We start from the raw sequence: 55,223 nt of genomic DNA on the forward strand, positions 1-55,223 counted from the left end.
TGTGGCAGAGCACGTACGAATGGGTGCTGAGCCGGGCCGGCTGAACGCGGCGGGGCCCGGCCCGAGGCAGGCCGGGCCCCGCGGGCCGCGTGGCGGCATTCTCACGCCCAGACGGATCGTTGACGTCGGGCCGTTCATACCGCTCAGCTCAGGCCGGCCTTGTCCAGGCCGAAGGCCTTGTCGGCCGAGCCGGGTTCGTTGCGGAACGCCACGTTGATGCGGTTCCAGGCATTGATGGCCATGACCAGGTAGGTGAGGTCGGTGATTTCTTTTTCCGAGAACTCGCTGCGCGCGTGTTCATAAATGGCGTCGGGCACGCCGCCGTCGGGCAGGCGGGTCAGCACTTCGGCCCAGGCCAGCGCGGCGCGTTCGCGCGCGCTGAAAAGGGGCGACTCGCGCCAGATGGCGATGTGGTGCAGCCGCAATTCGCCTTCACCGTGGATCTTGGCCTGCTTGATGTGCATGTCCAGGCAGAAGGCGCAGCCGTTCATCTGCGAGATGCGGATCTGGATCAGGTCGTCGATTTTCTGTTCGATGGTGCCGCCGTGCAGGGCGGTGCTGAACTGCACGAATTTCTTGAAGAACTCGGGGGACTGCTCGGTATAGTCCAAACGCTGGCTCATTTCTCGCTCCTTAATTAAGGATATTTATTATCCTTAAGGACGAATAATATCCGTAAAAGGCGCGCACTTCAATACTTTCTTTGCCGGCCCGGGTACGGCGATTGCTGGCTGCCGGCGACGCGGCGCATTCGCGCCGCGTTGGCAGGCGGCTCGGCAATTCCAGGGAAAACTCACATGAACATCGCCACAGGTGTCTTGCTGAACGGGTACAGGGTGTATTGCGACGTTATTGTGTCCGCCGAGGGCGGCTTCGCCATCCGGGTGGCGACCCGCCGCGAAGAGCCGGAGCCGGCCGAGACTGAACGGGTGTGGCAGGTGCCGCAATCGCGCGCCTACAGCGAACAGGACGACGCCGAGCGCGAGGCGTACCGCATCCTGCGCCGCATCAAGCGGGTGTCGCAGAGCGGCGAGCCCTTGTTTGTGTAGCCGCCTGTGCGGCAGCCGCTATCGCGGACAGGCGCCGTGCTTCATCACAGGGCGCCCTGCAGCCAGCGCCGCAGGTTGTCCACGAAAATCCGCCGCACCCGCGCGGCATTGCCGTCCGAGAAGCCGGCGCTGTGGGGCGACACGATGACGTTGTCCAGGTCCCACAGCGGCGAGGCGGCCGGCAGGGGTTCGTGGTGGAAGACGTCCAGGAACGCGCCGCCCAGCCGGCCGTCCTGCAGGGCGCGGATCAGCGCGGGCTCGTCGACCACGTGGCCGCGCGCCACATTGATCAGGCAGGCGTGCGGCGGCAGGGCCGCCAGCATGCCGGCGCCGACCAGGCCGCGCGTGGCGTCCGTCAGCGGGCAAGCCAGCACCAGCCACGAGGCGCCGGGCAACAGCTCGCCCAGGGCGTCATAGCGCACGGTGCGGATGTCCGCGCCCGCCGGCTCGCCGCCGTGGCGCGCCACCGCGACTTCCAGGCCCAGCGCCTGCAGCAGCTGCCCGATGCGCTGGCCGATGCCGCCCCAGCCCACCACCACGGCCCGCTGGCCTTCCAGGTCGCGCGGCATGCGTTCATCCAGCAGCGGTTCCCAGGCGTGCCGCCGCTGGGCCCGCATCAGCTGCGGCAGATGCCGCGCCAGCGCCAGCAGCCCGGTAATGGCCATCTGCGCCACCACCGCGTCCGACGCGCCTTGCGACGCGGTTACCCGCGCGCCGCGCTGGCGGATTTCCTGGTAGACATCGCGGTCCAGGCCGGCCGAGTGCACATGCAGCCACTGCAGGCCGCGGGCGGCCCGCAGCGCGGCATAGAAGCGCTCGGTGTCGGGCAGGATCTCGAACTTGGTCGAGCGCCCGGTGATATCGCGCGAAATGAACGCCACATCCGCCTGCAGCGCCTGCGGGTCGCCCGGATGGCACAGCAGGACTTCGCGCCCCAGGGATTCCAGGCAGGGCGCGAGCCTGGGCGCTTCCTGCGCGGAACACAGGATGCGCAGCGGCGGCGCGGCGCTCATTGGGCTTTGACGTTGGCCTGTTCCACGATCTTTTTCCATTTGTCGTGTTCGATGTGGGTGAATTTGCCGAACGCCTCGGGCGTGCCGCCCACCGGGTTGGCGCCTTCATTGATCAGCTGCTGGTGCAGGCCCGGCAGCGCGGCGTTGACGCCCTTGTTGATGACGGCGATCACTTCGGGCGGGGTGCCCTTGGGGGCGAAGAACCCGAACCACGAGCCGGCGTCGAAATCCTTGAAGCCCGATTCCGCCACCGTGGGCAGGTCGGGCAGCGAGGGCGAGCGCGTGTCGGTGCTGACCGCCAGCGCGCGCAGCTTGCCGGCGCGGATCTGCCCCATCACCGAGGGCGCGGTGGCGAACATGAAGTCCAGCCGGCCGGCGATCAGATCGTTGATGGCGTCGGCCCCTTTGTAGGGCACGTGCGTGGCATCCTTGGCGCCGATTTCCTGCATCAGCAGGAAACTGGACAGGTGCGAAGACGTGCCCACGCCGGTCGAGCCGTAGTTCAGGCTTTTCTTGGACTTGGCGTATTTCAGGAAGTCGGCGAAGTTCTTGATGGGCAGCTCGGGCGGCACGACCAGCACATTGGGCACCGTGGCGATCTGCACCACGGGCACCAGGTCGGTCAGCGGGTCGTAGCTCAGCTTGTTCAGCGACGGGTTAACCGCGATCGGGCCCACCGAATCGACGATCAGCGTATAACCGTCGGGGTCCGAGCGCACCACGTATTCGGTGCCGATGTTGCCGCCCGCGCCGGGCCGGTTTTCAACCACGAACGACTGCGACAGCTGGTGCGCCAGTTGTTCGCTGACGGCGCGGGTCAGTTTGTCGGTGGTGCCGCCCGCGGTGAACGCCACCACTACCTTGACCGGCCGGTCGGGGTAGGCGGCCTGGGCGGGCAGGGCCGCGGCCAGGCCCAGGACGCCCGCCGCCACGATGGAAATGCAGCTTGCCTTCATGAGTGTCTCTCCTCTCTTTATCGTTATGCAGGGGAACTGCGACCGGCGGGCACGGCCGCCGGCCGTTGCCCGCCGGCCGCATGGACTGCTTGCGGCGGCGGCCCGCGCCGGGCGCGGGAGGCGCTTGATGCTTTATTCGCGGTAGCTGCTGTCCAGGCGGTCGAGCTTGCGCAGCAGCGCCGGCCATTCCATGACGCCGTACGGGCGCCGCGTGCCGGGCTGGTAGTTGTTCCAGGTTTCTTCCAGCACCTGCGGCGCCACCTGCTGCAGCGGCTGCTGCGTGGCCTGGGCCGCCAGCTGCGTGCGGCAGGCCAGTTCCAGGCGATGCATCCAGTTGAATGCCTCGCCCACCGTGCGGCCCACGGTCAGGGCGCCATGGTTGCGCAGGATCAGGGCCTCGCCATTGCCCAGGTCTTCGATCAGCGAGGCCTGCTCTTTGGTGTCCAGCACCACGCCCTGGTAATCGTGGTAGCCGATCTTCAGGAACCGCATCGCCGTCTGGGTGCTGGGCACCAGCCCGCAGGCCAGCGAAGACACGGCCATCGAGGCCCAGCTGTGGGTGTGGATGACGCAATCGACGTCGTGGCGGGCGGCATGCACGGCGCTGTGTATGACGTAGCCGGCCTTGTTGATGCCATAGCCCAGTTCGCCGAAATCGGGCTTGGCCAGGATGTTGCCGGCCAGGTCGACCTTGATCAGGCTGGACGCGGTGATCTCTTCGTACATCATGCCGTAGGCATTGATGAGAAAGGCGTTTTCTTCGTCGGGCACCCGCATCGAGATGTGGTTGGCCATCATGTCGGCCATGCCGTACAGCTCGACCAGCCGGTAACAGGCGGCGAGGTCGACGCGGGCCTTCCATTCGGCTTCTGAACATTGGCCCCGCATCGACGGAATCTGCAATACGCCGCTCTTGGTCATGACCTTCCCTTGTATGAATGAGTGATATGGGCCCTGCGGGGGCGCCATCGGGAACCATTCAATTTAAGAGCGATGGCGGCGCGGCGGTAGTCCTCATTCGTAAAGAGGCCTTCACGGTTCGTGAAGTGCCGCGGCGCGCCGCCATCCGGCCGGTTCCGGGCCGGGTTCGCCGCGGCCGGCGCGCGCTGCGCCGGCGCTGCATTCGCAGTACGCTTGCAGATTCTTCCTTCTTCTACCAGATCAGGACTTCATGCCATGAAATACCGTCGTCTCGGTGCCAGCAATCTGCGTGTTTCCCCGTTGTGCCTGGGCACCATGATGTTCGGCGAGCAAACCCCGAACGACGAGGCCGCCAGCATCGTCGCGTCGGCGCGCGAAGCCGGGTTGAATTTCATCGATACGGCCGACGTCTATAACCAGGGCCGTTCGGAAGAGGTGGTGGGCAAGCTGCTGGCCGGCCAGCGCCACGATTGGGTGCTGGCCACCAAGATCGGCAACGCCGTGGCCCGCGCGCCCAACCGGTCGCATTATTCGCGCCAGTGGATCATGCAGGGCGTCGACGCCAGCCTGGCGCGGCTGGACACCGACTACATCGATATTCTCTACCTGCATCGCGACTTCCATGAAGAAAACCTGGAAGAGGCCATGCGCGCCATGGGCGACCTGATCCGCGCCGGCAAGCTGCGCAGCTTCGGGCTGTCGAACTTCCGCGGCTGGCGCATCGCCGAAGTCATGCGGCTGTGCCGCGAGCTGGGCGTGCCCCAGCCGGTGGTGTGCCAGCCTTACTACAACATGCTGAACCGCGGCCCCGAGGTCGAAATCCTGCCGGCCTGCGGCCATTATGGCCTGGGCGTGGTGCCGTACAGCCCCATCGCGCGCGGTGTGCTTACCGGCAAGTATGCGCCCGGGCAGCCGCCGGCGGCCGACACCCGCGCCGGCCGTGGCGACAAGCGCATCCTGGACACCGAGTTCCGCGAAGAGTCGCTGCAGATCGCCGCCGAGCTTGCGGCCTACTGCGAAGGGCGCGGCGTGCGGCCCGGCCATTTCGCCACCGCATGGGTGCTGGCCAACCCGCTGGTCACCGCCGTGATCGCCGGGCCCCGCACGCTGGCGCAGATGCAGGACTACTACGCCGCGCTCGATCTGCAGATCACGCCGCAGGAAGAAGCCATGGTCAATGCCTGGGTCACGCCGGGCCATGCGTCCACGCCGGGCTACAACGATCCCAGCTACCCGTTCTACGGCCGCCCGGTCGAAGTGGCGCAGGCATAGCCTGGCCAGGTGTCAGGCTCCCGCAGGGGTGCCTGACACCGATGTGTGCAGAGCCTGTTCAATCGTACGGTATCTGGCACCCTGCGGGAGCCAGATACCTGGAATCGGCGGTTGCACTTGCCGCGCGCCGCGCGCATCATGGCTGTACAGGCTGGCCCGGCGCTTGCTGCGCGGGCCGGCGCGGCGGCGCAGCCGGCGGCTTGCCCGCCACCTGTCCGCGTGGCTTGAAATACGCCGACTCGCCGCCAGATACGAACTATGGCCAAGAGGGCAAGTTCATGAGATCGCGCGATTTTTCATCCTGGATCTGGGGCGACGCGCTGTCGCTGCTGGAACACGCCGAGCGCCTGCATCGCCAGTTGCTGCGCGCCGGCCCCGCCGATGCGCCCCACTGGGAGCCGCCGGTGGACGTCATCGAAACCCCGGCCGCCGTCATGGTCTATGTGGCCCTGCCCGGCGTGCCGTCGGACAGCCTGGTGGTGGCCTTCGATCCGGGCGGCATCACCGTCTCGGGCGTGCGCCCGATGCCCTGCACGGCCAACGCCCGCATCCACCGCTTCGAAATTCCCTACGGCCGCTTTCGCCGCCGCATTCCGCTGCCCCTGCATGCGCTCGAGCCCGAGTCGTCCGAATTGGTGGACGGCTGCCTGGTCTTGACCCTGAATAAACTGAGGGAGGCTCCATGAGCGATACCCGCATTCTGCCCGACGACGCGCGCATCATCATCCCGCTGCGCGACGCGGTGCTGTTTCCCGGCGTGCTGTCACCCGTTACGGTGCGGCGCGAATCTTCGGTGGCGGCCGCCCAGGAAGCCGTCAAGAACGAGCGCCCGGTGGGCTTTCTGCTGCAGCGCGACCCGTCCAAAGACGCCGTCGGCCCCGACGACCTGCGCTGGGTGGGCACCGAAGGGCCGATCGCACGCTACATCACCGGGCAGGACGGCGCGCATCATTTGCTGGTGCAGGGGCAGTCGCGTTTTCGTGTGCTGGAGTTCCTGAGCGGCTGGCCATTCATGGTGGCGCGCGTGGCCGAGATCCCGGCGGCCGAAGACCACGACAGCCAGACCGAGGCGCGCTTCCTGCAGCTCAAAGAGCAGGCCATCGACGCCATCACGCTGCTGCCGAACGTGCCCGACGAACTCATCGGCGTGGTGCGCGGCATCGAATCGCCCGGCTTGCTGGCCGACATGGTCACGCACATGATCGACATCAAGCCCGAGCAGAAGCAGGACATCCTTGAAACCTTCGACCTGTCGCGCCGGCTGGACCAGGTGATTGAACTGCTGGCCGGACGCGTCGAGGTGCTGCGCCTGTCGAAAGAAATCGGCGACCGCACGCGCGCGCAGTTCGACGAGCGCCAGCGCGAAACCGTGCTGCGCGAGCAGCTGCGCCAGATCCAGAAAGAGCTGGGCGACGTCGACGACAGCGCGGCCGAGGTGGCGCGCCTGAAAGAAGCCATCGACGCGGCCGGCATGCCCGACGAAGTGCTCAGCCACGCCCGCAAAGAGCTGGGCCGGCTGCAGCGCATGGGCGAGGCCAGCGGCGAATCGGCCATGCTGCGCACCTACCTGGAATGGCTGACCGAACTGCCCTGGAAGCAGCAGCCGCAGCCGCCCATCGACCTGGCCGAGGCGCGCAAGGTGCTGGACGAAGACCACTTCGGCCTGGACAAGATCAAGCGGCGCATCCTGGAATACCTGGCGGTGCGCAAGCTCAATCCGCAGGGCCGCAGCCCCATCCTGTGTTTTGCCGGCCCGCCGGGGGTGGGCAAGACCTCGCTGGGCCAGTCCATCGCCCGCGCGACCGGGCGCGCCTTCCAGCGCGTGGCGCTGGGCGGGGTGCACGACGAGGCCGAGATCCGCGGCCACCGCCGCACCTACCTGGGCGCGCTGCCCGGCAACATCATCCAGGCGATGCGGCGCGCCGGCACCAACAACGCGGTGGTGATGCTCGACGAAATCGACAAGCTGGGCGCCGGCGGCTTCCATGGCGACCCGGGCAGCGCGCTGCTCGAGGTGCTGGACCCCGAACAGAACCATAAATTCCGCGACAACTACCTGGGCGTGGACTTCGACCTGTCGCACGTGATGTTCATCTGCACGGCGAACATGCTGGAAACCATTCCCGGGCCGCTGCGCGACCGCATGGAAATCATCCAGCTGCCGGGGTACACCGAAGAAGAAAAAATCCAGATCGCGCGCCGGTACCTGGTGCGGCGCCAGCTCGAGGCCAACGGCCTGACGGCCGAGCAGGCCGAGCTGTCCGATGCGGCGCTGTCATCGATCGTGGGCGACTACACCCGCGAGGCCGGCGTGCGCCAGCTCGAGCGCGAGATCGGCGCCACGCTGCGCCACGCCGCCATGCAGATCGCCGAAGGCAAGACCACCCACGTGGTCATCGATGCGCCCGACCTGCCGGCCATCCTGGGCGCGCAGCGCTTCGAAAACGAGGTGGCGCTGCGCACCGGGGTGCCCGGCGTGGCCACCGGCCTGGCCTGGACGCCGGTGGGCGGCGACATCCTCTTCATCGAAGCCAGCAAGACGCCCGGCAGCGGGCGCCTGATCCTGACCGGCCAGCTGGGCGACGTCATGAAAGAGTCGGCCCAGGCCGCGCTGACGCTGGCCAAGATCTGGAGCGGCGATGCGCTGGAAAAGACCGACGTGCACATCCACGTGCCGGCCGGCGCCACACCCAAAGACGGCCCCAGCGCCGGGGTGGCCATGTTCCTGGCGCTGGCGTCGCTGCTGTCGGGGCGGCCGGTGCGCTCGGACGTGGCCATGACCGGCGAAGTCAGCCTGCGCGGCCTGGTGCTGCCCATCGGCGGCGTCAAGGAAAAGACCCTGGCCGCGCTGCGCGCCGGCATCACCACGGTAATGATCCCGCGCCGCAATGAAAAAGACCTGGACGACGTACCGGCCGAAGCGCGCGCCAAGCTGAAGTTCGTGCTGCTCGACCGCATCGAAGACGCGATTCGCTACGCGATTGACGGGCAGGATGTGGCCGCTAGCGAGGCGGTGGGAGTGTCCGAGGTTTGATCGGGAATTTTTTGAGTGCCGATGGCGTCGGCGGCGGGGGCGTGAACGCCTTGGCCAGGTGTCAGGCTCCCGCAGGGTGCCTGACACCGTTGTGGGCAGATCGTCTTGCCAATTCGGTGTCTGACACCCTGCGGGAGTCAGACACCTGAACACCTGAACACCTAAGCGACCTGAAGCGCCACGCCAGCCACCACCCGAACGCTCATCCGCGCCGCGCAGGGCGGCGCGGATGAGCGGCCCTGCACTTTCTTCCCAGAGTCCAAAATCGCGGCCCAAGCAGGCAAGAACCGAAAACGCCCCAGCGATGCGGCAGTTCAGATTCGATGCGAGTCGTGGCGGGGGGCGTGAGCGCCGCGGCGCCTCGGAGCCGGGCCGGGCGCGCTGGGCGCCCGACGGCTCCGTGAAGCCAAGGCGTNTCCATCGACGCCTTGTCCGACTCCACCGTGATCAGGCTTTGCTCCGGCTTGATGGTGTCGCCCTCCGACACCAGCACCTCGATCACTTCCACTTCCTTGAAGTCGCCTATGTCCGGAACCTTGATTTCCACGAGTTTGCTCATAAGGCCCCCGGTTACAGCGCGATGCGGCGGAAGTCGGCCAGCAGCTGGCCCAGGTACGCGTTGAAGCGCGCGGCGGCGGCGCCGTCGATGACGCGGTGGTCATACGACAGCGACAGCGGCACCATCAGGCGCGGCACGAACTGCTTGCCGTCCCACACGGGCTGCTGGGCCGACCGCGACACGCCCAGAATGGCCACTTCGGGCGCGTTGATGATGGGCGTGAAGTGCGTGCCGCCGATACCGCCCAGCGACGAAATCGAGAAGCAGCCGCCCTGCATTTCGGCGGGCGAGATCTTGCCTTCGCGGGCCTTCTTCGACAGCTCGCCCATTTCCTTGGCGATGTCCAGGATGCCCTTCTTGTCGGCGTCGCGGATCACCGGCACCACCAGTCCGTTGGGCGTGTCGGCCGCGAAGCCGATGTGGTAGTACTGCTTGTAGACCAGCTGGTCGCCGTCGAGCGATGCATTGAACTCGGGGAACTTCTTCAGCGCCGCCACCACCGCCTTGATCAGGAAGGCCAGCATGGTGACCTTGACGCCGGCCTTCTCGTTCTCTTTGTTCAGCGTGACGCGCAGCGCCTCCAGGTCGGTGATGTCCGCTACGTCGTTGTTGGTGACGTGCGGGATCATGACCCAGTTGCGGTGCAGGTTGGCGCCCGAGATCTTCTTGATGCGCGACAGCGGCTTGGCCTCGACCGGCCCGAACTTGGTGAAATCGATCTTGGGCCACGGCAGCAGGCCCAGCGCGGCGCCGTCGGCGCCGCCCGCTCCGGCGGCAGCCGGGGCCGCCAGCGCCTGCTTCACGAACGCGCGCACATCGTCGGCGGTAATGCGGTCTTTGGGACCCGAGCCCTTGACCTTGCTCAGGTTCACGCCCAGCTCGCGCGCGAACTTGCGCACCGAAGGCGAGGCATGCGGCAGCTGGCCGGGCTTCAGGCCCGGGTCTTCCAGCGCGGCGGCGGGAGCCGGCTTGGCGGCGCCGGCAGCGGCGTTGCCAGAGGTGTCGGACACCTGCCGTTCCTGCGGCTGGGCAGGCGCTTCAGCTTGCTTGGCCGGAGCCGGCGCCTGGGCCGGCGCCGGGGCCGCGCCCCGGCCTTCCACCACGACGATGGCGCTGCCCTTGGCGACCTTGTCGCCCACCTTGACCTTCACTTCCTTGACCACCCCGCCGGACGAAGCCGGGATCTCCATCGAGGCCTTGTCGGACTCGACCGTGATCAGGCTTTGCTCGGGCTTGATGGTGTCGCCCACCGCGACCATGACTTCGATGACTTCCACTTCCTTGAAGTCGCCGATGTCGGGCACGGTGATTTCCGAAGTGCCGCCACCGGACGCGGCCGCCGGGGCTTTCTCGGCCGGGGCTTTCTCTTTACCGACGGTGTCTGACACCCGTTGGGAGTCAGACTCCTGGGAGGCGGCCGGCGCGGCTGGCGCCGGCTTGGCTTCCTTGGCGTCGGCAGCCGCTTCGCCGGCCTCGACCTCCAGGATCACCTTGCCTTCGGCGACCTTGTCGCCCACCTTCACCTTCACCGACTTCACCACACCGCCCGCCGACGCCGGAATCTCCATCGACGCCTTGTCCGACTCCACCGTGATCAGGCTTTGCTCCGGCTTGATGGTGTCGCCCTCCGACACCAGCACCTCGATCACTTCCACTTCCTTGAAGTCGCCTATGTCCGGAACCTTGATTTCCACGAGTTTGCTCATGNCGACGCACCACTGGGGCGGCTGGGGTTCTTGCCTTCGTGGGGGATTGCACCTTGAAAAGAGAAAAATCGTGCGGGGCCGGCCATCGGCGCCGCCCTGCGCGGCGCCGATGGCCATTCGTGCACTGCGCATTGCGCCGCCCGAATGCGATATCGGGCCGCGCTGGGCGGCCTGATATCGCGGCCCCGCAAAATTTTTCCCTTCCCAGAAGCATGAGCCAAACAGGCAAGAACCCCACCCGCCCCGGCGATGTCCGGGCTTGAGGCCAATGCGAGTCGGTTGGGCGTTGGCGGTGCGGGCGGGGCGCCTCGGGGCCGAGCGAGGGAAACCGAAGGAGCGCAGCGACGAGGTTGACAACGCGATGTCTGGCGCGAAGGCGCCAGACCGGCCCCGTGAAGCGCCGCCCGCACCGCCAACACCCAACCGACGCCTTAGTAGGCATCCAACCCCGCAAAACCCCCGGCTAGGTTTTTTCCCCTCGATGCCGCGAAATGCTCATCAATATCCCGCAGGCAATCCCCATGGTGAATAGCGCCGTCCCCCCGTAGCTCATGAAGGGCAGCGGCACGCCCACTACGGGCAGGACGCCTGTCACCATGCCGACGTTGACGAACACGTAGATGAACACCATCATCGTCAACGCGCCCGCCAGCAGGCGGCCGAATTGGGATGAGGCGCGCATGGCGATGGTCAGGCCGCGTGCGATCAGCAGGGCGTACAGCACCAGCATGGCCACGCCGCCGTACAGGCCGAACTCTTCGGCGTACACGGCGAAAATGAAGTCAGTGGTGCGCTCGGGGATGAAATCCAGGTGCGTCTGCGTGCCCTTCATGTAACCCTTGCCGTACAGCCCGCCCGACCCCACCGCGATCATCGACTGGATGGTGTGGAAGCCTTTGCCCAGCGGGTCGGAACTGGGATTGAGCAGCGTGCAGACGCGCTGCTTTTGATAATCGTGCAGCACCACCCAGTCGACGCCGGGCTGGCACAGGGTGTCTTCGTAGTAGATCAGGATGCCGACGCTCAACACGCCGATCACGGCCAGCGGCGCCAGCAGCTTGAATGACAGGCCGGCGAAATAGATGACGCAGAAGCCGGCGCCGAACACCAGCAGCGCGGTGCCCAGGTCGGGCTGCAGCACGATCAGGGTGAACGGGGCCGCCAGCATCGCCGCCGCCACCAGGAAGTCGCGGATGCGCACCTCGCCTTCGTGGCGCTGGAAATACCAGGCCAGCATCAGCGGCACCGCGATCTTCAGCATTTCTGACGGCTGGATGCGGGTGATGCCCAGGTCCAGCCAGCGGGTCGCGCCCTTGCTGGTTTCGCCGAAGAACTCCACGCCCAGCAGCAGCACCACGCCCAGCACGTAGAACGGCAGCGCCAGCCGCATCAGCATCTTGGGCGGCACCAGCGCCACCGCCCACATGGCGCAGAAGGCGATCAGGAAATTGCGCGACTGCTCGGCAAAGCGCCAGTCGGTACTGCCCACGGCCGAATGCATGACGGTCAGGCCCAGCGCGGCGAACAGCATCAAGATGACCAGCAGCGGCCAGTCGAAGGCAAGGAACACGCGTGCCAACAGGGCGCCCAGACGCTTCATGGCTTGTCTCCGGTGGCGGGCGACTCGAACAGGTCGGTCAGGTCGGACAGCGCCGGCGCCGTCGAGGGCGCGCGCCGCGCGGGCGCGGCCGGCGGCTTGGGCGCCGCGGTGGCCCGGGGCGCCGGCCGGGGCCTGGGGGCCGGCGCGGGCGCGGGCGCCGCGGCAGCCGGCTGGGGCGCGGCCGGCGCCGCCGCTTCGGCGGGCGGGGCGGCGGCCGGCGGGATGGGCGCCGCCGGCGCGGTCTTGGCCAGCCAGAAATCGAACACCTTGCGCGCGATGGGGGCCGCCACGCTGGCGCCCCAGCCGGCGTTCTCGACCAGCAGCGCCACCGCGATGCGCGGCCGGTCGTAAGGCGCGAACCCCATGAACAGCGCGTGGTCGCGCAGACGCTCGTCGAGTTCGCTGGCCCGGTATTGCGAGCCGCGCAGGCTGAACACCTGGGCGGTGCCGGTCTTGCCGGCGGCCTGGTACGGCGCGCCCACGAACGCGCGCCGCGCCGTGCCCTGGCGCACCACGTCGGCCATGGCGGACTTGATGATGTCGACGTTCTGCTGCTTGAGCGGAATGCGGTATTGCGGGGTCGACGGCGTCACGGTGGTCTTGCCGCTGCGGGTGTCGCGCACCGCGTGCACCAGGTGGGGCCGCCGGAAGGCGCCGTTGTCGGCCAGGGTAGAAGTGGCCTGCGCCAGCTGCAGCAGGGTGAACGAGTTGTAGCCCTGCCCCACCGCCACCGAAATGGTTTCGCCGGCGTACCAGCGCTGCCGCTCGCGCCCCTTGTACGCCTTGCGCTTCCACTCGGTGGACGGCAGCACGCCGGCGCGCTCGCCGTCCAGGTCGATGCCGGTGATCTGGCCGAAGCCGAACTGCTTGGAAAAATCATGCAGCGCGTTCACGCCGATTTCCGGGCCGAGCGAATAAAAATAAGTATCCGACGACACCACGATGGCGCGGTGCATGTCGGTCATGCCGTAAGCGGCGCCGCCGGCATTGCGGAACCGCTGGCCGCCGAATTCGTAATAGCCGGGATCGGCAATGCGCTCGGTGGCGCTGCGCACGCCCAGTTCGAGCGCCGCCAGGGCCACGAAGGGCTTGTAGGTCGAGCCGATGGGATACGTGCCGTACAGCGGCCGGTTGATCAGCGGATGGTCGGGCGATTCGTTCAGCAGGCGCCAGTTCTCGACGTCGATGCCGTCGATGAACAGGTTGGGGTCGAACGACGGCTGCGACACGAAAGCCAGCACCTCGCCGGTGTTGGGATCCAGGGCCACCAGGGCGCCGCGCTGGTCGCCGAACGCTTCTTCGGCGATGCGCTGCAGGTCCAGGTCGATGGACAGCATGATGTCGGAGCCCGGCACCGGGTCGCGGCGGCGCAGGGTGCGCACCGGACGGCCGCTGGCGGTGACTTCGACTTCTTCGACGCCGGTCTGGCCGTGCAGCTGCTCTTCCCAGCTTTTCTCGATGCCCTTCTTGCCGATGACGTCGGTGCCGCGGTAATTGCCCAGCTGGCCGGCGTTTTCCAGGGCTTCGATGTCATTGTCGGAAATACGGCCGATGTAGCCCACCACATGGCCGGCCGTGGCGCCCTGGGGATATTCGCGCACCCAGCGGGCCCGCAGCTCCACGCCGGGGAATTCGTAGGCGTGGGCCGCGAACCAGGCGGCTTCGGTTTCGTTCAGGTTGTTGCGCAGCACCAGGCTGGCGTAGCGGCTGGATTCGACCACGCGGCGCTTGAAGCGGCGCAGGTCGCCCGGGCTGATATAGACGATGGGGGTCAGGCGGTCGAGCAGCGTGTCGATGTCGCCGGCCTGGGCGGGCACCACCTCAAGCGTATAGGTGCGGTAGTTGCGCGCCAGCACGTGGCCGTTGCGGTCCAGGATCTCGCCGCGGCGCGGGGCGATCGGCACCACCGCGATGCGGTTGCGGTCGGCGCGCTCGGACAGGCCTTCGTAGCGGTCGACCTGCAGGTACCAGAACCGGCCCACCAGCACGCCGAAGCAGATCAGCGCGAACAGGCCGCCCACCCAGGCGCGCAGCCTGAAGCGCTGCTTCTGCTGCTGACCGGTTTTCTTGAATTCGAACATGGCGGGCGCGTGGAAAACCCGGCCTCAGACTGAGGAGGACTCGACATCGTCGGTGCCGCGCTGCGGCAGGTGCAGCACCCAGCCGGCCAGCGGCCAGATGGCCACGGTGAGCAATACGCCCAGAGTCCATTCCCAGCCCGGCCATTTGCCGGCCAGCCAGGCCAGCACCATCTGCTGCACCAGCCGCGCCAGGAAAAACACCGGCAGCATGTGCATGGCCTGGCTCCAGAGATCGAAGCGCTGCAGGCGGCGATGCAGCGCCACCGCGCCGTAGGCCATCAGGGTGTACGACAGCGCGTGCCCGCCCAGCACGCTGGCATCGTGCACGTCCATCAGCACGCCGAAGCAGAATGCCGCCACCAGGCCGATCCGGCGCGGCTCGTGCACGCACCAGAACGCCAGCACCAGCGCCAGGATGTCGGGCGCGCCTTCCCAGACCCGCCAGGGCAGCAGCGACAGCAGCCACGCCAGCAGCAGCGTGCCCCAGACGAACGCGCCGTGCGCCGGCCGCGCCAGGCGCTCGGGGCGCACATTGCTGGGCGTGCCCAGGCGGCGCGCCGGCTGGGGGTTATTGCGATCCACCGGTATCGGCCTCTTGAAGATCGGACTGGGCGCGCGCCACGTCGACTTGCAGCACCAGGAAATGGCGGTAGCGCTCGGGGTGGGCCAGCGGTTCGCAGATGGCGCGCGCGAACCCGGACGCGGTGTCGCGCTCGACCGTCAGCACCCTGGCCACCGGCAGGCCGGCGGGGAACAGGCCGCCGACGCCGCTGGTGACGATGGTATCGCCTTCTTTGATGTCGGCGTTGGCGGCCAGGTAGCGCACTTCGATGCGGCCCGGCGTGTTCGAGCCGAAGGCGATCAGGCGCAGTCCGTTGCGCAGCACCTGCACCGGCACCGACACGCGCTCATCGGTAACCAGCGCGGCTTCGGCCGCCATGGGCGTGACCCGCACGATCTGGCCCACCACGCCGCCTTCGTCGATGACCGGCATGCCCGGCGCCAGGCCGGCCTGGCTGCCCTTGTTGAACACCAGGCGCTGCTGGAAGGTGTTGGCCGGCTCGTACAGCACTTCGACCACCACGGCCGCCTGCTCGACGGTGTCGGTGACCCCCAGCAGGCGGCGCAGCTGGGCGTTCTCGGCCGCCAGCTGCGCGGCGTGGGTGGCCACCTGCGACAGTTCGATGCGCTGGCGCTGCAGCGCCTCGTTTTCGGTGCGGATGCGATTGGCGGCGTTGAACCACTCGTTGAACTGCTGTACCAGGTCGCGCGGCGCCATGACGGCGCGCTGGAAGGGGTACAGGCCCACGGCGACGGCGCGCCGCAGCGGTTCGAGCACGTGGAATTGCGAATCGAGGACCAGCAGCGCCAGCGACAGGGCGACCATGACGAGCAACCGGACTTCTGCCGGCGGGCCGCGCCTGAACAGCGGTGGAGTCCCTTGTCGTTGCATGAATACCGAACCCGGGCGTCAGCCCGCGACCGCTGCGCCGGGCAGCGCCGGCGAAGCGGCGCCGGCCGGCGGGACGGGCTTAATCGTTGATGAAGATGGCGCCCAGTTTCTCAAGGTGTTCGAGCGCTTCGCCGCAGCCGCGCACCACGCAGGTCAGGGGGTCTTCGGCCACCACCACGGGCAGGCCGGTTTCTTCCTGGAGCAGGCGGTCGAGGTCGCGCAGCAGCGCGCCGCCGCCGGTCAGGGCGATGCCCTTGTCGGTGATGTCGGCGCCCAGCTCGGGCGGGGTCTGTTCCAGGGCGATCTTGACTGCCGAGACGATCTGGTTGAGAGGGTCGGTGAGCGATTCCAGGATTTCGTTGGACGACACCGTGAAGCTGCGCGGCACGCCTTCGGCCAGGTTGCGGCCCTTGACCTCGATTTCGCGGACTTCGGAACCCGGGAACGCCGAACCGATTTCTTTCTTGATGAGCTCGGCGGTGGGTTCGCCGATGAGCATGCCGTAGTTGCGGCGGATGTAGTTGACGATGGCCTCGTCGAACTTGTCGCCGCCGACCCTGACCGAACCCTTGTACACCATGCCGCCCAGCGAAATGACGGCGACTTCGGTGGTGCCCCCGCCGATGTCGACCACCATCGAGCCGCTGGCGTCGGACACCGCCAGGCCGGCGCCGATGGCCGCGGCCATGGGCTCTTCGATGAGGTAGACGTGCGAGGCGCCCGCCCCCAGGGCGGATTCGCGGATGGCCCGGCGCTCGACCTGGGTGGAGCCGCAGGGCACGCACACGATGATGCGCGGGCTGGGCGCCAGCATGTTGCGCGGATGGACCATGCGGATGAACTGCTTGAGCATCTGCTCGGTGACCGTGAAGTCGGCGATGACGCCGTCTTTCATGGGGCGGATGGCTTCGATGTTGCCCGGGACGCGCCCCAGCATCTGCTTGGCCTCGTGGCCGACGGCCTGGATGATTTTCTTGCCGTTGGGGCCGCCTTCGTGGCGGATGGCGACCACCGATGGCTCGTCGAGCACGATGCCCTTGCCCCGGACGTAGATCAGCGTGTTGGCGGTACCGAGGTCGATCGCCATATCGCTGGAAAAGTAACTGCGCAGGAATCCGAACATGGGAGCTCAGCGAATTCAGGAATTAGGGTCGCACTGCTGGCGGCAGGCCGCAAAGCAGGCCCGCCGATCGAGTGCAGCGATTAAACCGTGAATGATAACTTATAATTTCCCCGGAAATAGCGCATAAATGCGGGCTATTTATGGTTTGTCACAGCGCCGAACGATGTAAAACCCAGGCCTTGCAACCGGCGGCCCGCCCCCCTTCGATTTTTCTCAGCTTCCCCTCATGGCGCTCAACGAACAAGACGTGGCCCGCATTGCCCGGCTGGCCAGAATTGAATTGACCCCCGACCAGCGCAGCCGCGCCCAGGACGAACTCAACGGCATCCTCCACCTGATCGAGCGGCTGCAGGCGGCCGACACCCAGGGCGTCGAGCCGCTGGCCCACCCCCTGTCGGCCCACCAGGACATCGCCCTGCGCCTGCGCCCCGACGCCGTCACCGAAACGGCCTCGGAAGACCGCCGCGCCGAGCTGCTGGCCAATGCGCCGGACGCCCGCGACGGCCTGTTCCTGGTTCCCAAGGTCATCGAGTAAGCCATGACGACTTCCGCCCTGCATACCCAATTCGGCGGCATCGCCGAACTGCGCGCCGCCCTGGCCGGCCGCCAGGTCAGCGCCCGCGAGCTGGCGCAGAGCGCCCTGGACGCCGCCCAGGCCGCCAGCGCCCTGAATACCTTCCTGCACCTCGACCCCGACCTGACCCTGGCCCAGGCCGACGCGGCCGACGCCGCCCTGGCCGCCGGCACGGCCGGCCCCTTGGCGGGCGTGCCCATTGCCCATAAAGACGCTTTTGTTACAAGGGGCTGGCGCACCACCGCCGGCAGCAAGATGCTGCAGAGCTACGCCAGCCCGTTCGATGCCACCGTGGTGCAGCGCCTGCAGGCCGCGGGCGCCGTGTCGGTGGGCAAGCTCAACTGCGACGAGTTCGCCATGGGTTCGGCCAACGAAAACTCGGCCTACGGCCCGGTGCGCAACCCCTGGGACCACGACGCCGTGCCCGGCGGCTCGTCGGGCGGCTCGGCCGCCGCGGTGGCGGCCCGCCTGGTGGCCGCCGCCACCGGCACCGACACCGGCGGCTCGGTGCGCCAGCCGGCCGCCCTGTGCGGCGTCAGCGGCATCAAGCCCACCTACGGCACCGTGTCGCGCTTCGGCATCGTGGCCTTCGGCTCCAGCCTTGATCAGGCCGGCCCGCTGGCGCCCAGCAGCCGCGACCTGCTCGAACTGCTCGACCCCATGAGCGGGTTCGACCCCCATGACGCCACCAGCCTGGAAACCTGCGACGGCGCGCCCAACGCGCCGGGCCGCATCCGCGCCGCCTACGACGCCGCCCAGGCCGGCTGCGACGCCGCCGGCAGCCAGCCCCTGAAGGGCCTGCGCATCGGCGTGCCGCAAGAATATTTCGGCGCCGGGCTGGCCCCTGACGTGGCCGCCGCGGTCGAGGCCGCGCTGGCGCAGTTCGAGGCCCTGGGCGCGCAGCGCGTGGCGATTTCGCTGCCGCGCACCGAACTGGCCATCCCCGCCTACTACGTGATCGCGCCGGCCGAGGCGTCCAGCAACCTGGCGCGCTACGACGGCGTGCGCTACGGCCACCGCGCGGCCGAATATGCCGACCTGAACCAGATGATCGCGCGCTCGCGCGCCGAGGGTTTCGGCGACGAGGTCAAGCGCCGCATCCTGATCGGCACCTACGTGCTGTCGCACGGCTACTACGACGCCTATTACCTGCAGGCCCAGCGCGTGCGCCGCCTGATCGCGCAAGACTTCCAGCACGCCTACGCCGGCCAGTGCGACGTCATCATGGGGCCGGTGGCGCCCACCGTGGCCAAGAACATCGGCGACAACCGCGACGACCCCACCGCCGACTGGCTGGCCGACGTCTACACGCTGGGCGTCAGCCTGGCGGGCCTGCCGGCCATGTCCGTTCCTTGCGGCTTCGGCCAGGGCGGCCGCCCCGTCGGCCTGCAGATCATCGGCAACTATTTCGACGAAGGCCGCCTGCTGGCCATCGCCGACCGTTATCAACAAATTACCGACTGGCACCGCCGCGTGCCCGGCCGGCAAGGCACCGAGCAATGAACTGGGAAATCGTCATCGGCCTGGAAACGCACACCCAGCTTTCCACCGACGCCAAGATCTTTTCGGGCAGCAGCACCCGTTTCGGCGCCGCGCCCAACACGCAGGCCAATGTGGTCGACCTGGCGCTGCCCGGCAGCCTGCCGGTCATGAACCGCGGCGCGGCCGAACGCGCCATCCGCTTCGGCCTGGCGGTGGGCGGCAGCGTGGCGCCGCGCTCGGTGTTCGCGCGCAAGAACTACTTCTACCCCGACCTGCCCAAGGGCTACCAGATCAGCCAGTACGAGCTGCCGGTGGTACAGGGCGGCTCGCTGTCGTTCTTCGTGGGCGAAGAAGAAAAAACCGTCAACCTGACGCGCGCCCACCTGGAAGAAGACGCCGGCAAGTCGCTGCACGACGACTTCGCCCTGGCCAGCGGCGCGCCGGCCAGCGGCATCGACCTCAACCGCGCCGGCACGCCGCTGCTGGAAATCGTTACCGAGCCCGAAATGCGCTCGGCCGCCGAGGCCGTTGCCTATGCGCGCGCGCTGCACAGCCTGGTGGTGTGGCTGGGCATCTGCGACGGCAACATGCAGGAAGGCTCGTTCCGCTGCGACGCCAACGTGTCGGTGCGCCCGGTGGGGCAGAAAGAATTCGGCACCCGCACCGAAATCAAGAACGTCAACTCGTTCCGCTTCCTGGAACGGGCCATTCTGTTCGAAGCGCGCCGCCAGATCGAACTGATCGAAGACGGCGGCACGGTGGTGCAGGAAACCCGCCTGTACGACGCCGACCGCGACGAAACGCGCAGCATGCGCAGCAAGGAAGACGCGCACGACTACCGCTACTTCCCCGATCCCGACCTGCCGCCGCTGGTCATCTCGCCCGAATGGGTCGAGCAGGTGCGGGCCCAGATGCCCGAACTGCCGGCCGCCCTGCGCGAGCGTTTCGAGCGCGACTACGGCCTGTCGGCCTATGACGCGGCCCAGCTGTCGGCCAGCCGCGGCCTGGCGGCATACTTCGAAGAAGTGGCGCGCGCCCTGCCGGCCGGCCAGGCCAAGCAGGCCGCCAACTGGATCATGGGCGAAGTGGCCGCCACCCTGAACCGCGAAGAAAAAGACATTGCCGACGTGCCGGTGCAGGCGCCCGCCCTGGCCGCCCTGATCGGCCGCATCGTCGACGGCACCATTTCCAACAAGATCGCGCGCGACGTGTTCTCGGCCATGTGGGCCGGCGAACACGGCGGCCAGCCCGACGCCATCATCGAGGCGCGCGGCCTGAAGCAGATCAGCGACACCGGCGCCATCGGCGCCATGATCGACGAGGTGCTGGCGGCCAACCCGGCCATCGTGGCCGAATACCGGGCCGGCAAGCAGAAAGCCTTCAACTCGCTGGTAGGCCAGATCATGAAAGCCGCCAAAGGGAAGGCGAATCCGCAGCAAGTCAATGAGGTATTGAAGCAGAAACTTGAAGGGTGATTGCCTCCCTCTCTGTTGTTGGGGGAGGTGTTTCTATTGGCGTCGTGGGGTCTGTTTTAGAAAAGAAAAACATCTTGCGGGGCCGCCAGGTAAGGCCGCCCAGCGCGGCTTTACCTGGCATTCGGCTGGATCTGGGCACTGCTCGGTTTTTCGGGTGTCTGACTCCGAAGGTGTCAGACACCGCAGCGAGCCGAGGCTGTCTCAGTCGTACGGTGTCAGGCACCCTGGCGGGAGCCTGACACCTGGAACAGCCAGGAGATCATGCCATGGGTGCCAAACACCAGGCAGGCAAGCCTACGCCAATGCTCATCAGGCCCGCGCCACCCCGCGACGTCCAGAAGAAAGCCCCACGCCCCCGGGGATCACAGTACCCCGTATTTGGCCCGATAGGCCAGCACCGCCTGCTGGTTGCCCGCGAACTGCGAATCGCCCTGCAGCAAGGCCAGGATGTCGGCCAGCGATGCGATGCTGACCACCGGCATCCCGTAGGTCTTGGCCACGTCCTGCACGGCGGAATGGGGCGACAGGGCATCGTCGGGGCCGGCGCGTTCCTGGCGGTCCAGGGCGATCAGCACGGCGGCGGGTTCGGCGCCGGCGGCGCGGATGATCTCGACCGACTCGCGCACCGAGGTGCCGGCGGTGATCACGTCGTCGATGATCACCACCCTGCCCTGCAGCGGAGCCCCCACCAGCGTGCCGCCTTCGCCGTGGTCTTTGGCTTCTTTGCGGTTGAACGCGAACGGCACGTCGCGCCCCTGCATGGCCGGATGGCCGGCCAGCGCCACGGCCGTGGCCGTGGCCAGGGGGATGCCCTTGTAGGCGGGCCCGAACAGCATGTCGAAGGCAATGCCGGAATCGACCAGCGCCTGCGCATAGAACTGCGCCAGCCGGCCCACCGAGGCGCCGCTGTTGAACAGGCCCGCGTTGAAGAAATACGGGCTGGTGCGGCCCGACTTGACCTTGAAGCTGCCAAAGCGCAGCACGCTCTCATCGAGGGCAAAACGGACGAAGTCGGTAGAAGTGGCGGTAGCGGCGGCCATGCGGCGGGGTTTCCGGAAAACGAGAAGAGACCGGCATTTTAGCTGCCTTCACCGCCGTCCCCGGCGCACACCGGCTTGCGCGGCCGGCGCCCGAGTCGGTTAAATTCGGCGCTTGGACCGGCGCAGGCCGGCCGCTTTCCAGGAGTTTCGCCGTGCTGCGCATTACCTCGATCAACCTCAACGGCATCCGCTCGGCCTTTCGCAAGGGCCTGCAGCCATGGATGCAGACGCACAGCGCCGATGTGCTGTGCCTGCAGGAAATCAAGATTTCCGATGCGGACCTGACCGACGACCTGCGTCACCCGCCCGGCTACACCGGCCACTTCTGCCATGCCATCAAGAAAGGCTACAGCGGCGTGGGCATGTACCTGCGCAGCGCCGCCGAGCGCGTGCAGTCGGGGCTGAACTGTGAAGAATTCGACGCCGAGGGCCGCATCATCCGCGCCGACTGGAAGAACCTGTCGGTCATCAGCGCCTATCTGCCGTCGGGCTCCAGCGGCGATGAACGCCAGCAGGCCAAGTACCGCTTCCTGGACGTATTTGGCCCCTGGCTGGACGAGCTGATGCGCGAACACAAGAAAACCGGCCGCGAATTCGTGATCTGCGGCGACTGGAACATCGCGCACAAAGAAATCGACCTGAAGAACTGGAAGGGCAACCAGAAAAATTCGGGGTTCCTGCCCGAAGAGCGGGCCTGGCTGACCGAGGTCTTCGACAGGCGCGGTTTTGTCGACGTGTTCCGCACGCTGGACGAGCGGCCCGACCAGTACACCTGGTGGAGCAACCGCGGCCAGGCCTGGGCCAAGAACGTGGGGTGGCGCATCGACTACCAGATCGCCACGCCGGGCCTCGCCGCCCGCGCGCGCAACACCTCCATCTACAAAGACGAGCGCTTCAGCGACCACGCGCCGCTGACCGTCGACTACGACGTCGCGCTGTAGCGCCGCCGGGGCGGGCCGGCGAACGGCCTTAAAAAAACGGGGCCAAATCAGTGGCCCGGGCGATGCCCGCCCGGCCCCGCAAAGGCCCCGCCTACCCCCCGGATGCCGGGGTGATGGCGGCGCCGCCCCCGGGCAGCCGCGCATCAAAAAATGGGGACATAAAATTTTCCCCAGGGAAACCGCGGCCCGGTGCATTGGAATCCATGTATCCCGCCCGCGCGCAAGATGACGCGCGAATAATTCGTCCCCAATAATTATCGGCCGCAACGCCAGTGTTCATGCGGGTTTCCGGGCAGCGGCGTTTTGCGCGGTGGTCGCGTTTGCTCGTACAATTCTGCACCGAGCCAGTGCAATCACGCACTGGATTGGCCCCTACTCGCACCATATCCGGGCAGTTCTGCACCGGTTTGCGGCGTTCCCCAGGAGACCCGTGTGAAACTGCAGAGTCTTGACGACTTTCTGCGCCAGGTCGCTGCGCGCGACCCGCAGCAACCCGAATTCATGCAAGCCGTACATGAAGTCATGTCCAGCTTGTGGCCCTTCTTGCAACAGCACCCCCATTACGCCGAGTACGCCCTGCTCGAGCGGCTGGTCGAACCCGAGCGCGTGATCCAGTTCCGCGTGTGCTGGACCGACGACCAGGGCCAGTCGCGCGTGAACCGCGCCTTCCGCGTGCAGCACAGCTCGGCCATCGGCCCGTTCAAGGGCGGCATGCGCTTCCACCCGTCGGTAAACCTGTCGGTGCTGAAGTTCCTGGCCTTCGAGCAGACCCTGAAAAATGCCCTGACCACGCTGCCCATGGGCGGCGGCAAGGGGGGTTCCGACTTCGATCCCAAGGGCAAGTCCGACGCCGAAGTCATGCGCTTCTGCCAGGCGCTGATGCTTGAACTGCACCGCCACCTGGGCCCCGACACCGACGTGCCGGCCGGCGACATGGGCGTGGGCGCTCGCGAGGTCGGCTTCATGGCCGGCATGATGAAAAAGCTGTCGAACTCGGCCGCCAGCGTGTTCACCGGCAAGGGCCTGACCTTCGGCGGCAGCCTGATCCGCCCCGAAGCCACGGGCTACGGCACGGTGTACTTTGCCGAAGAAATGCTCAAGCGCGAAGGCCTGTCGTTCGACGGCCTGCGCGTCTCGGTGTCGGGCTCGGGCAACGTGGCCCAGTACGCCATCGAAAAGGCCATGACGCTGGGCGCGCGCGTGGTCACGGTGTCCGATTCCGACGGCACGGTGATCGACGAAGCCGGTTTCACCCATGAAAAGCTGGCCGCCCTGATGCACCTGAAGAACGACCTGCGCGGCCGCCTGGCCGAATACGCCGGCCAGTTCAAGCTGACCTACGCCGCGGGCAAGCGCCCCTGGCACGTGCCGGTGGACGTGGCCCTGCCCTGCGCCACCCAGAACGAGCTTGAAATCGACGACGCCCGCACCCTGATCGCCAACGGCGTGAAGTGCGTGGCCGAGGGCGCCAACATGCCGTCCACCCTGGAGGCCGCCAAGACCTTCATCGAGGCCGGCGTGCTGTACGCGCCGGGCAAGGCCAGCAATGCCGGCGGCGTGGCCGTATCGGGCCTGGAAATGAGCCAGAACGCCATCCGCCTGGCCTGGACGCGCGATGAAGTCGACCAGCGCCTGCACGCCATCATGCGCGACATCCACGAAAACTGCGTGCGCCACGGCCAGGGCCGCGGCACCGCGGTCAATTACCTGGACGGCGCCAACATCGCCGGCTTCGTCAAGGTGGCCGACGCGATGCGCCAGCAAGGGCTGTATTGACCCGGCGACTGGGGTAGTCCGGGCGCCTGGTTCTATTGAGACAGTCCAGGCACACATCGGTGTCTGACACCCTGCGGGAGTCAGACACCTGCGTTACCTCTCGCTCAGTGCCAGTCGTCGCGGTACACGAAGCGGGGCATCTGCCAGTTCAGGCGCAGCGCCAGCAGCCGGAAAGCCAGGCCCACCACCAGCGCCGCCGGCACCGCCGCATTGGCCGACAGGCCGGCCGCCAGCGAACCCACGTACAGGCCGCCGGTCACCAGCGACACGCTGGCGTAGAGTTCTTTGCGGAACAGCAGGGGCACATCGTTGCACAGCACGTCGCGCAGCACGCCGCCGGCGCAGCCTGTGATCATGCCGCTGATCAGCACGATGCTGACCGGCAGCTGCATCTGCTGGGCCACCTTGCAGCCGATGATGGTGAAAGCCACCAGCCCCACCGCGTCCAGCAGCAGGAACAGGCTGCGCAGGCGCCGCATCAGCGGCGCCCCCAGCGCGGTCAATAGCGCCGCGCCGGCCGTCATGGCCAGGTATTCGGGGTGCGACACCCAGGTCAGCGGGTAATGGCCCAGCAGCACGTCGCGCAGCGATCCGCCGCCCAGTGCGGTGACGCAGGCGATGATGCATACGCCCATCCAGTCCATGTCGCGCCGGCCGGCGGCCAGCGCCGCCGTCATGGCCTCGGCCACGATGGCCACCAGGTACAGCGCGTGCAGCAGCAATGTGGATGTTTCAACAGGCATGGCAAACTCGCAAACGGGGCGCGGCCGATAGCGCGCGCGTCAGGCCGGCGGCTCCAGCGCATCGATGGTGCGGCGCTGGTTCCACAGCAGCAACACGCCCGGCACCGCGATCGCCACCGTCAGCAGGAAGAAACCCGGCCAGCCCAGCCAGTGCACCAGCGGCGGCGTCAGGGGGCCGGCCAGGTAGATGCGGCCCACCGCCGACAGGGCCGACAGCAGGGCGAACTGCGTAGCCGAGTAGCGGTGCTGGCACAGCGCCATCAGCAGGGCCACGAAAGACGCGGTGCCCAGGCCGCCGCACAGGTTCTCGACGCCCACCGCGGCGGCCATCAGCCAGATGCTCTTGGGGCTGACCGCGATCACCCAGTAGCCCAGGTTGGACAGCGCCTGCAGCAGGCCGAAGGCCATCAGCGAACGGTACAGCCCCCAGCGCGCCATCAGCGTGCCGCCGGCCAGCGCGCCGACGATGGTGGCGGCCAGGCCCAGCACCTTGTTCACTGTGCCCACTTCGGTGGGATCGAAGCCGGCGCCCCGGATCAGGAAAGTGGTGGACAGCGCGCCGGCAAAGGCATCGCCCAGCTTGTACAGCACGATCAAGGCCAGCACGGTGTAGGCGCCGCGCCGGCTGAAGAATTCGCGGAACGGCTCGACCACCGCCAGGCCCAGGCTGCGCGGCGCGCTGGCGGGCTGTTCGGGCTCGGGCGCCCACAGGGTGGCCAGCGCGCAGGCCAGCATCAGCCCGCCCATCAGGACATAGGTGGCCCCCCAGCCCAGCCATTGGTCGGCCAGGATCAGCGCCAGCCCGCCCGACACGATCATGGCCAGGCGATAGCCCAGCACCTTGATGGCGGCGCCGGCGCCCCGCTCTTCGCGGCGCAGCACATCGGTGCAGTACGCATCAAAGGCGATGTCCTGCGTGGCCGAGAAAAACGCCACCGCCACGGCCAGCAGCGCCAGCGGCAGCAGGGCCGAGGCCGGCGACAGCGCACCCATGGCCATGATGGCGGCCGCCAGCAGCAGTTGGGTCACCAGCATCCAGCCGCGCCGGCGCCCGAGCACCGGCGGCACATAGCGGTCGACCAGCGGCGCCCACAGGAACTTCAGCGTGTAGGCCGAGCCCACCAGAGTCAGGAACCCGATTTCTTCCAGAGATACGCCGTCGACTGTCGCCCACGCCTGCAGCGTGCCGCCGGTCAGCGCCAGCGGCAGTCCGCTGGCAAAGCCCAGCACCAGCAGAGGCGCGACCCGGCGGCTGAAATAGACATGGGATACGACAGAAATAGCGGGCTCCTGGCAACGGCGGCGCGGCGGGCGCCGGACACGGCATATTAACCAATGGCCGCCGGCCCGCGGCGCGCCGTCTCGATGTCAGTCGGCCGCGTAGCGATACACCGCCAGGGTGCTGCGCCAGCCCGGCAGCACGGTGATTTCGCGGCCTTCGTGGAAAGTGGCGCGTTCGAGGATGCGCAGGCCCAGCTCGCCGGCCAGGCGTTCGAAATCACGCAGGGTGCACAGGTGGATGTTGGGCGTGTTGTACCACTGGTACGGCATCTGTCCGGTCACGGGCATGCGGCCGCGCAGAATCGACCAGCCGTGCGGCCAGTAGCCGAAATTGGGAAACGACACGATGCCGTAGCGCGCCACCCGGGCCATCTCGCGCAGGATGTGCTCGGTGCGGTGCATCGACTGCAGCGTCTGCGACAGCACGACCGTGTCGAACTGCTTGTCGTCGAACAGGGCCAGGCCGTCTTCCAGGTTCTGCTGGATGACTTCCACGCCGCGCCCGACGCAGGCAATGACGTGGCTGTCGTCGATCTCGACGCCCGCGCCGCGCACCTGGCGCTGGTCGCGCAGGTAGGCCAGCAGCGCGCCGTCGCCGCAGCCCAGGTCGAGCGCGCGGCTGCCGGGCTCGATCCAGCTGGCGATGCGGACCAGGTCGGGACGCATGCCGGCCGTGCGGCCGGCGCGGGCGGATACGGGGCTCATGCGGCACATCCTTCAACGCGGGCCGGCTCGGCGGCCGATGCGGCCGGCCGGGCGGCGGGTTCGTCCAGGCCCAGTTCGCGCGCGATGCGCTCGTAGTAGCCGCGCAGCACCGCGTGGTAGCGCGCGTCGTCGAGCAGGAAGGCATCGTGGCCGTGCGGGGCGTCGATTTCGGCGTAGGTGACCGGGCTGCCGTTTTTCAGCAGCGCGCGCACCATCTCGCGCGAGCGCTCGGGCGGGAAGCGCCAGTCGGTGGAAAACGACACCAGCAGGAAATCGGCCTGGGCCGGCTTCAGGGCGCGCGCCAGGTCGCCGCCGGTGCCGCGCGCCGGATCGAAGTAGTCCAGGGCGCGGGTGATCAGCAGGTAGGTATTGGCGTCGAAATAGCGCGAGAATTTCTCGCCCTGGTAGCGCAGGTACGACTCGACTTCGAATTCGACGTCGTAGCCGTAGCGGTAGGCGCCGCCTTCGGCGGGCTCGCGCTGGGTGCGGCCGAATTTCTCGGCCATGTCGTCGTCGGACAGGTACGTGATGTGGCCGATCATGCGTGCCACCGACAGGCCGCGGCGCGGCACCGTGTTGTGCGCGTAGTAATCGCCGCCGTGAAAGTCGGGATCGGTGATGATGGCGCGCCGCGCCACTTCGTTGAAGCCGATGTTCTGGGCCGACAGGCGCGGCGTGCTGGCAATGACGATGCAGTGGGCGACCCGTTCGGGGCAGGTGATGGCCCAGCTGAGGGCCTGCATGCCGCCCAGCGACCCGCCCATCACGGCCGCGAAGCGCTCGATGCCGAAATGGTCGGCCAGGCGCGCCTGGGCATGCACCCAGTCTTCGACCGTCAGCACCGGAAAGGCGGCGCCCCAGGGATGCCCTGTGGCCGGGTTGATGCTGGCCGGGCCGGTGGAGCCGAAGCACGAGCCCAGATTATTGACGCCGATCACGAAATAGCGATTGGTGTCCAGCGGCTTGCCGGGGCCCACCATGTTGTCCCACCAGCCCACGTCGTTGGGGTCGTCGGCGGCCAGGCCGGCGACGTGGTGCGAGGCATTCAGGGCATGGCAGACCAGCACGGCGTTGTTGCGCTGCGCATTAAGCGTGCCATAGGTTTCGACCGCCAGCTCGTACGAGTGCAGCGATTGGCCACTGGCCAGGGGCAGCGGCTCGTCGAAGCGGATGAGCTGAGGGGTGACGATGCCAACCGAACCAGGTTCGGCAGAAGCGATGGCGCCGGGGGCAAGCCCCCCGGCCGGAGCAAGGGCGGGAGCGGTCATACGGACCTCTTTAGCTGGATTTATAGAGGCGCCCGCAAGCGGATCAGGCAAATCGGCGCCGGTGTAAGTTTCAGGAGTTTAGCATTGCCTGCAGGGGTGGGTACCGTGACGGCGGCGGCGTGGCAGTGGTGCTGCGGCGCTTACACGGCCAAGGCGGCGCCGGGTTCTTGTCCCAGGTATTCGTAGGCGGCGGTGTTTACGCGGGAGATCCGCCATTCCACGGGTTGCCGGTTGTATGAGTAGGCCACCCGGCGGATTTCGAGCAGGGGGGTGTGTTCGGCCACGCCCAGCCAGCCGGCGTGGGCGGCGTCGGCCAGGCAGACGCGCAGGCGTTCGTCGGTGGCAATGACGTTTACGCCGAACACGTCCTGGTACAGGGAATACAGGGTGCTGGGCCGCTCGCGCAGGTGCTGCTCGGCCATGCCGGGAAAGCGCGATTCGGGCAGGCAGATGTCGTCCACCATCACCACGTCGCCGTTCAGCGAGAGCACGTTGGTGAACTCGTACACATAGGCGCCGGCGGCCAGGCCCAGGTGTTCGCGCGTGGCGGCGTTGGCGCGCGCGCGGCGAAAGCGCAGCAGCTGGGTGCTGGGATACGACTTGTGGCCGTCCTGCCGCAGGATGCGGAAGAACTTGAAGAAGTGGTGGTTGCGGGTGTGCACCGCCACATACGTGCCGCGCCCCTGGTGGCGCACCAGGATGTTCTCGGCGGCGAGTTCGTCGATGGCCTTGCGCAGGGTGCCGATGGATACGCCGAAGCGCTCGGCCAGGGTTTTCTCGGGGGGCACGGCGTCGCCCTGCTTCCATTCCCCGCGCGCCAGCGCCGCAAGCACCGCCTGCTTGACCTGGGCGTACAGGGGGCTGCCAAGGGGAACAGTCGTCGTCGTGGTGTTTTTCATGGCGGAACCGGATTGAGGAGGCCGAATTGTAGCGGCGCGCGGCGTCGCAGGCTAAATCATACAACTCATATATATGATTTAGTTGACTTCAATAAAAGGCCCGCCTAAGATGCAGGCAACCGGCCCGGGACCGAGCAACCTGGGCGGCCATCACACCAGAGAGGACAACAATGATTCACGCCGTATTGCACGATGCGAAAGACACGGTGGCGGTCGCCGTCGTGGAAGGCCTGAAGGCGGGCACCGAACTGAATGCCTGGATCATGGATGAAGACAAGATCATCCACCTGAAGGCGCTGCAGGACATTCCCATCGGCCACAAGGTGGCCCTGAAAGACATGGCGGTCGGCGACACCGTGTTCAAGTACGGCACCGACATCGGCAAGGTGGTCGAGCCCATCAAGGCGGGGCAGCACGCCCACGTCCACAACATCAAGACCAAGCGCTGGTAAGCGGCCGCGCTTTTCATCACCGATTACACACATAGGAAACGCCATGGCCATCGTCAATGCTTCGACCACTTTCCGGGGATACCGCCGTGACAACGGACGTGTCGGCGTGCGCAACCACGTCATCGTCCTGCCGGTGGACGATATCTCGAATGCCGCCGCCGAAGCCGTCGCCAACAACATCAAGGGCACCCTGGCCCTGCCCCACCCCTACGGCCGCCTGCAGTTCGGCGAAGACCTGGAACTGCACTTCCGCACCCTGATCGGCACCGGCAGCAACCCCAACGTGGCCGCCGTGATCGTCATCGGCATCGAAGAAGGCTGGACCAAGCGCGTGGTCGACGGCATTGCGGCCACCGGCAAGCCCGTGGCCGGCTTCAGCATCGAACTGCACGGCGACCATGACACCATCATGCGCGCCTCGCGCCAGGCCAAGGAATTCGTGCACTACGCCACCGGCCTGCAGCGCGCCGAATGCCCCATTTCAGACCTGTGGGTCTCGACCAAGTGCGGCGAGTCGGACACCACCTCGGGCTGTGGCGCCAACCCCACCGTGGGCAACGCCTTCGACAAACTGTATGCGCTGGGCAGCACGCTGGTGTTCGGCGAGACCACCGAGCTGACCGGCGGCGAGCACATCGTGGCCGAGCGCTGCGCCAACGACGCGGTGCGCGAGCGCTTCATGTTCATGTTCAACCGCTACCAGGAAGTGATCGACCGCTGGAAGACCAGCGACCTGTCCGAATCGCAGCCCACCAAGGGCAACATCGCCGGCGGCCTGACCACCATCGAGGAGAAGGCCCTGGGCAACATCCAGAAAATCGGCAAGAAATGCCGCATCGACGGGGTTCTGGACAAGGCCGAGGTGCCCACCGGCAAGGGGCTGTGGTTCATGGACTCGTCGTCGGCCGCCGCCGAGATGGTGACGCTGTGCGCGGCATCGGGCTACGCGGTGCACTTTTTCCCGACGGGCCAGGGCAACGTCATCGGCAACCCCATCCTGCCCGTCATCAAGATCTGCGCCAACCCGCGCACGGTGCGCACCATGAGCGAACACGTGGACGTCGACACCTCGGGCCTGCTGCAACGCGAAATCGACCTGGACCAGGCCGGCGACAAGCTGCTGGAGTGCATGCTGGCCACCGCCAACGGCCGCTGGACTTCCGCCGAGGCGCTGGGCCACCGCGAGTTCGTGTTGACGCGCCTGTACGAAAGCGCCTGAGGAAGGCGCGGCGAGGTTTCCGAAGATGTACGCAGGCAGCATCAATCCAGCCCGGCTGGCCGCCGGGCCCTGAAGCGATACGCGGCGCGCGCCGCACCGGCTCGCAGAATGCCGGGCGCCGCGCGCCGCCATACGCCTGACCAGGCGCAATCCCCAAGGAGGAAGACATGAAGCGATTTACGCGTATTGCATCGGCCGCCTGTCTGTCGGCCGGCATGTTGCTGGGCACGACGGCCCGCGCCGAAGTCTCGGAACTGACCGTCGCCGTGCAGCCGGGCATCAGCTATTTGTCCCTGATGGTCATGCAGGATGAAAAGCTGATCGAAAAGCATGCCAAGAAAGCCGGCATCGACGACCTGGCGGTGAAATGGTCGCGCTTCGCCGGCGGCAATGTCATGAACGAAGCGGTGCTGTCGGGCAGCCTGCATTTCGCCTCGGGCGGCGTCGGCCCGCTGGTGACCATGTGGGCGCGCACGCGCGGCAACCTGAACGTGAAGGCGGTCTCGGCCATCAATGCCATGCCGCTGTACCTGAACTCGCGCGATCCCAAGGTCAAGAGCATCAAGGACCTGACCGACAAAGACCGCATCGCCCTGCCCGCCGTGCGCGTGTCGATCCAGGCGGTGACGCTGCAGATGGCCGCCGAGCAGGTTTTCGGCAAAGGCCAGCAGAACCGCCTGGACAAGCTGACGGTATCGCTGTCGCACCCCGACGGCATGACCGCGCTGCTGTCCGGGTCCAGCGAGATCACCGCGCATTTCACCTCGCCGCCGTTCCAGGATTTCGAGCTCAAGCAGCCCGGCATCCACCGCATTCTCAGTTCCTATGAGGTGCTGGGCGGCCCGGCCACCTTCAACCTGGTATGGACCACCGAGAAGTTCCACAAGGAAAATCCCAAGGTCTACGCGGCATTCGTGGCGGCGCTGCAAGAGGCCACCGACAAGATCAACAAGGACAAGACCTGGGCCGCCAAGGCCTACCTGCGCCTGGCCAACGACAAGCGCACCAAGCTGGAAGACGTGATCGAGATCCTGAACAACCCCGACATCTCGTACACGCTGACCCCGAACAACATCATGAAGTACGTGAATTTCATGCATAAAGTGGGGTCGATCAAGGTCATGCCCGACTCCTGGAAGGACCTTTTCTTTCCCAATGCCCAGCAATTGCAGGGCAGCTGAACGCCGCGTCGAACCCCGCCCCGGCCCCCGGCCGGGGCCCCATACAGGAGGGTAGGCATGACCGATGCAAGAACCGCCGCGCCGCTGCTCGACGTACGCGGCGTGACCCTGCAGTACAAGACCCCTGAATACCTGATCACCGCCACCTACCGGGTGGACTTCCAGGTGCTGCAGGGCGACCGCTTCATCTTGCTGGGCCCGTCGGGCTGCGGCAAATCGACCCTGCTCAAGGCCGTGGGCGGCTACCTGCCGCCCGTGGAAGGCGAGATCCGCCTGAAATCGGAAGTGGTCACGCGGCCCGGCCCCGACCGCATGATGGTGTTCCAGGAATTCGACCAGCTGCTGCCCTGGAAAACCGTACGCCAGAACGTGGCCTTCGCGCTGGTGGCCAGCGGCCGCCTGGGCGCGCGCGAAGCCGACGAGCGCGCCATGCACTACATCGAAAAGGTGAACCTGGCCAAGTTCGCCGACAACTATCCGCACATGCTGTCCGGCGGCATGAAGCAGCGCGTGGCCATCGCGCGCGGCATGGCGATGGAGCCCGACATCCTGCTGATGGACGAGCCCTTTGCCGCGCTGGACGCGCTGACCCGCCGCAAAATGCAGGACGAACTGCTGCAGCTGTGGGACGACACGCATTTCACCGTGCTGTTCGTCACCCATTCCATTCCCGAAGCCATCAAGATCGGCAACCGCATCCTGCTGCTGTCGCCGCATCCCGGCCAGGTCAAGGCCGAGATCAACAGCGTGCCGCGCGGCGAACACGATGCCGCCCGGCACCAGGAACTGGAAGAAAAGATCAACGCGATGCTGTTCTCGGACCGCATCGAAGAGGAGGGACAGCATCATGGCTGACCTGGACGCCAACCCCGCCGCCGGCCGCGCCGAGCGCTACCTGGAGCCGGTGGCCGATGAATCCTTCGGCGTAGTGCAGAAACCCCTGTCGGCCTGGGAACGGCTTTACAACATCGGCGCGCTGCGCAAGCTGTTCCTGCTGGCCGTGCTGGCGCTGATCTGGGAGATCTACGCCCGCAGCATCAACAACCCGCTGCTGTTCCCGACCTTCGGGGCCACGGTGGGCGCGCTGTACGACGGCCTGGTGCACGGCGCGCTGCTGCTCAAGGCCTGGACATCGATCCGCGTGCTGCTGGTGGGCTATGCGGCCGGCATCACGCTGGCCGCGCTGCTGACCGTACTGGCTATTACCACCCGGCTGGGCACTGACCTGCTCGAGACCCTGACCTCGATGTTCAACCCCTTGCCGGCCATCGCGCTGCTGCCGCTGGCGCTGATCTGGTTCGGCCTGGGCGAGGGCAGCGTGGTGTTCGTGCTGATCCACTCGGTGCTGTGGGCGGTGGCGCTGAACACGCATTCCGGCTTCCTGTCGGTATCGATGACGCTGCGGATGGTGGGGCGCAACTACGGCCTGTCGGGCTTCGGCTACGTGCGCCGCATCCTGATCCCGGCGGCATTCCCCAGCATCCTGACCGGCCTGAAGATCGGCTGGGCCTTCGCCTGGCGCACGCTGATCGCCGCCGAGCTGGTGTTCGGCGTGAGCTCGGGTTCGGGCGGCCTGGGGTGGTTCATCTACGAAAACAAGAACCTGCTGGAGATTCCCAACGTCTTCGCCGGCCTGTTCACCGTCATTCTGATCGGCCTGCTGGTCGAGAACGTGATTTTCCGTACGGTGGAAATCCACACCATACGCAAATGGGGAATGCAGCACTGACCGCAAACACCTGACCGGCCGCCCCCGGGGCGGCCACCCGAGACCAAAGGAGAACATGCAATGCGCAACGACCGTCACGCCTGTCCCGATGCCCAGCGGCGCAAGACGCTGGGCCTGCTCGGTGCCGGCGCCCTGGCCCTGGGCCCCTGGTCGCGCGGCCTGGCCGCCCCGCAGGAATGGCCGCAGCGGCCCATCAGCTACATCGTGCCGTTCCCGCCGGGCGGCCTGACCGACGTGGCGGCCCGCCAGGTCGGCCAGGCGCTGGCAACGGGCGAAGGCTGGAACGTGGTGGTCGAGAACAAGCCTGGCGGCAGCGCCAACATCGGGGCTTCGCTGGTGGCCCGCGCCAATGCCGACGGCTACAGCTGGCTGGCCATCACCATGACGCACGCCGCCAACGCCACGCTGTTCGCCGGCAAGGCCGGCTACGACCTGAAGAAAGACCTGGTGCCGCTGGCCGGCCTGGCCTCGTCGGCCATGATGGTGGTGGTCAATGCCAAGAGCCCCATCCGCAGCCTGGCCGAACTGACCGCGGCGGCCAAGGCCAAGTCGCTGTCGGCCGGCTCCAGCGGCAACGGCACGCCGCCCCACCTTACTTTGGCGCTGTACCAGAAGCTGACCGGCACCTCGCTGCTGCACGTGCCGTACAAAGGCGGCGCGCCCTCGCTTACCGACCTGATCGGCGGGCAGCTGGACGTGATCTTCTCCAACTACCCGGAATCGCTGCCGCATGTGAAAAGCGGCGCGCTGCGCGCGCTGGCGATCAGCACCAAGGAACGCAGCCCCGACCTGCCCGACGTGCCCACCGTGGCCGAGGCCGGCCTGCCCGACCTGATCGTCGAGAACTTCACCGGCGTGCTGGGGCCTGCCGGCATGCCCGATGAACTGGTGCTGCGCATCGGCGGCGCCATCGAAAAAGAAGTGTCGCAGCCCGCCATGCAGCAGTCGCTGCGGCGGCTGGGCTTCATTCCGCGGCCGCGCGGCCCGGTCGCGTTCAAGCAATATCTGGACAGCGAGGTCGACCGCTGGGGCAAAATCATCCACGAAGCGAAGATCCAGGTCGGCTAGCCGGCCGTTCCCCCCGGGCCGGCGCAGGCCGGCCCGGCCCACCATCACCTGAAGACACCCGATGCACATCGTCATTTCCGAATTCATGGATGAAGCCGCCGTTGCCGCGCTGCGCGCCGATTTCGACGTCCGCTACGAACCCGACCTGGTCGACCGGCGCGATGCGCTGCTGGCCGCCCTGCCCGATGCCGACGCGCTGATCGTGCGCAACCGCACCCGCGTCGACGCCGCGCTGCTGGCCGCCGGCCCGCGGCTCAAGGCGGTGGGCCGCCTGGGCGTGGGCCTGGACAACATCGACGTGCCCGCCTGCCAGGCCAGGGACATTGCCGTGCTGCCGGCCACCGGCGCCAATGCCCGCGCAGTGGCCGAATACGTTATTGCCACGGCGCTGATGCTGCTGCGCGGCGCCTATCACAGCAGCGCGCAGGTCGCCGCCGGCGCCTGGCCGCGCACCGATCTGTCGAACGGCCTGGAGGCCGAGGCGCGCACACTGGGCATCGTGGGCTTCGGCGGCATCGGCCGGCTGACGGCCCGCCTGGCGCAAGGCCTGGGCATGCAGGTTGCGGCCCACGACCCGCTGCTGCGCGACGACGACCCCGCCTGGCGCGAAGCCGGCGTGCAGCCGCTGCCGCTAGATGCCCTGCTGGCGCGCGCCGACGTGCTGACCCTGCATATTCCCTTGACCGACGCCACGCGCAACCTGATGGACGCCGGGCGGCTGGCCGCCATGAAGCGCGGCGCGGTGCTGGTCAATACCGCGCGCGGCGGCATTGTCGACGAGGCCGCCCTGGCCGGGGCGCTGCGCAGCGGGCAACTGCGCGGCGCGGCCATCGACGTATTCCAGGACGAACCGCTGCCGGCCGGCAGTCCGCTGGCCGACGCGCCCAACCTGGTGCTGACGCCGCACATCGCCGGCCTGACGCAGGAAGCCAATACGCGCGTTTCCAGCATGGTGGCGCAGCGCGTGGCGCAGGCGCTACAGGCGCGCTGAAGGCATTGCCCAGGTGCCAGGCTCCCGCAGGGTGCCTGACGCCGTATGGCTGAGATGGTCTTCACCTAGTTCGGTGTCTGACACCTGCGGAGTCAGACACCTGGAATCACCCGCAACCGAGCTCTCTCCATGGCCACCATAGACCTGAAATCCTTGCACGAACTGGCCGCCGCCGCGCTGCGCGGCGCCGGCGCCAACCCCGACATGGCCGACAGCACGGCGCGCGCGCTCGTGTATGCGGACGCGCAGGGCCTGGCCTCGCACGGCGTGTCGCGCGTGCCGTCTTACGCCACGCACGTGCGCAATGGCCGCGCCCTGGGCAACGCCGAGCCGCGCATCGCGCACGAGCGCGGCGGCGCGGTGCTGGTCGACGCGGGCGCCGGCCTGGCCTTCCCCGCCTGCGCGCTGGCCATACAGCAGGCTGCAGCGCGCGCGCAGGCGCACGGCGTGGCGTTTGCGGGCGTGACCAACAGCCATCACTTCGGCGTGGCCGCCTATCATCTGGACAGCCTGGCGCGGCAGGGCCTGGTCGGGCTGGCCCTGGGCAATTCGCCGGCGGCCATGCCAGCCTGGGGCGGCAAGCGCGCGCTGTTCGGCACCAACCCCATCGCGGCGGCCTTCCCGCGCCGCGATGGCGACCCGCTGGTCATCGACCTGTCGCTGTCGGAAGTGGCGCGCGGCAAGCTGATGGTGGCGGCGTGCGAAGGGCGCGAGATCCCGCCGGGCTGGGCGCTGGATGCCCAGGGCAACCCCACCACCGACCCCAAGGCGGGCCTGGCCGGCAGCATGCTGCCCATGGGCGGCGTCAAGGGCGCCATGCTGGCCCTGATCGTGGAGCTGCTGGCCTGCGCGCTGACCGGCGCGCACTTCGGCTTCGAGGCGGACTCGTTCTTTACCGAAGCAGGCAACCAGGCACGCATCGGCCAGGCCTTCCTGGCCATCGATCCGGGCGCGCTGGCCGGCCGCGAGGTCTATCTGGAACGCGTGGAAACACTGATTGCCGCCATGCTGGTCGACAGCGACGTGCGCCTGCCCGGCGCGCGGCGCGCCGGCCTGCAGCGGCGCGCCGGCGAACAGGGGGTCGAGATTCCCGACGCCCTGCTCGCGCAGCTGCGCGACCTGGCCGGCCAGGCCTAACGGCCGGCGCTGCTACGGCCAGAAACCGCGCACGCCGGCGGCCACCAGGGCCACGCCCGACAGGGTCAGCAGCGCCAGCACCAGGCGGCGGAACGCCGCATCGCTGAAGCGGCGATACAGGTGCACGCCGGCCAGCGCCGGCACCAGCACGGCGGCGCCCACAATGGCAAACACCGGCACGGTGCGGGCCGTAAGCAGGCCGGCGGTGGCGTAGCCGGTCAGGGTAATGGCGTGCATGGCCAGGTTGAAGCTCTGGAACACGGCGCGCTGCTGGTCGCGCGGCCAGCCGCGCAGCACGCACCACAGCGTGGGCGCCGGCCCGGGCAGGCCGCCGAAGCCGCCCATGGCGCCGCCCAGCCAGCCCACCGCCGCGTCGGCGACCCGGCCGCCGCGCGTGATGCGGGGCAGTTCGGCCGCCAGCAGCATGGCGGGGCAATACACCAGCAGCACCACGCCTACGCCCAGCCTGAAAGCGGCCGGGTCGACATAGCGCAGCAACGCAACGCCGAGCGGCACGCCAACCAGCCCGCCCAGCAGGAACGGCGCCAGGCGGCGCCAGTCGATGCCATGCCGCACTGAGCGCACCGCCAGCAGCTGGCCGATCAGAGACCCGAACACCACCGCGGGCGCCGCCAGCGCCGGCGGCAGCGTCCAGGACCAGAACGCCATCGATACCAGGCCGAAGCCGAAACCGGCCAGGCCCTGCACGAACGCGGCCACGCATGCGCCCAGGGCCAGCAGCAGCCAGGTTTCCATGTAGCGGCGCGCCCCGCCTCAGTGCTGCCGCACCACGGGCGCCGGCAGCCCGGCCAGCGCCACGTTCACGCAGGTCGGCAGCCCGGCGCGCAGCGCGGCCTGCAGCGCCGGGGCCAGCGCGTCGGCCCCGTCGACCCAGGCGCCGCGCGCGCCGAACCCTTCGGCCACGCGATCGTAGCGGGTGGGCAGCAGTTCGCAGCCCACCAGGCGTTCGGCGCCGTAGTTATTGAGCTGGATCTGGTATTCGGCATTCCAGCGTGCGTCGTTGCCCACCACGCAGATAAAGGGCAGCCCGTAGCGCACGGCCGTATCGAGTTCGGCGCAATGGAAGCCGAACGTGCCGTCGCCCATCATGGCCACCACCGGCGCATCGCGATGCGCCAGACGCCCGGCCAGGGCCATGGGCAGGGCGCTGCCGATGGCCCCCGCCGCGCCGTTGATGACGCGATGCGGCGCGCGCAGGCACGCCTGGGCCCATTGGCCGAATTCTCCGCCGTCGCACACCAGCACCGAATCGGCGTGCGAATCCAGCACCTGCTGCACCGCCCGGCACAGTTCGGCGGGATGCAGGCCGGCGTCCGCGCCCCGGGCATCGCGCCAGGCCGGCGGCCGGTAGGCCAGCGCCGCCTCGACCTGGGCCAGCCAGTCCGGCGCGCCGCGCACCGACAGCTGCGCCAGGCCGTCGAGCGCGGCATGGGTATCGGCCAGCACGGTCTCGTGCAGGCGCTCGCCCAGCGCGCGCTGCGTGCGCGCCCATTCGCGCTCGTCGGCATCGATCTGCATGAACTCGCATGCCGGGTCGAACGCCTGGCCGAACTGCAGGGTGAAATCCAGGCGCTTGCCCAGCAGCAGCACGCAATCGGCGCGCGCCAGCACGGGCGCGAACGCGCCCAGCGCGGGGTCATTGGCGCCGCGCGGGCTTTCGGTGGCCACCACCGGCACGCCCCAGGCCTGCTGCAGCGCGGCCACCCGCACCCGGCCCGCGTCGGTCAGCCCGCGCGGGCCCACCAGCACCAGCGGCCGTTCGGCGCGCGCCAGGCGGGCCGCCAGCGCCGCGGCCTGGCCGCCGTCCAGCGGCATCGGCAGCTGCGCATAGTCGCGCGCCACCGGCAGCGGCCCGCTGGCGGGCTGCTCCAGCGTATCGGTGGGCAGGCTCAAGTGCACCGGACCGGGCCGGCCGCTGCGCGCCACCCGGCAGGCGCGCGCGAAGTCGGCCGCCAGTCCGGCCGCCGACCCGGCGGCCCACGAGGCCTTGGCAACCGGCGCCGCCATGGCGGCCTGGTCCATTTCCTGGAAGGCGCCCCAGCCGGCCTGGCGATTGGGCGCATGGCCCGACAGCAGCACCACCGGCGATTCGGACATCTGCGCCGTGTACAGCGCGGACACCGCGTTGGCATGGCCCGGGCCGCCGGTTACCAGCGCCACGCCCGGCTCTCCGGTCAGGCGCGCCCAGGCGTCGGCCATGTGCACGGCGCTGGCCTCGTGGCGCACGTGCACCAGTTCGATGCCGGCCGACAGGGCCGCATCGAACACGGGCATGATGTGATTGCCGGAAAGCGTGAACAGGCGGCTGATGCCCGCCGCCTTGATCGAACGGGCCAGGCTGTCGGCGCCGCGAGCGGAAACTGCCATCGATGAGACTCCTTGTTCTGCCAGGCTGCGCGCAACGCCGCGCAGCGGGATGATTGCCGGGTTCGCGCTACTTCAGTGAAATGCCCGTGGCGCGCCCCAGCTTCTGGTAGGCCTGCACCTGGGCCTGCACGAACTCGCGCGTCGCGGCCGCCGCGCGCACGTCCGGCACGCTGCCCAGTTTGCGGGTGCCTTCGTTCCAGCCGCGGTCCGACGATACACCGCGCAGCACCTCGGCCCATTTGCGCACCGCCGCCTTGTCCATGCCGGGCGGGCCGTACAAGGCGCTCCAGCCCGTAATGACCTCGAGCTGCGGAAAACCCGCCTCGCGCGCAGTGGGCACGTCGGGCAGCGTCGGCAGGCGCGCCGGCGTGGTCGTTACCAGGGCGCGCAGGCGGCCATCGTGCAGCGGGCCGGAGATCGGCGCATAGTTGGTGCAGACAAAATCCACCTGCCCCGACAGGGCCGCCACCACGGCGTCGCCCGAGCCCTTGTAAGTAATGGGCATGGCCGCGGTGGGCGGCAGCCCCAGCACGCTGAACAGCAGCTGCGGGCCCAGGTTCAGCACCGTGGCCGGGCCGCTGTTGGCGTAGTTCAGCACGCCGGGCCTGGCCTTGATGGCCGCCACCAGGTCGGCCAGCGAATGATGCGGCGACTTTGCCGGCACCGCGCATACATAGGGATTCAGCTCCAGCAGGCCCAGGAAGGTGAAGTCGTCCCAGCGGTACGACAGGCTCTGCTGCAGGGCCGGCAGGATGGCCTGCGACCCCACGCGCGCCATCAGCAGGGTATAGCCGTCGGGGTCGGCCTCTTTCACGTATTGCGAGCCGATGGCGCCGTTGGCGCCGGCGCGGTTCAGCACCACCAGGGGCTGGCCCAGGTAGCGCTGCGTCGCGGCGGCCAGGTTGCGGGCCGCCAGGTCGGCGTCGCCGCCCACGCTGAACGGCGTCACCAGGGTGACCGCCCGCTGGGGATATGGCTGCGCCATGCCGCTGCCCGCCAGCATCATGCTGCCCGCCAGCCAGGCCGCGGCCGCCAGCAGCCGCCACAGAGTTGCCCGTATTGCCATGCTTGTCTCCTCGAATGCCGGCCCTGTTTTCAGGTGTCCGGCCGAACCGGCGTCAAGCCGCCGCCTGCTGCAACAAGGTCTGCCCCGGCTGCACGCGCGTGAACTGCACAGGCCGCCGGCTGACCTGCATGACCCCGTCCTGCTGCGCCACCACCGAAAACCAGGAATGCTCCAGGTCGCGCACCTCGGGGAAATCGGCCCGGAAATGTGCGCCGCGCGAGTCTTCGCGCGCCAGCGCGGCGCGCACGATGGCTTCGCTGACATGCACCAGGCTGTCCAGGTTCAGCCAGTCGTGCCAGGCCATGTTGTACGCGCGGGTGGCTTCCGTGACGCCCATCTGGTCGAGCTCGCCACGCAGATCGCCCAGGGCGGACAGCGCGCGGTTCAGGCCGGCGGCGTCGCGCACGATGCCGGCGTCGTCCCACATCACGCTGGACAGCCGCTCGCGCAGCGCATGCAGGTCGCCGCCGCGGCGCGCCAGCGGCGCCTGCGCGCGCGCCAATGCCGCCTGCAGCGCCGCGGCATCGGGTTCGGCCCAGTCCTGGCCGGGCGTCCAGCGCGCCATGGCGTCGCCGGCAATGCCGCCGAACACCGTGGAATTGGCCACGCCGTTGCCGCCCAGCCGGTTGGCGCCGTGCACGCCGCCGGTGTCTTCGCCGGCGGCATACAGCCCCGCCAGCGCCGTGCGGCAATCGGGCTGGAACAGCACGCCGCCCATCATGTAATGCGCCGTGGGCACCACCTCGACCCGCCCCCCGGCCAAGTCGAATCCGCAGTCGGCGCAGCGCTCGACCATGCCCTTGAACTGGCGGCGCACGTTGTCCGGCCCCAGGTGGCCCATCTCGATATACACGCCGCCATTGGGCGAGGTGCGTCCGGCGCGCATCTCGGCATAGATGCCGCGCGACACGATGTCGCGGGTGGCCCGCTCGCCGCGCGGATCCACCGCCTGCATGAAGCGTTCGCCGGCGCCGTTGAGCAGGTACCCGCCCGCGCCGCGCAGGCCTTCTTCCAGCACGGTGCCCGTCATGCGGGTGTCGGCGCCCGCCAGCAGGCCGGTGGGATGGAACTGCACCATTTCCATGTCGCGCAGGCCCAGCCCGGCACGCAGGGCCATCGACAGGCCGTCGCAGCTCTTGTCGCCCGAAGGCGTGTGGAAGCGGTACATGGTGGGGCCGCCGCCGGTGGCCAGCAGCACGGCCTTGGCGCGCACCAGCACGAACCCGCCGGTGCGGATGTCTATCATCAGCACGCCCGCGATGCGCCGGCCGTCGCGCGCGGGCACCAGCGCCACCGCGCGGTGCTCTTCCATGCGGTGGATGCGGCGCGCCCACACCTGTTCGGCCAGCCGGTTGATGATCTCGATGCCGGTCAGGTCGCCCTTGTGCACCGTGCGGTCGAAGGTCTGGCCGGCAAAGGCTTTCTGGTGCAGGGTGCCGTCGGCATTGCGGTCGAAGAAACAGCCCAGTTCGTTTTCCAGCTCGTGGATGCGCTCGACCGCCGTGTTCACCAGCGTCCAGGCCAGTTCCTGGTCGGGCAGCCACTTGCCGCCTTCGATGGTGTCCATGAAATGCCGCTCGGGCGAATCGCCTTCGGCCAGGGCCACGTTGTAGCCGCCCTGCACCATGCGCGTGCAGCCGCATTTGCCCAGCAGCCCCTTCACCGCCACCGTAATGTCCAGGCCGGGCGCCGCGTCGTGCGTATGCAGGGCCGCGAACAGCCCGGCGCCGCCCGAGCCCAGGATCAGCACATCAGTCTGGCGCACCTGCATCCCGGCCGCGCTCATCGCCCCACTCCCAGGCTGGCCAGCACGGCTTGGCGCCGCGCGGCGACATCTTCGGCCACCTGGTCGTACAGCGACCCGCCGTGGCTGTCCATGGCCACCAGCAGCGGCCCGAAGTCGCGGATGCGGAATTTCCACAGCGACTCGGGGTTCAGGTCGTCCAGGTCGACATCTTCGATGCACTCGATCCAGGTGGTCTCCAGCGCCGCGGTGCCGCCCACGATGGCCAGGTAGGCGCCGCCCTGCTCCATGAACGCCTGGCGGGATCCCTGCTGCATGCCGCCCTTGCCGATGATCAGGCGCACCCCGCACTGGCGCATCAACTGGCCCGTAAAGCGCTCCATGCGCGCCGACGTGGTGGTGCCAATGCACACGGATTCGTAGCCGGCCGGGTTGCGCGGCGACGCCTCAACCTTGCGGACATTCGGCGCGGTGTGGATGACCGCGTGGCCGTCCATGTCGAAGCGGGTGGCGCGGCCCTGGTCGAACAGGGCGATATAGCTGGCATCGCGGATGCCGAACAGCGTGTGCTGCAAGGTCACGGTGTCGCCCACGCGCAGCGCGCGCGCCTGCGCCTCGGTGATCGGCATGGCCAGGTTGTGGTGAGTCATGGCTGCGGCTCCTGGTGCGCTCAAAAGCCGTACTGCACGCCGCGCGGCGTGAAGGCGGCGCGCGCGCGGCGCGCCGAATGGCATTGCATGTTGACGGCCACGGGGTTCATGGTGATGTGGGTGGCGGCCAGCTCCACGTGCACCGCGAAGGCGGTGGCGTCGCCGCCCAGGCCCTGCGGCCCCACGCCCAGCTGGTTGACGGCCTCCGACAGTTCCTGTTCGAGCTGCGCGCCCAGCGGGTCGCCGCAGCGCGACCCCAGCGGCCGCGTGGCGGCCTGCTTGGCCAGGTGCACGCACAGGTCCGAAGTGCCGCCCACCCCCACGCCCACGATGGTGGGCGGACAGGTCTTGCCGCCCGCCTGCATCACGCAGTCGATCACAAAGGTCTTGACGGCGTCCAGCCCTTCGGCCGGGATCGCCATGCGCAGGAACGAGTTGTTCTCGGAACCGCTGCCCTTGGGAATCATCTCGATCTCGAAACGCTCGTCGTCTTCGCAGAAATCAACATGGATGACCGGCACTCCCGGCCCGCACGAGGTGTGCGCATTCTTGCGGCTGATGGGGTGCACCACGCTCGAACGCAGCGGGTGCTCGCGGGTGGCGCGCTCGCAGCCGGCGCGGATGGCCTGCTTCAGGCGCCAGCCGTCCAGCGCCACGCGGCGCCCCACCAGCACGTTGTAGATGGGCAGGCCGGTGTCCTGGCACAACAGGTTGTCGCGCGCTTCGGCCACCGCGATGTTGGTGGTCATGGTGTCCAGGATGGAACGCGCGCGCTCGGACGATTCGGCGCCGCGCAGGCGCTCGAAACCCTGCTTGATGTCGTCGGGCAGGCGCTTCAGCGCCCGTATGTACAGTTCGCGCGCGGCATCTTCCACCTGCGCGTAGTCGATCTCGGACATGGCTCAACCCAGCATGTTGGCAACGAACAGCAAAGACACCGCCAGCGAGGCGGCCGTGCCCGCGGCGATCCAGCGCCGCCGCAAGCCGCCCCACGGCGCAAACTCGATCCACAGCAGGCGCAGCCCGCCGGCCAGGTGCACCGCCAGGCACAGCACCAGCGCCCACTCGCCGAACTTGAAGACGGGCGCCTCGTACCAGCGCAGCGCGCCGTCCAGCGCGGCCTCGCCTCGCAGCGCCAGCCCCAGCGTCCAGAAATGCACCGGCAGAAACGCCAGCAGCAACAGCCCGGAAATCCGATGCACGGCAAACGCCAGCCAGCTGGCATGCGTACGGGCGCGAAAGTCATTCAGACGCATCTCAATGCTCCACCGCGCTTCGGGAGTGGGTCTTCATCTCAGCCTCCGAATGTCACGGCGGCCACGGCGCGCCAGCCCAGCGCCAGCAGCAGCACGCCGGCCGCGAGCCCCAGCGGGCCGGCGGCCTTGCGCGCCGGCGCCCACTCATCCAGCACATTGCGCAGCCCGATGGCGGCATGCAGCGCCACCAGCGCCACGAAGATGCCGTAGAACGCCATCCACGCCAGGCTGCCGCGCGTGCGGCCCAGGATCTCGGCGGCGCTGAGCCCGCCCCGCACGGCCAGCGTGATGACAGCCAGGTGCGCCAGCACGAACAACGCCATCGCCATGGCGCTGACACGCTGCCAGTACCAGCGCCGCGCGGCGCCCGCCGCGCTCATGGCGCGGCTCCGGACAGGCTGGCCGCATGGCCGGCCCCGTCGCCGGCGTCGCCGGTATCGGGCAATTCGCCGCGCACGGCGGCCCGCGCGGTCACGCGCTTGAGCCCGGCGATTGCGGCGGTGGGCGCGATGCCCTTGGGACATCGCACCGTACAGGACCCTTGTGTATGGCAGCTGTGGCAGCCGGCGTCGCCCGCCACTGCCGCCAGGCGCCGCGCGCCGGCGCTGTCGCGCTCGTCGTTCACCAGGGTCCAGGCGCGATTCAGCGCCGCGGGCCCCAGGAACTGCGGCTTCCAGCTGACCACATCGCACGAGGCATAGCAGACCCCGCAGCCGATGCATTCGATGCCGGCGTCGGCGGCGCGCCGCCGGGGCGAAGCCGGATCGACGCGCGCCACCGGATCATGGCGGCCGGCATGCCCGGCAAAGCGGCCCTGCGCGCGCTGCCACTTGTCGAAAAACGGCGCCATGTCGGTAACCAGGTCTTTGACGATGGGCAGGTTCGACAGCGGCGCCAGCTCGATGCGGCCGCCGCGCGCCACGCGCGAGACATGGGTGCGGCAGGTCCAGCGCGCCACGCCGTTGACCGTCATGGCGCACGACCCGCACATGCCCACGCGGCACGCATAGCGGTACGACAGCGTCGAATCCAGGTGCCGCTGGATGTGGGTGGCCACGTCCAGCACCGTCTGGTTGTCGCGGCGCGGCACCTCGAACACCTGAAAGCCGCCGTCGGCGCCGCCGCGCCACACGCTGACCCGCAGGACGCCGGAACTCGAATCTTGCTGTGGCATGCCTGTTCTGCCCCAAAAACAATGCTTTTCATGGTGCGCTGCGCTTTGACAAAAGTAAAACTATTAATTATTTTCGGTAGACCAAATTTTTCTTATACTTACGCGCGCCATGCCGTCCATCCGCCAATTCCGCACTGCCCTGGCGGCCGCCCAGCTGGGCAGCTTCGTGGCGGCCGGCCGCCATGTCGGGCTGACCCAGGCCGCCGTCAGCCTGCAGATCAAGAACCTGGAAAGCGAACTGGACACGCAGCTGTTCGAACGCCGCGCGCAGGCCGCGGTGCCCACGCCGCACGGCCGCCAGATCCTGGCCGAACTGGAAGACCTGGTGGCGCGCTACGAGCAGTTGCTGGCGCAAAGCGGCGACACGCTGCGCGGCAGCCTGCGCATCGGCACGCTGGTGTCGTCGCTGATGGGCACCTTCGGCACCGTGCTGGCGCGCATCAAGCGCGACTACCCCGGCCTGCACATCACGCTGCTGGCGGGGCAATCAGCCGATTTCGCGGCGCGCGTGGCGGCCGGCGAACTGGACGCGGCCGTGGTCACCGAGCCGCCGCACGGCGTCGAGCCCGCCCTGGTATGGGCGCCGCTGTACCAGGAGCCCCTGGTGCTGATCGCGGCCGCGCGGCTGCGCCACAAATCAGTGGCGTCGCTGCTGGCCACCGAGCCCTTCCTGCAATTCGACCGCTCGCTCTGGACCGGCCACCTGATCACCGAGGCGCTGGCGCGCCAAGGCGCGGCGCCGAACGCCATTCTGGAACTGAACTCCATCGAGGCCATCGCCGAACTGGTCCGCCAGGACTACGGCGTGGCGGTGGTGCCGCTGCTGGCCAACGCCAACTGGCGCGCCAGCAAGCAGCTGGCGGTCAAGCCGCTGCCCGGGCCGGCGATCATGCGGCGGGTGGGCATGCTGGAACGGCGCCGCCACGGCAAGCAGGCGATCACGCACACCCTGCGGGGAATGTTCGCGCAGGCCGCTGGGTAGGGCGGGCCCGGGCACGCTTCGGATCGGTCCGATAACTCGGCGCCCGGCGCGGCAACACGCTGGCGGGAATCCGGCACGCATGGAAAATCGGCTCCGCCGTTTCCGGCCCCGCCACTCTTCGCACTCCCCCGCCATGCCAGCAAAACCCCTTTCCAATCGCGAACGCGATTGCCTGCACTGGTCTGCATTGGGCAAGACCAGCTGGGAAATCTCCGTCATCCTCGGCGTCAGCGAACGCACGGTCAATTTCCACATCGGCAACGCCTGCAGCAAGCTGGGGGTCTACAACCGCCGCGCCGCGGTAGCCGTGGCGCTCAGCCAGGGCCTGCTGCCCGCGCTTATCGGTTGAGCTTCACCGCGCGCACGAATTCCTGCGCGCGCGCTCTGGGCAGGCTGTCCGGGCTGCCGGCGGCCACCGCGTCGATCAGCATGCTGTCCGTCACCCACACCCTGGCCAGCAGCCAGCCGGGTTTCTGCCCCGCCTGGCCGTGCACCTCGATCTCATCGCCATAGTCTGGCAGCGCCTGGGGCGGCTGGGCGCCCAGGTTGGCATACAACGATTGCATCAAGGCGCGGCCCAGCGCCTCGCGCGCGGCCGCATCGCCGGCCAGCCCGAGCGGCAGCGGCGCATGGCCCACCGCGAACATCGCGCCGTCCACCTCGGCCATGGCCAGCGTGAACCGCAGCGCCTGGCCGCCCAAAGAAATCTCGCGCGTCTGCGTCTGCACCCGGGCCGGAAACGCCGCGCGCGCATGGCCGTCGGCCACCTCTATTTCGCGCCAGTTGTAACTGGGCGAGCAGGCCGCCAGCAGCAGGGCCGCGCACAACAGCTGCGGCAGCCGCGCGGACAACAGGCGAAACAGCTTGGAAATCATGGTGTTGCGGTCTCCAGTACGCGTCAGGGATACTGCATGATTGTCGCCGATCCCGGGGCGGCGCTGTGTCTGGTCAATTGTCCCTGGCGGCAGTGCAGGCTCCCTCGGCACGAATTGCCCACACCTCGTAAAATCCGCGCTCAATCCCCGAATATCGATATGACCGTGACCGATACCGCTGCCAGCCGCTTGTCCCGCCTGAAGGCCCATGCCGACCTGCTTGCCCAGACCTTGCGCGGCATCGAAAAAGAGGGCCTGCGGGTGGACGCCCACGGCAGGCTGGCGGCCACCGCCCACCCCCATGGCCTGGGCGCCGCGCTGACCAACGAACACGTCACCACCGATTATTCCGAAGCGCTGCTCGAACTCATTACCGGCACCCACGGCCGGGTCGAGCCCCTGCTGGCCGAACTCGAAAACACCCATCGCTTCGTCTACAGCGTGCTCGACGGCGAATACATCTGGAACCAGTCCATGCCGGCCACGCTGCCGGCCGAGGCCGACATTCCCATCGCCTGGTACGGCCGCTCGAATACCGGCATGCTCAAGCACGTGTACCGGCGCGGCCTGGCCGAACGCTACGGCAAGGCCATGCAGTGCATCGCCGGCGTGCACTACAACTTTTCGCTGCCCGAAGCGCTGTGGGAAGTCCTGGACCCCGCCGCCGCCGATCCGCAAGACCGGCGTTCGCGCGGCTATATCGGCCTGATCCGCAATTTCACGCGCTATTCCTGGCTGCTGATGTATCTGTTCGGCGCCGCGCCGGCGCTGTCGCGCAGCTTCATGGGCAACCGTCCGCACCCGCTGCAGGCCCTGGGCGCCGACACCCTGTACCTGCCGCACGCCACCAGCCTGCGCATGAGCGACCTGGGCTACCAGAACAACAAGGCGCAGTCGCAGCTCAAGCTCTGCTACAACGACCTGGAAACCTTCCTGGGCCGCCTGTACGGCGCCGTCACGCAGCCCTGGCCCGACTACCAGGCCATCGGCACGCACCGCGACGGGCAATGGATCCAGCTCAACACCAACGTGCTGCAGATCGAAAACGAGTACTACTCCAGTATCCGCCCCAAGCGCGCCACGGGCCGCTGCGAACGCCCCGTCACGGCGCTGGCCGAACGCGGCGTGCAGTATGTGGAAGTGCGCTGCCTCGACATCGATCCGCAGCAGCCGGTCGGCATCGCGCCCGATACGGCGCGCTTCATGGACGCGTTCCTGCTGTTCTGCGCGGCCTCCGACAGCCCCTACTTTCCGCAAAACGGCTATTGCCAGCGCAGCGCCGACAACTTCTCGGTGGTGGTCAAAGAAGGCCGCAAGCCCGGCCTGATGCTCGACCGCGACGGGGTGGCCATCAGCCTGCCCGACTGGGGCCGCGAACTGCTCGACCACATCGCCCCCTACGCCGCGCTGTACGACCAGGCGCTGGGCGGCGACGCCTACGCACGCGCCCTGCAGGCCCAGCGCGCCAAGCTCGACCACGCCGACGACACGCCCTCGGCGCGCCTGCTGGCCGACCTGCGCGACCAGGGCGTGTCGTTCCACGACTATTCCCTGCAGCTCAGCCGCCGGCATGCCGATGCGCTGCGCGCGCAGGCGCTGCCGGCCGACGTGGCCGCCGGCTACGCCGAAGCGGCGCGCCAGTCGCATGCCGAACAGGCGCGCCTGGAACAATCCGACGACGTCGATTTCGACACCTACGTGGCGCGCTACCAGGCCGCCCTGAAGGCGCCCGGCGCCTGAAGCGGCGAAACCGCGACACGCCGGCCGCGCGATGGCGTATCGTTGAGGTTTCCGCCCGCCGCGCGGCGCCCGCGACGGGCTGCCCAGGAGGCCGCCCATGCCACGCCATTTCGTCTTCACGCTGCTGGCCGCGCTTGGCCTGACCGGCGCGGTGCACGCCGCGCCGCCGCCCAAGGCGGTCGACATCGACCCCGCGCGCTACGCCGGCAAATGGTATGAAATCGCCAGCCTGCCCACGCCGCTGCAGCGGCGCTGCGTGGGCGATGCCACGGTCGAATACACCGTGGCCCCGCAGGGCGGCCTGCACATCAACAACCGCTGCCGCACCAAGAACGGCGACATCGCCGCCATGTCGGGCCTGGCGCTGCCGCGCGAAGGCGCGGCCGGCGCACAGTACCGGGCCGAGTTCCTGCAGCCCGCGCCGGACTACTGGATCATCGGCCTGGATAGCGAGTATCGCTGGGCCGTGGTCGGCGGCCCCGATCACAAGACCCTGTGGATCCTGTCCCGCACGCCGCAGCTGCCGGCCGACCAGTTCGAGCAGGCCCGGCAGGCCGCGCGCGCGCAGGGCTATGCGCTGGACGAACTGCGCTACACGCCGCAGCACTGATCCGGCCGCGCCGCTCGCTCAGGCCGATGGCGCCGGCCGCAGCCAATCGCGGTGATGCTGCTCGATGTGCTCTTGCACAAAGCCCGCCAGCGCGCGGGTGGCCATCGACGGAAAGCGGTTGGGCGCGGTCAGCAGGTAAATGGCGTTGCCCACGCCCTCGGGCTCGAATTCGGGCAGCACCTCGCGCAGCTGCCCGTCGCGCAGCTGGTTCCATACCGCGTAGCGCGGCAGCAGCGCCACGCCCAGCCCCGCCAGCACCGCCTCGCGCAGGAAGGGGTAATCGCCCGATTGCAGGCGCGGCGCCACGCGCAGGATCAGCGGGTCGCCATGCGCGTGCTTCAGCCGCAGGTCGAAGCGGCGGCCCAGCGATTGCGGCGCGATCATCGAGCAGCGGCCCAGCTGCTCCAGCGTCTGCACCGGCCGGCCGTCGAGCAGGAAGGCGGGCGCCGCGCACAGGCTCCACTGGATGGCGCACAGGCGGCGCGCGACGTGGTCTTCCGGCGGCGCCGAAGTGATCTTCAGGGCCAGGTCGACCTCGGCCGACACCAGGTCGCCGATGTTGTCGTTGATGTGCACGCGCAGGGCGATGTCGGGATAGCGCCGCGCGAATTCCAGCAGCACCGGCGCCAGGTACAAGTGGCCCAGCCCGGTGGGCAGCCGCACGCGCACATCGCCGCGCACCGTGCTGCCCAGGCTGTCGATGTTGGACTGGGCGGCGCGCATTTCGTCGAGCAGGCGCACACCGTGCTGGTACAGCAGCCGGCCGGCCTGGGTCAGTTCGACATGGCGCGTGGTGCGGCGCAGCAGCTGCGCGCCCAGCGCCAGTTCCAGGCGCTTAAGACGGTGCGACATGTTCGAGCGGGTCATGCCGCAGCGCTGCGCGGCCGCGCTGAGATTGCGCGACTCGACCATGGCCACGAACAGCCGGACCAGGTTCAGGTCGGGAATATTGTCAAACATGGTTCACCATTCAAGGCACAAGTCGATGCATTGTCGAACCCGGCGGGGCTGCCTACCATCGGTGGATACACCCACTTCTCCGCCGCCGCCCATGCCCGCTTCGCCCTCCGCCGTTCCGCCCCTGCCTTTCGATGGCCTGCGCATCCTGGATATCAGCCAGGGCATCGCCGGCCCGTACTGCGCGCAGATCCTGTGGCAGCAGGGCGCCGATGTCGTCAAGGTCGAGCCGCCCGACGGCGACTGGGGGCGGCACGTGGGCGTGGTGCGCGGCGCGCACAGCGCCCTGTCGATCGCCTACAACGCCGGCAAGCGCGGCCTGTGCCTGGATGCCCGCGCCCCGCGCGGCAGGGCGATGCTGGGGCGGCTGGCGCGCCAGGCCGATGTGGTGATCCAGAATTTCCGGCCCGGCGTGGCCGCGCGCATCGGCGTGGACTATGCCGAGCTGGCGGCCGAGCGCCCCGAACTGGTGTATGTCTCGATCAGCGGCTACGGCCAGGACGGCCCGTATGCCAACGCCCCCGCATCGGACTCGGTGATGCAGGCCGACAGCGGGCTGATGGCCGCCAACCAGTCGCCCGACGGCGAGCCGCGCCGCATCGGCCTGCTGATGGCCGACATCGCCACTGCCCTGTATGCGGCGCAGGCCGTCAGCGCCGCGCTGTACCGGCAGGCGCGCGGCGGCGGCGGCAGCCACGTCGAACTGAGCCTGTTCCAGGCCTGCGCGGCGCTGCAGGTCAATGACATCGTGGCCCACGGCATGGCGGGCCAGCGCGTGGCGGGTCCCGTCAGCGCCCCCAACGGGGTGTTCGACACCGCGGACGGGCGCCTGTCGGTGCTGGCGCTGAACAACGACCAGTTCGCCCGCCTGTGCCGCGCCCTGGACCGCCCGCAGTGGCTGGCGGACCCGGCCTATGCCGACAACGCCAGCCGCATGGCCCGGCGCGACACGCTGCACGCCGAACTCGCCGACCAGCTGCGCGGGCAGCCTTCGGCCTACTGGACCGAACGGCTGGCCCGCGAAGACGTGCTGCACGCGCGCGTGCGCGATTACGACGAGCTGGCCGCGCATCCGCAGGCGCGGCACCTGGACTTGCTGGAGCCGCTGGCGCAGGCCGGCGGCGCCCCGCTGCCCTACGCGCGCGCGCCCGGCCTGGCGGGCCGCCGCCCGCTGGCCGCCGCGCCCGCGATCGGCCAGCATTCCGCCCAGGTGCTGGCCGACTGGGGCGTGGCCGCGGACGACATCCAGGCGCTGCTGCGCGACGGCATCGTGCGCCAGGCGGAGCAGCCGGCATGATGCGCGCCCTGCTTTGCGAACGCCACGGGCCGGTGCAGGACGTGGCGCTGTGCGACATCGATGACGCCCCCGCGCCCGGCCCGCACGAAGTCACCATCCAGATCGACCATGCCAGCGTCAGCCACGCCACCCGGCTGCTGATCGAGGGCAGCTACCAAAGCCGGCCGCCGCTGCCGTTTGTGCCGGGCACCGAGGCCGTGGGCCGCGTGGCCGCCCGCGGCGCGGCCGTTTCGCGGCTGGCGGTGGGAGACCGCGTGGTGGCCGTGTCGCGCTGGGGCTGCTATGCGCAGCGCCTGACCCTGCCCGAATACACCGTGTACCCGGTGCCGGAGGGCCTGGATCCGCTGTCGGCGCTGCCCGTGCCGATCTCTTATGGCACAGCCTACACCGCCCTGCTGTGGCGCGCCGCGCTGCAGCCCGGCGACACGGTGCTGGTGCTGGGCGCGGGCTCGGGCGTGGGGCTGGCCGCGGTAGAAATCGCCGCCCTGCTGGGCGCCACCGTGATCGCCTGCGCCAGCACCGAAGCCAAGCGCCAGGCCGCGCTTGCCGCAGGCGCGGCCCATGCGCTGGCGGCCGGCGACGACCTGGCGGCCCGGGTCAAGGGCCATACCCGCGGCCTGGGCGCCGACATCGTGTTCGATACCGTGGGCGGCCCGGCTTTCGAGCTCAGCGTGCGCGCGGCCGCCGCCAACGCGCGCATGCTGTCCATCGGGTTCGCCAGCGGACAGGTGCCCGCGGCGCCGCTGAACCTGCTGCTGGTCAAGAACATTACCCTGCATGGCTTTTTCTACGGCCGCTACCTGGGCTGGACCCCGGCCGATGAACGCATCGCGCACGCCCCGGCGTTGCAGCGCGCCATGCGCACCTTGCTGGACTGGGCCCGCGAGCAGCGGATCCGGCCTGCTGTCACGGCGGTGTATCCGGCCGCCGATCTTGCCGCCGCCCTGGCCGCGCTGGAAACCCGGCGCGTCATCGGCAAGGTGGCGCTCAAAATAGAATAGGAGACATCTCGATGCTTGCCCTGCCGCATTTTCTGCGCCGCCCCGCGGCCGTCCTGTCGCTGGCCTGCCTGGCAGCCGCGCCGCCGGCGGCAGCCGCCGGCGACTTCCCCACACGTTCGATCACCATGGTGGTGCCCTACCCGCCTGGCGGGCCCACCGACACCGTGTCGCGCCTGGTGGCCGCCGAAATGTCCAAGACCATCGGCCAGAACGTGGTGGTCGAGAACAAGCCCGGCGCCAGCGGCATGATCGGCGCCGACCTGGTCGCGCGCGCCAAACCCGATGGATACACCTTCCTGGCTAACGCTTCGCTGCACGTGATCAACCCGTACCTGTACAAGTCGATGCGCTACGACTCGTTCAAGGATTTCGCGCCCATCACCCAGCTGGCCGACGTGCCGCTGGTGCTGGTGGTGCCCGAAAGCTCCAGCGTGCGCACCGTGCAAGACCTGGTGAAGCTGGGCAAGACGCGCCCGCTGAACTTCGGCTCGGCCGGCACCGCGTCGGCACAGCAGCTGGCCGGCGAGTCGTTCAAAGTGCGCAGCGGCCTGGCCATGCAGCACGTGCCCTACAAAGGCAGCGCGCCGGCCCTGACCGATCTGGTGGGCGGGCAGATCCAGCTGATGTTCGATTCGATGCCGTCGGCCATGCCGTTCATCAAGTCGGGCAAGCTGCGCGCCGTGGCGGTTACCACCACGCAGCGCGTCGACGAACTGCCCGATGTGCCCACCATGGTCGAAGCCGGCTATCCGGGGTTCGACATCAGCACCTGGTACGGCCTGTGGGCGCCGGCCGGCACGCCGCCCGAAATCGTGGCCAAGCTGTCGCAGCACGCGGCGCGCGCCCTGAAGCAGCCTGACCTGGTGCGCCAATACGCCAGCCTGGGCGCCAAACCGGTCGGATCGGATCCGCAGGCCTTCGCCCGCTTCACCGAGTCGGAAGGCAAGAAGTGGCGCGACATCGTCAACGCCGCGCAGATCCAGCCGCAGTAGCGCCCGCTTGCGGCGCTTATTCGCGCGGCGCGACGCGCGAAGAGCGCTGGTTCGCCGGGCCGCCGGCCGCGCTCAGGTTGTAGGCCGTGTTCACCAGCCCGATGTGCGAAAACCCCTGCGGGAAATTGCCCACCAGCCGCTTGCGCACCACGTCGTATTCTTCGGCCAGCAGGCCCAGGTCGTTGCGCAGCGACAGCAGGTGCTCGAACAGCTGCTCGGCATCGTCCAGCCGGCCCTGCATGATGTAGGCGTCGGCCAGCCAGAAGCTGCAGGCCAGGAAGACGCCTTCGTCGCCCGGCAGGCCGTCGTCGCTGTGCCGGGTGCTGTAGCGCAGCAGCAGGCCGTCGCGCAGCAGGTCCTGCTCGATGGCTGCTATGGTGCCCGCCACGCGCGTATCGCCGGGGGGCAGGAAGCCCACTTGCGGAATCAGCAGCAGGCTGGCGTCCAGCGCCGTGCCGCCGTAATACTGCACGAAGGTGTTGCGCCCGGCGTCGTAGCCGTGCGTGCAGATATCGCGGCGGATGATCTCGGCGAGCTTGCGCCAGCGCTCCATCGGCCCGTCCAGCCCGAAGCGTTCGCACGACTTGATGGTGCGGTCCAGGGCCACCCAGCACATCAGCCGCGAATGCGTGAAGGCGCGGCACGGGCCGCGCATTTCCCAGATGCCGTGGTCGGGCTGGTCCCACAGCTGCTCCAGCGGCTTGAGCAGCACCTTCTGCATGCGCCAGGCCTCGGCCAGCGGCGCCAGGTCGGCCATCCGGCCGGCGTGCAGCGTCTCGATCAGTTCGCCGTACACATCCAGCTGCATCTGCCCGGCGGCGGCGTTGCCGATGCGCACCGGCGCGCTGGCCTCGTACCCCGGCAGCCACGGAATCTCGTGCTCCGGCAGCCAGCGTTCGCCGGCAATGCCGTACATGATCTGGATCTGGTTGGGGTGGCCGGCCGCGGCGCGCAGCAGCCACTGCCGCCAGGCCTCGGCCTCTTCGCGGTAGCCCGCGTTGAGCAGCGCGTACAGCGTCAGCGCCGAGTCGCGCAGCCAGCAGTGCCGGTAGTCCCAGTTGCGGCTGCCGCCCAGCTCTTCCGGCAGCGACGCGGTGGGCGCGGCCACGATGCCGCCGGTAGGCTGGAAGGTCAGCAGCTTCAGTGTGATCAGCGAACGCACCACCGCCTCGCGCCGCACGCCGGGGCCGTTTTCCCAGCGGCAGCGCTTGGCCCATTCATGCCACCAGGCGATGGTGCGGTCCATGCTTTCCATGCGGTCGGGCACAAAATGCGGTGTGCGGTGCGAACGGTGGTACGACAGCGTGAACGGCACCGTCTGGCCTTCCCGCACCGTGAAGCGCGCCACGCCTTTCATGGCCTGGCCCTGCACCGCCACCGAGGTGTGCAGTTCCACCGCATCCGGCCCGGCAATGGCGCTCAGCCCGTAGTCGCGGCGCCGCACCCAGGGCACGGCCTGCCCGTAGTTGAAGCGCAGCGTCAATTCCATCCGCATCTCGACGCTGCCCGACTCGCCGCGCACGATGCGCACCACGTCGGCGCGCTCGTCGTTGTCGCTGAGAGGCATGAAGTCGTACACGCGCACCGCGCCCGTGGCGGTGGTGTGGCGCGTCTCGATTACCGCGGTGTCGGGCAGGTAGCGGCGCGTGGCCGGCGCATCCGGCTGCCGCGGCGCCAGCAGCCAGCGGCCGTGGCTCTCGTCGCCCAGCAGGGCGGCGAAACAGGCGGGGGAATCGAAGTGCGGCAGGCACAGCCAGTCGATC

54 protein-coding genes and 1 riboswitch (2 of these 55 running past the window's edge) are annotated in these 55,223 nt (G+C 68.6%); of the genes, 25 read left to right on the top strand and 29 right to left on the bottom strand.

The features are described 5' to 3' along the window. Positions 1–44, top strand: the final stretch of a protein-coding gene (locus J2P76_RS16885; RefSeq protein ID WP_207408833.1) for an Rrf2 family transcriptional regulator. 445 nt of this gene lie to the left of the window's left edge; 44 of the gene's 489 nt are visible here — the last part of the coding sequence; the start codon falls outside the window, past its left edge; its stop codon occupies positions 42–44. Between the two features lie 99 nt (positions 45–143). Here the strand turns inward: J2P76_RS16885 and J2P76_RS16890 are convergent, their stop codons facing one another. Then, positions 144–623 carry a carboxymuconolactone decarboxylase family protein gene (locus tag J2P76_RS16890; protein ID WP_207408834.1) on the bottom strand — a complete coding sequence of 160 codons (480 nt, stop codon included), beginning with the start codon at positions 621–623 and terminating at the stop codon, positions 144–146. Between the two features lie 174 nt (positions 624–797). Here J2P76_RS16890 and J2P76_RS16895 point away from each other — a divergent pair, with 174 nt between their 5' ends. Then, positions 798–1,049: a hypothetical protein gene (locus tag J2P76_RS16895; RefSeq protein ID WP_207408835.1), complete on the top strand. Its 252-nt coding sequence runs from the start codon at positions 798–800 to the stop codon at positions 1,047–1,049. A gap of 44 nt (positions 1,050–1,093) precedes the next feature. Here the strand turns inward: J2P76_RS16895 and J2P76_RS16900 are convergent, their stop codons facing one another. The 3 genes from J2P76_RS16900 to J2P76_RS16910 all read right to left on the bottom strand — a co-directional run bounded on the left by J2P76_RS16900 (position 1,094) and on the right by J2P76_RS16910 (position 3,939). Then, a complete protein-coding gene (locus J2P76_RS16900) occupies positions 1,094–2,062 on the bottom strand; it encodes a D-2-hydroxyacid dehydrogenase (protein WP_207408836.1) in 969 nt (322 codons plus the stop codon). Then, positions 2,059–3,018 (bottom strand): Bug family tripartite tricarboxylate transporter substrate binding protein, encoded by a 960-nt coding sequence (locus J2P76_RS16905; RefSeq protein ID WP_207408837.1) that lies wholly within the window; start codon positions 3,016–3,018, stop codon positions 2,059–2,061. Before J2P76_RS16905 ends, J2P76_RS16900 begins: the two co-directional genes overlap by 4 nt. Positions 3,019–3,150: 132 nt before the next feature. Next, a complete protein-coding gene (locus J2P76_RS16910) occupies positions 3,151–3,939 on the bottom strand; it encodes a class II aldolase/adducin family protein (protein WP_207408838.1) in 789 nt (262 codons plus the stop codon). 255 nt (positions 3,940–4,194) lie between these two features. Here J2P76_RS16910 and J2P76_RS16915 point away from each other — a divergent pair, with 255 nt between their 5' ends. From J2P76_RS16915 to lon, 3 genes are all read left to right on the top strand, one after another. Beyond that, positions 4,195–5,211 carry an aldo/keto reductase gene (locus tag J2P76_RS16915; RefSeq protein WP_207408839.1) on the top strand — a complete coding sequence of 339 codons (1,017 nt, stop codon included), beginning with the start codon at positions 4,195–4,197 and terminating at the stop codon, positions 5,209–5,211. A 278-nt stretch (positions 5,212–5,489) separates the two neighbouring features. Next, entirely contained in the window at positions 5,490–5,897 is a 408-nt protein-coding gene (locus J2P76_RS16920) for an Hsp20/alpha crystallin family protein (RefSeq protein WP_207408840.1), read from the top strand. Continuing rightward, the gene (lon, locus tag J2P76_RS16925; RefSeq protein WP_207408841.1) at positions 5,894–8,245 is read left to right on the top strand and encodes an endopeptidase La; all 2,352 of its coding nucleotides are present in this window, start codon (positions 5,894–5,896) and stop codon (positions 8,243–8,245) included. The genes J2P76_RS16920 and lon overlap by 4 nt, the downstream gene beginning before the upstream one ends. Before the next feature lie 202 nt (positions 8,246–8,447). Here lon and J2P76_RS23835 read toward each other — a convergent pair whose 3' ends face one another. From J2P76_RS23835 to J2P76_RS16960, 7 genes are all read right to left on the bottom strand, one after another. Further along, the gene (locus tag J2P76_RS23835) at positions 8,448–8,804 is read right to left on the bottom strand and encodes a biotin/lipoyl-containing protein (protein WP_431603406.1); all 357 of its coding nucleotides are present in this window, start codon (positions 8,802–8,804) and stop codon (positions 8,448–8,450) included. A gap of 11 nt (positions 8,805–8,815) precedes the next feature. After that, positions 8,816–10,510 carry a dihydrolipoyllysine-residue acetyltransferase gene (gene aceF, locus J2P76_RS16935; RefSeq protein ID WP_207408842.1) on the bottom strand — a complete coding sequence of 565 codons (1,695 nt, stop codon included), beginning with the start codon at positions 10,508–10,510 and terminating at the stop codon, positions 8,816–8,818. 463 nt (positions 10,511–10,973) lie between these two features. Further along, entirely contained in the window at positions 10,974–12,110 is a 1,137-nt protein-coding gene (gene rodA, locus J2P76_RS16940; RefSeq protein ID WP_207408843.1) for a rod shape-determining protein RodA, read from the bottom strand. Then, a complete protein-coding gene (gene mrdA / locus J2P76_RS16945; protein WP_207408844.1) occupies positions 12,107–14,191 on the bottom strand; it encodes a penicillin-binding protein 2 in 2,085 nt (694 codons plus the stop codon). The genes rodA and mrdA overlap by 4 nt, the downstream gene beginning before the upstream one ends. A 24-nt stretch (positions 14,192–14,215) precedes the next feature. Next, complete coding sequence (gene mreD, locus J2P76_RS16950; RefSeq protein WP_207408845.1) at positions 14,216–14,773, bottom strand: rod shape-determining protein MreD; 558 nt, start codon at positions 14,771–14,773, stop codon at positions 14,216–14,218. Next, positions 14,760–15,644, bottom strand: coding sequence for a rod shape-determining protein MreC (gene mreC, locus J2P76_RS16955; RefSeq protein WP_207408846.1), 885 nt, complete (start codon positions 15,642–15,644; stop codon positions 14,760–14,762). The genes mreD and mreC overlap by 14 nt, the downstream gene beginning before the upstream one ends. Before the next feature lie 79 nt (positions 15,645–15,723). Then, entirely contained in the window at positions 15,724–16,767 is a 1,044-nt protein-coding gene (locus J2P76_RS16960) for a rod shape-determining protein (protein WP_012247450.1), read from the bottom strand. Between the two features lie 226 nt (positions 16,768–16,993). Between J2P76_RS16960 and gatC the strand changes: the two genes are divergently transcribed. The 3 genes from gatC to gatB are packed head-to-tail and all read left to right on the top strand — an operon-like array spanning position 16,994 to position 20,298. Next, entirely contained in the window at positions 16,994–17,302 is a 309-nt protein-coding gene (gene gatC / locus J2P76_RS16965; protein WP_207408847.1) for an Asp-tRNA(Asn)/Glu-tRNA(Gln) amidotransferase subunit GatC, read from the top strand. Positions 17,303–17,305: 3 nt separating this feature from the next. Then, complete coding sequence (gene gatA / locus J2P76_RS16970) at positions 17,306–18,844, top strand: Asp-tRNA(Asn)/Glu-tRNA(Gln) amidotransferase subunit GatA (RefSeq protein WP_207408848.1); 1,539 nt, start codon at positions 17,306–17,308, stop codon at positions 18,842–18,844. Further along, positions 18,841–20,298 carry an Asp-tRNA(Asn)/Glu-tRNA(Gln) amidotransferase subunit GatB gene (gene gatB, locus J2P76_RS16975; protein WP_207408849.1) on the top strand — a complete coding sequence of 486 codons (1,458 nt, stop codon included), beginning with the start codon at positions 18,841–18,843 and terminating at the stop codon, positions 20,296–20,298. The genes gatA and gatB overlap by 4 nt, the downstream gene beginning before the upstream one ends. A 362-nt stretch (positions 20,299–20,660) precedes the next feature. Here the strand turns inward: gatB and pyrE are convergent, their stop codons facing one another. Further along, positions 20,661–21,338 carry an orotate phosphoribosyltransferase gene (gene pyrE, locus J2P76_RS16980; RefSeq protein ID WP_207408850.1) on the bottom strand — a complete coding sequence of 226 codons (678 nt, stop codon included), beginning with the start codon at positions 21,336–21,338 and terminating at the stop codon, positions 20,661–20,663. A 152-nt stretch (positions 21,339–21,490) separates the two neighbouring features. On the opposite strand from pyrE, the gene J2P76_RS16985 reads away from it, so the two are divergent. Both J2P76_RS16985 and gdhA read left to right on the top strand, forming a co-directional pair. Continuing rightward, positions 21,491–22,279 (top strand): exodeoxyribonuclease III, encoded by a 789-nt coding sequence (locus J2P76_RS16985; RefSeq protein ID WP_207408851.1) that lies wholly within the window; start codon positions 21,491–21,493, stop codon positions 22,277–22,279. 432 nt (positions 22,280–22,711) lie between these two features. After that, positions 22,712–24,055 (top strand): NADP-specific glutamate dehydrogenase, encoded by a 1,344-nt coding sequence (gdhA, locus tag J2P76_RS16990; RefSeq protein ID WP_207408852.1) that lies wholly within the window; start codon positions 22,712–22,714, stop codon positions 24,053–24,055. 104 nt (positions 24,056–24,159) lie between these two features. Here the strand turns inward: gdhA and J2P76_RS16995 are convergent, their stop codons facing one another. The 5 genes from J2P76_RS16995 to J2P76_RS17015 all read right to left on the bottom strand — a co-directional run bounded on the left by J2P76_RS16995 (position 24,160) and on the right by J2P76_RS17015 (position 28,951). Continuing rightward, the gene (locus J2P76_RS16995) at positions 24,160–24,798 is read right to left on the bottom strand and encodes a trimeric intracellular cation channel family protein (RefSeq protein WP_207408853.1); all 639 of its coding nucleotides are present in this window, start codon (positions 24,796–24,798) and stop codon (positions 24,160–24,162) included. Between the two features lie 39 nt (positions 24,799–24,837). Further along, complete coding sequence (locus tag J2P76_RS17000) at positions 24,838–26,079, bottom strand: muropeptide transporter (protein WP_207409241.1); 1,242 nt, start codon at positions 26,077–26,079, stop codon at positions 24,838–24,840. Between the two features lie 87 nt (positions 26,080–26,166). Beyond that, positions 26,167–26,784 carry a methionine biosynthesis protein MetW gene (gene metW, locus J2P76_RS17005; RefSeq protein WP_207408854.1) on the bottom strand — a complete coding sequence of 206 codons (618 nt, stop codon included), beginning with the start codon at positions 26,782–26,784 and terminating at the stop codon, positions 26,167–26,169. Next, positions 26,781–28,052 (bottom strand): homoserine O-succinyltransferase MetX, encoded by a 1,272-nt coding sequence (gene metX, locus J2P76_RS17010; protein WP_207408855.1) that lies wholly within the window; start codon positions 28,050–28,052, stop codon positions 26,781–26,783. The genes metW and metX overlap by 4 nt, the downstream gene beginning before the upstream one ends. Then, a riboswitch (SAM riboswitch) is annotated at positions 28,042–28,121 on the bottom strand. Its footprint overlaps the gene before it by 11 nt. 71 nt (positions 28,122–28,192) lie before the next feature. Then, positions 28,193–28,951, bottom strand: coding sequence for a GntR family transcriptional regulator (locus tag J2P76_RS17015; protein ID WP_207408856.1), 759 nt, complete (start codon positions 28,949–28,951; stop codon positions 28,193–28,195). Between the two features lie 170 nt (positions 28,952–29,121). On the opposite strand from J2P76_RS17015, the gene J2P76_RS17020 reads away from it, so the two are divergent. From J2P76_RS17020 to J2P76_RS17055, 8 genes are all read left to right on the top strand, one after another. Then, positions 29,122–29,403 (top strand): UxaA family hydrolase, encoded by a 282-nt coding sequence (locus tag J2P76_RS17020; RefSeq protein WP_012247438.1) that lies wholly within the window; start codon positions 29,122–29,124, stop codon positions 29,401–29,403. Positions 29,404–29,446: 43 nt separating this feature from the next. Then, entirely contained in the window at positions 29,447–30,622 is a 1,176-nt protein-coding gene (locus tag J2P76_RS17025) for a UxaA family hydrolase (RefSeq protein WP_207408857.1), read from the top strand. Positions 30,623–30,789: 167 nt separating this feature from the next. Continuing rightward, a complete protein-coding gene (locus J2P76_RS17030; protein WP_207408858.1) occupies positions 30,790–31,803 on the top strand; it encodes an ABC transporter substrate-binding protein in 1,014 nt (337 codons plus the stop codon). Positions 31,804–31,860: 57 nt separating this feature from the next. Next, the gene (locus tag J2P76_RS17035; protein ID WP_207408859.1) at positions 31,861–32,658 is read left to right on the top strand and encodes an ABC transporter ATP-binding protein; all 798 of its coding nucleotides are present in this window, start codon (positions 31,861–31,863) and stop codon (positions 32,656–32,658) included. Further along, entirely contained in the window at positions 32,651–33,532 is an 882-nt protein-coding gene (locus tag J2P76_RS17040; RefSeq protein ID WP_207408860.1) for an ABC transporter permease, read from the top strand. The genes J2P76_RS17035 and J2P76_RS17040 overlap by 8 nt, the downstream gene beginning before the upstream one ends. A gap of 60 nt (positions 33,533–33,592) precedes the next feature. Next, a complete protein-coding gene (locus J2P76_RS17045) occupies positions 33,593–34,600 on the top strand; it encodes a Bug family tripartite tricarboxylate transporter substrate binding protein (RefSeq protein WP_207408861.1) in 1,008 nt (335 codons plus the stop codon). Positions 34,601–34,661: 61 nt separating this feature from the next. Beyond that, entirely contained in the window at positions 34,662–35,591 is a 930-nt protein-coding gene (locus J2P76_RS17050; RefSeq protein ID WP_207408862.1) for a hydroxyacid dehydrogenase, read from the top strand. Positions 35,592–35,720: 129 nt separating this feature from the next. Continuing rightward, positions 35,721–36,728 (top strand): Ldh family oxidoreductase, encoded by a 1,008-nt coding sequence (locus tag J2P76_RS17055; protein ID WP_207408863.1) that lies wholly within the window; start codon positions 35,721–35,723, stop codon positions 36,726–36,728. 12 nt (positions 36,729–36,740) lie between these two features. On the opposite strand, the gene J2P76_RS17060 is transcribed toward J2P76_RS17055, so the two are convergent. The 9 genes from J2P76_RS17060 to J2P76_RS17100 all read right to left on the bottom strand — a co-directional run bounded on the left by J2P76_RS17060 (position 36,741) and on the right by J2P76_RS17100 (position 45,006). Next, positions 36,741–37,484 carry a sulfite exporter TauE/SafE family protein gene (locus tag J2P76_RS17060; RefSeq protein ID WP_207408864.1) on the bottom strand — a complete coding sequence of 248 codons (744 nt, stop codon included), beginning with the start codon at positions 37,482–37,484 and terminating at the stop codon, positions 36,741–36,743. An 18-nt stretch (positions 37,485–37,502) separates the two neighbouring features. Continuing rightward, positions 37,503–39,116 (bottom strand): thiamine pyrophosphate-binding protein, encoded by a 1,614-nt coding sequence (locus tag J2P76_RS17065; protein ID WP_207408865.1) that lies wholly within the window; start codon positions 39,114–39,116, stop codon positions 37,503–37,505. Between the two features lie 67 nt (positions 39,117–39,183). Continuing rightward, on the bottom strand, positions 39,184–40,182 hold the full coding sequence (locus J2P76_RS17070) for a Bug family tripartite tricarboxylate transporter substrate binding protein (RefSeq protein WP_207408866.1): 999 nt from the start codon (positions 40,180–40,182) through the stop codon (positions 39,184–39,186). A gap of 52 nt (positions 40,183–40,234) precedes the next feature. Then, positions 40,235–41,968, bottom strand: coding sequence for an L-aspartate oxidase (locus tag J2P76_RS17075; protein WP_242697395.1), 1,734 nt, complete (start codon positions 41,966–41,968; stop codon positions 40,235–40,237). Further along, a complete protein-coding gene (locus J2P76_RS17080) occupies positions 41,965–42,576 on the bottom strand; it encodes a fumarate hydratase C-terminal domain-containing protein (protein WP_207408867.1) in 612 nt (203 codons plus the stop codon). Before J2P76_RS17080 ends, J2P76_RS17075 begins: the two co-directional genes overlap by 4 nt. A 20-nt stretch (positions 42,577–42,596) precedes the next feature. After that, entirely contained in the window at positions 42,597–43,475 is an 879-nt protein-coding gene (locus J2P76_RS17085) for a fumarate hydratase (protein WP_207408868.1), read from the bottom strand. A 3-nt stretch (positions 43,476–43,478) separates the two neighbouring features. Next, entirely contained in the window at positions 43,479–43,832 is a 354-nt protein-coding gene (locus J2P76_RS17090) for a succinate dehydrogenase (RefSeq protein ID WP_207408869.1), read from the bottom strand. 38 nt (positions 43,833–43,870) lie between these two features. Then, on the bottom strand, positions 43,871–44,212 hold the full coding sequence (locus J2P76_RS17095) for a succinate dehydrogenase (protein WP_207408870.1): 342 nt from the start codon (positions 44,210–44,212) through the stop codon (positions 43,871–43,873). Then, positions 44,209–45,006: a succinate dehydrogenase/fumarate reductase iron-sulfur subunit gene (locus J2P76_RS17100; protein ID WP_207408871.1), complete on the bottom strand. Its 798-nt coding sequence runs from the start codon at positions 45,004–45,006 to the stop codon at positions 44,209–44,211. Before J2P76_RS17100 ends, J2P76_RS17095 begins: the two co-directional genes overlap by 4 nt. A 109-nt stretch (positions 45,007–45,115) precedes the next feature. On the opposite strand from J2P76_RS17100, the gene J2P76_RS17105 reads away from it, so the two are divergent. Further along, positions 45,116–45,988 (top strand): LysR family transcriptional regulator, encoded by an 873-nt coding sequence (locus J2P76_RS17105; protein ID WP_207408872.1) that lies wholly within the window; start codon positions 45,116–45,118, stop codon positions 45,986–45,988. 133 nt (positions 45,989–46,121) lie between these two features. Next, positions 46,122–46,337: a helix-turn-helix domain-containing protein gene (locus J2P76_RS17110; protein ID WP_207408873.1), complete on the top strand. Its 216-nt coding sequence runs from the start codon at positions 46,122–46,124 to the stop codon at positions 46,335–46,337. On the opposite strand, the gene J2P76_RS17115 is transcribed toward J2P76_RS17110, so the two are convergent. Further along, positions 46,327–46,863, bottom strand: a complete 537-nt coding sequence (locus J2P76_RS17115; protein WP_207408874.1) for a hypothetical protein — start codon at positions 46,861–46,863, stop codon at positions 46,327–46,329. The two genes, J2P76_RS17110 and J2P76_RS17115, sit on opposite strands and share 11 nt — an antisense overlap. A 165-nt stretch (positions 46,864–47,028) precedes the next feature. On the opposite strand from J2P76_RS17115, the gene gshA reads away from it, so the two are divergent. Then, positions 47,029–48,603, top strand: coding sequence for a glutamate--cysteine ligase (gshA, locus tag J2P76_RS17120; protein ID WP_207408875.1), 1,575 nt, complete (start codon positions 47,029–47,031; stop codon positions 48,601–48,603). Between the two features lie 97 nt (positions 48,604–48,700). Then, positions 48,701–49,213, top strand: a complete 513-nt coding sequence (locus tag J2P76_RS17125; protein ID WP_207408876.1) for a lipocalin family protein — start codon at positions 48,701–48,703, stop codon at positions 49,211–49,213. A gap of 18 nt (positions 49,214–49,231) precedes the next feature. Here J2P76_RS17125 and J2P76_RS17130 read toward each other — a convergent pair whose 3' ends face one another. Next, entirely contained in the window at positions 49,232–50,173 is a 942-nt protein-coding gene (locus tag J2P76_RS17130) for a LysR family transcriptional regulator (RefSeq protein ID WP_207408877.1), read from the bottom strand. 91 nt (positions 50,174–50,264) lie between these two features. Here J2P76_RS17130 and J2P76_RS17135 point away from each other — a divergent pair, with 91 nt between their 5' ends. The 3 genes from J2P76_RS17135 to J2P76_RS17145 are packed head-to-tail and all read left to right on the top strand — an operon-like array spanning position 50,265 to position 53,460. Then, positions 50,265–51,467 carry a CaiB/BaiF CoA transferase family protein gene (locus tag J2P76_RS17135; RefSeq protein ID WP_207408878.1) on the top strand — a complete coding sequence of 401 codons (1,203 nt, stop codon included), beginning with the start codon at positions 50,265–50,267 and terminating at the stop codon, positions 51,465–51,467. Next, entirely contained in the window at positions 51,467–52,468 is a 1,002-nt protein-coding gene (locus tag J2P76_RS17140; RefSeq protein WP_207409243.1) for an NADPH:quinone oxidoreductase family protein, read from the top strand. Before J2P76_RS17135 ends, J2P76_RS17140 begins: the two co-directional genes overlap by 1 nt. An 11-nt stretch (positions 52,469–52,479) precedes the next feature. Continuing rightward, positions 52,480–53,460 carry a Bug family tripartite tricarboxylate transporter substrate binding protein gene (locus J2P76_RS17145; RefSeq protein WP_207408879.1) on the top strand — a complete coding sequence of 327 codons (981 nt, stop codon included), beginning with the start codon at positions 52,480–52,482 and terminating at the stop codon, positions 53,458–53,460. Between the two features lie 16 nt (positions 53,461–53,476). On the opposite strand, the gene J2P76_RS17150 is transcribed toward J2P76_RS17145, so the two are convergent. Beyond that, on the bottom strand, positions 53,477–55,223 hold the 3' portion of the coding sequence (locus tag J2P76_RS17150) for a glycoside hydrolase family 15 protein (protein WP_207408880.1). Its footprint extends 74 nt past the window's final position; 1,747 of the gene's 1,821 nt are visible here — the last part of the coding sequence; its start codon lies beyond the right edge, outside the window — the gene reads right to left on this strand; its stop codon occupies positions 53,477–53,479.

The organism is Bordetella petrii (genome assembly GCF_017356245.1).
In the GTDB taxonomy this organism is placed as follows: Bacteria; Pseudomonadota; Gammaproteobacteria; order Burkholderiales; family Burkholderiaceae_B; genus Bordetella_A; species Bordetella_A petrii_D.

Excerpts from the sequence above, each read along its gene's own strand:
- J2P76_RS16890 (WP_207408834.1), bottom strand. The coding sequence starts at position 623 with ATGAGCCAGCGTTTGGACTATACCGAGCAGTCCCCCGAGTTCTTCAAG.
- J2P76_RS16895 (WP_207408835.1), top strand. The coding sequence starts at position 798 with ATGAACATCGCCACAGGTGTCTTGCTGAACGGGTACAGGGTGTATTGC.
- J2P76_RS16900 (WP_207408836.1), bottom strand. The coding sequence starts at position 2,062 with ATGAGCGCCGCGCCGCCGCTGCGCATCCTGTGTTCCGCGCAGGAAGCG.
- J2P76_RS16905 (WP_207408837.1), bottom strand. The coding sequence starts at position 3,018 with ATGAAGGCAAGCTGCATTTCCATCGTGGCGGCGGGCGTCCTGGGCCTG.
- J2P76_RS16910 (WP_207408838.1), bottom strand. The coding sequence starts at position 3,939 with ATGACCAAGAGCGGCGTATTGCAGATTCCGTCGATGCGGGGCCAATGT.
- J2P76_RS16915 (WP_207408839.1), top strand. The coding sequence starts at position 4,195 with ATGAAATACCGTCGTCTCGGTGCCAGCAATCTGCGTGTTTCCCCGTTG.
- J2P76_RS16920 (WP_207408840.1), top strand. The coding sequence starts at position 5,490 with ATGAGATCGCGCGATTTTTCATCCTGGATCTGGGGCGACGCGCTGTCG.
- lon (WP_207408841.1), top strand. The coding sequence starts at position 5,894 with ATGAGCGATACCCGCATTCTGCCCGACGACGCGCGCATCATCATCCCG.
- aceF (WP_207408842.1), bottom strand. The coding sequence starts at position 10,510 with ATGAGCAAACTCGTGGAAATCAAGGTTCCGGACATAGGCGACTTCAAG.
- rodA (WP_207408843.1), bottom strand. The coding sequence starts at position 12,110 with ATGAAGCGTCTGGGCGCCCTGTTGGCACGCGTGTTCCTTGCCTTCGAC.
- mrdA (WP_207408844.1), bottom strand. The coding sequence starts at position 14,191 with ATGTTCGAATTCAAGAAAACCGGTCAGCAGCAGAAGCAGCGCTTCAGG.
- mreC (WP_207408846.1), bottom strand. The coding sequence starts at position 15,644 with ATGCAACGACAAGGGACTCCACCGCTGTTCAGGCGCGGCCCGCCGGCA.
- J2P76_RS16960 (WP_012247450.1), bottom strand. The coding sequence starts at position 16,767 with ATGTTCGGATTCCTGCGCAGTTACTTTTCCAGCGATATGGCGATCGAC.
- gatC (WP_207408847.1), top strand. The coding sequence starts at position 16,994 with ATGGCGCTCAACGAACAAGACGTGGCCCGCATTGCCCGGCTGGCCAGA.
- gatA (WP_207408848.1), top strand. The coding sequence starts at position 17,306 with ATGACGACTTCCGCCCTGCATACCCAATTCGGCGGCATCGCCGAACTG.
- gatB (WP_207408849.1), top strand. The coding sequence starts at position 18,841 with ATGAACTGGGAAATCGTCATCGGCCTGGAAACGCACACCCAGCTTTCC.
- pyrE (WP_207408850.1), bottom strand. The coding sequence starts at position 21,338 with ATGGCCGCCGCTACCGCCACTTCTACCGACTTCGTCCGTTTTGCCCTC.
- J2P76_RS16995 (WP_207408853.1), bottom strand. The coding sequence starts at position 24,798 with ATGCCTGTTGAAACATCCACATTGCTGCTGCACGCGCTGTACCTGGTG.
- metW (WP_207408854.1), bottom strand. The coding sequence starts at position 26,784 with ATGAGCCCCGTATCCGCCCGCGCCGGCCGCACGGCCGGCATGCGTCCC.
- metX (WP_207408855.1), bottom strand. The coding sequence starts at position 28,052 with ATGACCGCTCCCGCCCTTGCTCCGGCCGGGGGGCTTGCCCCCGGCGCC.
- J2P76_RS17015 (WP_207408856.1), bottom strand. The coding sequence starts at position 28,951 with ATGAAAAACACCACGACGACGACTGTTCCCCTTGGCAGCCCCCTGTAC.
- J2P76_RS17020 (WP_012247438.1), top strand. The coding sequence starts at position 29,122 with ATGATTCACGCCGTATTGCACGATGCGAAAGACACGGTGGCGGTCGCC.
- J2P76_RS17025 (WP_207408857.1), top strand. The coding sequence starts at position 29,447 with ATGGCCATCGTCAATGCTTCGACCACTTTCCGGGGATACCGCCGTGAC.
- J2P76_RS17030 (WP_207408858.1), top strand. The coding sequence starts at position 30,790 with ATGAAGCGATTTACGCGTATTGCATCGGCCGCCTGTCTGTCGGCCGGC.
- J2P76_RS17035 (WP_207408859.1), top strand. The coding sequence starts at position 31,861 with ATGACCGATGCAAGAACCGCCGCGCCGCTGCTCGACGTACGCGGCGTG.
- J2P76_RS17040 (WP_207408860.1), top strand. The coding sequence starts at position 32,651 with ATGGCTGACCTGGACGCCAACCCCGCCGCCGGCCGCGCCGAGCGCTAC.
- J2P76_RS17045 (WP_207408861.1), top strand. The coding sequence starts at position 33,593 with ATGCGCAACGACCGTCACGCCTGTCCCGATGCCCAGCGGCGCAAGACG.
- J2P76_RS17050 (WP_207408862.1), top strand. The coding sequence starts at position 34,662 with ATGCACATCGTCATTTCCGAATTCATGGATGAAGCCGCCGTTGCCGCG.
- J2P76_RS17055 (WP_207408863.1), top strand. The coding sequence starts at position 35,721 with ATGGCCACCATAGACCTGAAATCCTTGCACGAACTGGCCGCCGCCGCG.
- J2P76_RS17060 (WP_207408864.1), bottom strand. The coding sequence starts at position 37,484 with ATGGAAACCTGGCTGCTGCTGGCCCTGGGCGCATGCGTGGCCGCGTTC.
- J2P76_RS17065 (WP_207408865.1), bottom strand. The coding sequence starts at position 39,116 with ATGGCAGTTTCCGCTCGCGGCGCCGACAGCCTGGCCCGTTCGATCAAG.
- J2P76_RS17070 (WP_207408866.1), bottom strand. The coding sequence starts at position 40,182 with ATGGCAATACGGGCAACTCTGTGGCGGCTGCTGGCGGCCGCGGCCTGG.
- J2P76_RS17075 (WP_242697395.1), bottom strand. The coding sequence starts at position 41,968 with ATGAGCGCGGCCGGGATGCAGGTGCGCCAGACTGATGTGCTGATCCTG.
- J2P76_RS17080 (WP_207408867.1), bottom strand. The coding sequence starts at position 42,576 with ATGACTCACCACAACCTGGCCATGCCGATCACCGAGGCGCAGGCGCGC.
- J2P76_RS17085 (WP_207408868.1), bottom strand. The coding sequence starts at position 43,475 with ATGTCCGAGATCGACTACGCGCAGGTGGAAGATGCCGCGCGCGAACTG.
- J2P76_RS17090 (WP_207408869.1), bottom strand. The coding sequence starts at position 43,832 with ATGCGTCTGAATGACTTTCGCGCCCGTACGCATGCCAGCTGGCTGGCG.
- J2P76_RS17095 (WP_207408870.1), bottom strand. The coding sequence starts at position 44,212 with ATGAGCGCGGCGGGCGCCGCGCGGCGCTGGTACTGGCAGCGTGTCAGC.
- J2P76_RS17100 (WP_207408871.1), bottom strand. The coding sequence starts at position 45,006 with ATGCCACAGCAAGATTCGAGTTCCGGCGTCCTGCGGGTCAGCGTGTGG.
- J2P76_RS17105 (WP_207408872.1), top strand. The coding sequence starts at position 45,116 with ATGCCGTCCATCCGCCAATTCCGCACTGCCCTGGCGGCCGCCCAGCTG.
- J2P76_RS17110 (WP_207408873.1), top strand. The coding sequence starts at position 46,122 with ATGCCAGCAAAACCCCTTTCCAATCGCGAACGCGATTGCCTGCACTGG.
- J2P76_RS17115 (WP_207408874.1), bottom strand. The coding sequence starts at position 46,863 with ATGATTTCCAAGCTGTTTCGCCTGTTGTCCGCGCGGCTGCCGCAGCTG.
- J2P76_RS17125 (WP_207408876.1), top strand. The coding sequence starts at position 48,701 with ATGCCACGCCATTTCGTCTTCACGCTGCTGGCCGCGCTTGGCCTGACC.
- J2P76_RS17130 (WP_207408877.1), bottom strand. The coding sequence starts at position 50,173 with ATGTTTGACAATATTCCCGACCTGAACCTGGTCCGGCTGTTCGTGGCC.
- J2P76_RS17135 (WP_207408878.1), top strand. The coding sequence starts at position 50,265 with ATGCCCGCTTCGCCCTCCGCCGTTCCGCCCCTGCCTTTCGATGGCCTG.
- J2P76_RS17140 (WP_207409243.1), top strand. The coding sequence starts at position 51,467 with ATGCGCGCCCTGCTTTGCGAACGCCACGGGCCGGTGCAGGACGTGGCG.
- J2P76_RS17145 (WP_207408879.1), top strand. The coding sequence starts at position 52,480 with ATGCTTGCCCTGCCGCATTTTCTGCGCCGCCCCGCGGCCGTCCTGTCG.